Origin of the sequence: Streptomyces sp. NRRL B-24484, from assembly GCF_000717715.1 — a bacterium.
In the GTDB taxonomy this organism is placed as follows: domain Bacteria; phylum Actinomycetota; class Actinomycetes; order Streptomycetales; family Streptomycetaceae; genus Kitasatospora.
Genome location: NZ_JOAI01000019.1, coordinates 110,787 through 154,927, shown reverse-complemented (window position 1 = coordinate 154,927; position 44,141 = coordinate 110,787). Strand labels below are relative to the sequence as shown.

The following is a 44,141-nucleotide window of genomic DNA, read 5'->3' as shown; positions in this document are numbered from 1 at the left end:
CATCAGGCACAAGATCGTCCGACACGTGCAGCACTCTGCCGCCCAGACTCCTCAACTGCCAAGCCCCTGAGCCGAACTCATTTTGAAACGATCAGTAAGGCCGGACCGGGCCAGTTGCGACGTGCGGCACCGGGTTGCCAAGCCCCGAGTAAATCCGTTGGCACCGAGAGTCTCCAGATGACAAGACTGCACTGGTGAACACCCTGCCGCCGTTGCCCGGCCCGCTCACTGTGCCAGTACCGGACCCGCGTGCCCGCGACGTCGTTCTCGACTATGCAGGCATGGACGCTTTGGTGGCCGACCTGGTTCTGCCCGGCGACGCGTCGATGTACGTCATGAGCGCGATGGAAACGTCCCGCGAGCTCATCCGGCACTCCTACTACCGGTACGAGTTCGCCACCGTCGCCGTCACGCATTCCCTGTTCGCCCTGGAGCACATCCTTGCCGGGCGTCTGGCCATCAACGAACCGCTCCAGGACCTCATCGAGCGGGCCAGCGACGCAGGGCTAATCCCGGCCGAACTCGCTGCCGAGCTCGACCGAAGCCGACTACTGCGCGACAAACTCACGCAGGGCACCGTGACAAGTGCCGCTCTCGGCCCGGCCAGGGCCATCGCCATGGTGCGTGCCGTCTTCGATGCTGCTTCCCTGCTTCTTCGCCCACCATCTGCGGCAGAAGCGGCAGCTGTCGACATGAGCCCTGAAGACCGACTCGCCCCGCTCTGGGAGGAACACCGGCGCGCCCTGTACCCCGACAGCTTCCGCGGCGTGGACATTGAGGGCGTGGAGCTGATCCTCCTGGACGCCGACGTCGCCGGCCTCGTCCAGCGAGAGTTGAACGGTGGGCTCGACGACAGTGGCATTTCCATGCTCTGGGCGTGCATCGCCGACCTCGACAAGATCGTGCCCCTGATCAACTCGGAGTACTGCGTCTCCTACTTCGCGAAACTTCGGACGATGGCCAAGCTCGCAGCAGCACGCTACATTCCCACCGCGACCTGACCAGTGGAGTCGAAATTGGAATCTCCCACGACCCCCGTCAGGGTCTGGCCTGGTCGCGTTCGATGATGCTCTCGGGGCGTTCGACGGTCTTGCCCACGTCGTGGCGGGTGGCGGGCTGCTTGTTCTTCGAGCCCAGTGGTCGGCCTGGTCCCGGCCGCGATGGTTTCGGCGCACGGGCCGGGCAGGGCAAGGTCGGGCGGAGGTTCCTGAATCCGCGTCGGCCTCGGGCGGGTATGAGCCTGTTCGGCTCGATGGGCCGTTCCCAGGGGTGGCGGACGTGCGGGCGGGCGAGGCGGAGCTGAGTGTGGGCAAGGTCCTGGACCTGCGGACCAGGATCCTCATTCGGGGATGAGCCCGCAGCCCCTCGATCAGCCCGATACGGGGTCCTTCGGATCCTTGGCGAGGTGCTCGAAGAACTCGTCGAGCAGGCCGAGCAGTCCGGTCACGGCGCGCTGGTCGTTCTCGGGTGACCAGGGTTCCTCGGGACAGCCGTCGGGAAAGATCAGCTTCACGGCCAAGGCCCAGTACACCAGGTTCCCGCCGAATCCCAGCTTGGCGGCCAGCCACTCCTGGACGCCGTTCAGCAGGGCTCCTTCGCAAGCGGTGTCATAGCCGTTGAGGAACCCGGTCACCGCCCCGAAGCTGACACGGCCGGCGAACATCCCCGGACGTGTCTTGAAGTTCGCCCAGAAGTCCTGGCGCGACCACGTCGGCTTCGACCGGCCGCGCCACCAGGCGGCGGGCATGCGGGCCAGGTCGGTGCCGACCCCCCAGCTGGAGTACGAGACCGCCTCCGGCCCCACGCGCAGAGCCGCGAGGAGACTGCCCACGCGCGTGGCCGGATCGACAGGTCCGCCCTTCCGAGTCCAGACGTGGGTTCCCGGAGCGTCGCCCTCGTGGTGGGAGACGACGAAGTCCGTTCCGTCCAGTACGAAGAACGCGGCACGGACGCTCCCGTGCCCGTCCCACGAGGTCTCCAGGCTCAGCCTCAGCCGCCGAGCCACCGCCTCCAGGTCCACCGAGAGCAACGCCAGCGAACTCAGCGGCCAGGCTGCGCTTTGGAACATCGACGCCTGCCGCGCCGGATTGCTCCCGCCTTCCTGGAGTTCTGTAGCGGGCTCCCAGTCACCCTCGGCGTCCGGTATGTCGATCATCTCAGTCACGACGCACAGTGAACCAGTTCACGATCTCGATCCAGCTGGCCGCTGGCGGATCCGCAGTATCCCTCTCCGGTCGTTCACGGAACTGCCGTCAGAGCCATTTTCGAGGATCCTCGTCACCGCCTGCTCGCAGCCGGTCGGATCCCACCGCGCCTGCTCGCAGAGTCGCCGCGGGCCGCACCGCACCGGGACCGAAGCGGGCGTTGATCCGGTCACCTACCTGCTCGACCAGGACACCGGCCTCCCGCTGCGTGTCGAGGCTCAGCTGCCGGCTCGCCGTCTCGACGGCCACCAGATGCTCGCCGCGTAGGGCGAGACCGCGGATCCTGGCCCGCTGTAGCCCGGCCGTGTCCAGCAGGCCGTACGCGACATCCCGCAGGTCCTGCGTCAGCGCGGATGGCTCCGGCAGTACCCGGGCCTTCTCCCACCGCGAGCGATCGGCAACCCGGACCTCAACACCCAATGAACGGGCAACCTGCCGACGCTCGCGCAACATCGCTCCCAACCCGACCGTCAGCTGGAGCAAGGCGGCTCGCACCACTGGTCCGTCGTGCTCGTCCTGGTCGAAGCGGTGCCGCACGCACGCACTCGCTGGAAGGTCCGCGGGCACTACCCGGCGGACGTCCACCCCGCGAGCCCGCTCGGACGCCATCCGACCCGCCCGGTGCCCGAGGATCCGCTCGACCGTTGCCTCCGGGGTCGTCACCAGCTGCCCGACGGTGGCCAGCCCGAAGCGCTCCAGCGCGGCTGCCTGCTTCGGACCGATCCCGTCCAGCAGCCCCACCGGCAGCGGCGCCATGAACCGCTCCACCTGCCCGGGCTCCACCACCACAACACCCCCCGACAGCGGCGCCCACGCCGAGGCCATCGCCGACACCACCCGCGTGCTCGCCACACCGATCCGCACATCCAGGCCGAGAAGCGCGACAGCCCTGAGCCGAACCAGCTCCGCCAGCTCCCCGGCCGACCTGCCGAAGTACCCCAGCGCACCCCGTACATCCGCCAGCGCGGCCCCCGGCGGGAGCGCCTGCACCACCGGCGAGATTCCCCGGAGCACCTCCAGCAGGCTCCGGTACTCGCCCGTCGTCGGGAAACCACAGGTGCGAACGTGCATCACCTGCTGCTCACGCCACCGCATCATCGCGGCCGTCTCCCGCCCACCGCCGTAGCGACTTCCGCGCACCGTCCCCCCCTGGCCATCCCGTCCCGCGCATGCTGCGGCCTACGGCGCTCCCCACCCGAACCCGATGTACAAGGGCCGGATCAAAGGCCGACTGGCCAGCGACTTCCGGTCGAATCTGCCGCAGGAATCGACGAACCCGCTGGCTTCGGGTGTCGCCGCCGCCGATGGCGGCGAGCAGTCCGAAGCGGGCGAGTAGGCGGGTGGCGATCAGGTCGGCGAGGCCTTCGGGGGTGCGGCGGAAGTAGCCGAGCGCTCCGGTGACGTCGAGCAGGACGGCGTCGGGCGGCAGGGCCTGGACGGCGGGGGTGATGTCGCCGAACAGGGTGAAGGTCTCGCCGTACGCGGCGAACGGCACCTGGTGCAGGCGGACGTGGAGGATCGAACGAGTGGTCATCGTCCGCTGCTCCTGGTGGGCTTGTCGGGTTCCTCGGACGGGTCCGGCCCGGAACCCAACTGGTTGAACACGTTCAAATCGTGTGGGATCCTGGGGGCGGCGAACGAAGGGGGAAGCTGTGACGGCGTCGCCGAGGTGGGTGTGGCCCTGCGTCATGGGGTGGGTCGTGGTGCTCGAAGCGGGTCCGTGGCTCCTCCGACCGGCGGCCGAACCGTACGGCTGGGCACTGCAGATGGAGTTCACGGCGGGTGCCGCCGCCTCGGCCTTCGTCCTGGGGGCGGCTCTGGGCCGGGTCCGTGAATGGATGCCGTGCGCTGCGGCGGGCCTCTTCGGCGCGCTCGCCCTGCCGGCGGCCGCCGTCGCGTACGACGATCCGTCGGGGTTCGCGGTCTTCACTGCCGTCATGCTGGATCCCTTGTTCTTGCTCGCCCTGGTGATGGGCGCCTGTGTCGGGACGCTGGTCGGTCCGTCCCACGACGACTGAGGACCTGCCTCACCCCGCCGAACCGGGGCTGGCGCGCCAGAGCCGTCCGGCGCCGCCCCCGCGGCGGCCGTCCCCGGCCGGCGCACCGCCGCGCGGGCCGCCACCGCTGCCGGTCGCGTCCGGGCCGTCGACGGCGGCAGCGGCGGTGCGGACGAGGTAGTCGCGGACGGCGGTGGTGCCGCCGGCGGCGTGCGCGTCGGCAACCTCCTGGAGGTTCCAGGCGCAGCTGCCGATGACCGTGACGGACCTGCCGCGGCGGGAGACGGTGCCGCGGGCGAGGATCAGGAAGTGGTGGAACAGCGGGTAGGCGGCCCGGGCGTGGGTGTCGTCGAAGTAGGTGAGGTCGACCTGGCCGGCGTCCCCTTGGGAGCCGTCGTCCAGGGAGACGAAGATCGTGCGGCGGCCGGAGCGCATCGGCGGGGTCTGGATGGCGACCTTCGCCCCCGCCACCAGCACGGTCTCGCCCTCCCGGTGGTCCTTCAGCAGGTGGGCGGGGGTGACGCCGAGTTCGGCGAGCAGCGGGTGGAAGGGCTCCATGAGGTGCCGGCTCGCGTCCATGCCGATGACCTCGAGTTCGGCCGCCGTCTCCTCGGTCGCGTTCATCACCGGCAGGCCGGTCGAACCCGGTGCCGGGGCGGCCGGGGGTGCGAGGACGAGCTGCGCCGGGATCGTGGCGGTGCGGTGCCGGCGGTGCAGTTCGTCGATCTGCAGCAGGAGTTCGCGGCGGTGCGCCCCGGGGGCGAGGGCGTCGAGGGCGCCGATCCGGGCGAGGCGTTCGGCGATCGGCAGGCCGGGGCGGGCGCGGGCCCAGAAGTCCGCGAGGTCGCTGTACGGGCGGCAGGCGTCGATCCGTTCGGCGGTCTCCTCGGTCATCCCGTGCACGTCCGCGAGGGAGACGCGCAGGCCGAGCCGGCCGTCCGGGAGCTGCTCGGTGCGGTACGTCGCGGCGGAGTGCTGGACGTCGATGGGCAGGACGGCCACGCCGCGGCGCCGCGCGTCAGCGAGGACGAGGCGCTTGGGGTACATGCCGGGGTCGTGCTCCAGCAGCCCGGCGTAGAACGGCGCCGGGAAGTGCGCCTTGAGCCAGGCGGACTGCAGGGTGGTCAGGGCGAACGCGACGGCGTGGCTCTTGGCGAAGCCGTACGCCCCCATGTTCGCGATCATCGTCCAGACGCCGTCGACGACGGCCCCGGGGTAGCCGGCCGCGGTGGCGCGCCGCCGGTACCAGGCCTCCAGCTTCGGCAGCCGCTCCGGTTGGGCCAGCGCGCAGCGGGCCTCCTCCCCCATCGCCAGGTCCGAGCGGGTCAGGATGGCGAACACCTTGATCAGCTGCTCGTTGAAGATGACCACGCCGTAGGTGGGACGCAGCACGGGTTCGAGGTCGGGGTGGGGGTAGCCGACGGGTTTGGTGCCGTGCCGGCCGAGGAGGAACGGGCGGATCATGTCGGCCTGGACGGGACCGGGGCGGAAGAGGCTGATCTCGGCGACCAGGTCGTCGAAGGTCTCCGGCTGGAGCCGGCCGGCGAGGTCGAGCTGGCCCGGCGACTCCAGCTGGAAGACGCCCAGGTTCTCTCCGCTGCGCAGCAGTTCGAAGGCCTTCGGGTCGGTGAGCGGCACGGCGGTGCGGTCGTCGAGGTCGATCCGCTCGCCGGTGGTGCGTTCGATCTCCTGGACGGCGTACGCCGTGCTGCTCTGCATCCGGACTCCGAGGACGTCGAGCTTCAGCAGCCCGAGGCCGTCCGGCTCCACGTCCTCCTTGTCGAACTGCATCGCGGGGAAGCCCTCGGTGGGGGTCGGCACCACGGGGGTGCGCCGCAGCAGGCTGTCGTTGGAGAGGATGACGCCGCAGGGGTGCATGGCGGTGCCGCGGGGCAGCGCGTCGAGGCCTTCGGCGAGGTCGAACAGCGCACCGTAGCGGTGGGCCTGCTCGCGGACGTTGCCGAGCTCGGGGAGCTCGGCGAGCGCCGTCCGGATCGAGCGGGCGGTGATGTGCGGGAAGGCCTTGGCGAGGCGGCCGACCTCGTCCGGAGGCAGGCCGAGGGCGAGGCCGGTGTCGCGGATGGCGTGGCGGGCGCGGTAGGTCTCCGGCATGGACAGGGTGCAGACGCGTTCGGTGCCGTAGCGGGCCATGATCCGCCGGTAGACCTCCGGGCGGCGGGCGGACTCCACGTCGATGTCGATGTCCGGCAGGCTCTTGCGGCGGAGGTTGAGGAAGCGCTCCATGATCAGGTCGTGGTCGAGCGGGTTCGCGGTCGAGATGCCGAGCAGGTGGACGACCAGGGAGCCCGCGCCGGACCCGCGGGCCTGGACGCGGATGCCCATCTCCTTCACGTCGTCGACGACCCGGGCGACCGTCAGGAAGTACGTGGGCCAGCCGAGCGTGTTGACGACCCTCAGCTCTTCTTCCAGGCGGGTGCGCATGGTGGGGCTGCGGTCGTAGCCGTGCCGGACCATCGCGGCGTCGCAGCGGTCGCGCAGCACCCGGGCGGAGGTGCCGGGGGCGACGCCGACCACGTGTTCCTCGGGGAAGTGCACCTGCCCGATGCCGAGGTCGGAGACGGGGTCGAGGCGGCAGTCCGAGGCAGTGCGAGCCGTCGCGGCGAGCAGGTGCGCCGCCCCGCCGTGCTTCTGCCCTGCCGCGCGGGCGACCTCCTCGGCCAGCGTCGCCATCTCGCGGTGGTCCTTCAGGGTGCGCTCGCCGTTGCAGGTCCGGCCCGGCCGGATCGGCACCAGCAGCCGGGCCGAATCCAGGACGTCCGCGACCCTCGACTGGGCCGGATCGAGGTAGCGGACGGCGTTGGTGATCACGGCGAGCAGGTCGAGGTCCGCGGCGAGGCCGACCGTGCGGGCCGCGAGGCGCAGCGAGCCGGGGCCGGTGCCGGTGCGGCGGTGGTGGACGGCCTCCAGGCGCAGGTGCGGGCCGAAGGCCTCGCGCCAGGGGGCGAGGAGTTCGGTCGCGGTGTCCGGGCGGCCGGTGGCCAGCGCCCGCAGGGGCTGGGAGGTGGGTCCGAGCAGGACGGTCAGGCCCTCGGCGTGCTGCGCGATCGCCTCCCAGGGGACGACCGGCCGGCCGCCGCCGCGCTCGGCGCGGGCGGCCCACCCGGCGGTGATCAGGGCGCACAGGTTCGCCCATCCCGTCCGGTCCCGGGCGAGCAGGGTGACGCGCGGCGCGGACTCGTCGACGAAGGCTCCGCCGCGGGCCGGGGTCCGCCGCCGCTCCCCCGCCGTGGCAGCGCCGCCGCCGGGACGGCCCGTTCGACCGGTGGCTGCGGCGTCGAGCAGCGGAACCGCGAGGTCGGCGCCGAAGATCGGCCGGATGCCCGCGGCAGCGCAGGCGTTCGCGAAGCGGACCGCGCCGGCGACCGTGTCGCGGTCGGTCAGCGCGAGGGCGCCCAGCTCGTACGCGGCCGCCCGTTCGGCGAGGGCCGCGGGCAGGCTCGCGCCGTAGCGGGCCGAGTAGCCCGAGGCCACGTGCAGATGCGTGAACACGCGCGGCGCCTCCTTGCTCCCTCGCCCCCCGCCGATCCGGAATCCCTCCGTCCCACCAGCGTAGCCTCTGTTCGAATATTTGTGCGAATAACTTCGCACGGCGTGCCGCTGCCGGGAAACCGTTCGACGCGCCGTTCCGGCACCCCTGCTCGCGCGGTGCCTGGGACGCCCGGCTCGGCACAGCCCGCGTCCACGAGTGACCGGCCGGACCCGAGGCACCGCCGGATCTGCGGCCGGCGGCCCTCGACACGGTGGAGCGGGCGAGCAGCCCTGCGGACGTGCGAGGCGGCCGGCGGCCCCACCTGTTGCGATCCCGTGGCCGGACCGAAGCCCTCGCCGGCCCGGTGCCGGGCCGCAGTCGGCGGCTGCTGTCGGGCCGGTCGCGTAGGGTGCCCCGGTGCCACCGGACCGCGGTGGCGTCGAACGGGACGGGCCTGGCGGTGAGAGCGGTGGACGGCGCAGCACGCTCGCGGACGTGGTGCCCGCCGTACGCGCTCGACCTGCCCGCGGTGGTCGCACCGCTGCGCCGCGGGGCCGGGGACCCGACGATCCGCCTGGACGCGGCCACGGTGTGGCGGGCGTCGCGAACCCCGGCAGGCCTCGGGACGCTGCGGATCGAGGCGCGGCCGGCCGACGGGACCGTCGCCGCGACGGCGTGGGGGCCTGGCGCGGACTGGCTGCTGGAGCAGCTGCCGGTGCTGCTCGGCGCGAACGACGAACCGGACGGCCTGGTGCTGCCGCCGGGCGGGCTGCGGGACGTCCAGCGCCGCAACCCCGGGCTGCGGCTGGGCGCGACCGGGCTCGTGATGGACGCGCTGGTACCGGCCGTGCTGGAGCAGAAGGTCACCGTGACCGAGGCGCACCGCGCCTGGCGGTACCTGGTGCGCCGTCACGGCACGGCGGCGCCGGGGCCCGGTGCGGAACTCGGCCTGGTGGCACCGCCGTCGGCGCGGGAGTGGGCGCTGGTGCCGTCGTGGACCTGGCACCGTGCGGGCGTGGACGCGAAGCGCACCGGGACGATCCTCCGCGCGGTGCGGCTCGCGCCGCGGCTGGAGGAGGCGTCCGCCATGACCGGCGCCGAGGCGGCGGCCCGGCTGGTGCACGTGCCCGGGATCGGGCCGTGGACCGCGGCCGAGACCCTGCAACGCTGCAACGGCGACCCGGACGCGGTCTCCGTCGGCGACCTCCACCTCCCGAACACCGTGGCCTGGGCCCTCGCCGGTAAGCCGCGCGGCACCGACGAGGAGATGCTCGAACTCCTCGCCCCCTATGCCGGCCACCGCCACCGCGTCTGCCGCCTCATCCGCACCCTCGGCGTCCGTGCACCGCGCTTCGGGCCCCGCCTCGCACCCAACGACCACCGCAGCAGGTGAGTGCGGCTCAGGAGCAACGGACGACGGACGACGGGCGACGGGCGACGGGCGACGGACGACGGGCGGCACGGGGCCCGCGCCGTTCACGTCCGGGCGTTCACAGGTGCGTCCAGGTGAGGTGGGGATGCGAGGGGTCGTCGGCGCAGACGAAGATCTGGACCGTCGACCCGTCGCAGACGCCGAACCCGGTCGGCGCGTTCAGCCGCACCCGACCCGGCCGGTCCTCGACGGGCTGCCAGGTCGGGTCGTCCGGGTCCCACTCGCCGTGGGTCGCGGCCAGCAGGAGGGTCAGGGCCGCCCCGCAGCCGCACCGGTCCGGCGGCGGGCTCGTCCGGTGCCGGTACGGGTAGCCGCCCGCCTTCCAGCCGGGTGCCACGGACAGCGCGGTCCGGTACCGTTCGGCGTCCGCCCCGGTCAGGCGTCCGGCGAGCGCCTCGGGCAGCGCCGGGAGGTCGGGGTACTCGGTGATCCGCTCGGGGTGCAGGACGCACGGCCCGGTCAGTACCGGTCCCGCCCCGACGACCTCCGGCCGGGGCGCCGGAGCGAGGACCTCGCGGACCTCTTCGCTGCGCCGCCAGTACAGCCGGGGCTCCAGCTCCACTTGGTCCGGCCCGTGGAGGGAGAACGGGCACCAGAGGACCTGCAGCAGGTCGCAGCCGTCGGGACCGGCCGGCAGGTCGGGCACGTCCCGCCGGTACAGCTGGGCGACCGCCAGCAGCGGGACGGGGTCGGTGTCGGCGAGGTCGGGGCGGTGCAGCGCGTGCGGCATCGGGTGGAACGGGACCAGCCGGCCCTCGGGCGAGACGCGCCGCCGGGGCGGGCCGTACAGCTCGGTGCGCCGCCGCTCGGCGTCGCGCAGGAGGTACCCGTGGCCGCGCGGGTGCGGCTCGGTGCAGGTCGGCCACGGTTCGTCCGCCGGCCACAGCAGCGGGCCGGAGACCGAACTGTCGCCGACACCGGGCGAACCGGGACGCGGGTGCAGCCGGGTGGCGGTACGGCCGTGACCGGCCAGCTCCGGCAGGACGGACGCAGGATCCTCCGGACGCGGCGGCGTCCTACGGCTCATCCCGGTCTCCCCACCTCGGCCGACGGCGGCCCACTGTAACGGGCCCGCCGCCCGGGGCTGCCGGCGGCGCAGGGCGCGCACCGGCCGACGCGTCCGGCACGGCGTCAGAAACGCGCTGGCCCGGCCGATCTCCGGCCCGTGATACTCGATGTCCATGACGCGCGATGCCTCCGACGGCCCCACCGACGACGCTCCGATCAGTCCCGCGTTGCGTCGGGTCCTGGCCCGGGCCGGCGCACCGGGACTGGTGGAACTGCTGGCCGACGGGATGTCGGGCGCCGACCTGACCACACTGCTGCTGGAGGTGTTCCGGCGCCGGGCGGACCGGGTCTCGCCGGCCGAGGTGATGCGGCGCTACCGCAGTGACCGGTTCGTGGCCCCGGCGCCGGTCGGGTTCGCCGCGCTGCGCCGCACCGAGGACGTGCTGCTGTCGGCGTTGCCCGACGGTTTCGAGGTCCCGGTGCTCGCCCCGGTCGTGCCGCTGGCCGCGCACTCGGCCGTGGCGACCGTCGACCCGCGGAAGGTGATCGCGACCGTGCGCGGCAGCGAGGTGGCCGCCGATCCGACGAATGCGCTGGCCCTGGAGGCCTCGCACCGGCGTTCCCTGGCCCTGGCCGCCGACCCGCGGTCGAACGCACCGGTGCGGCTGGCGGCCGGTCAACGAGTGGTCCGCGCGCAACGCTTCGCCGGGCCGACGGACCTCGCCCACTTCCAGCTCTTCGGCCTGGTGACCGCCGGCCGGGACACCGGCGACCGGAGCTTCGAGCGCCGGCACCTGGCCGAGCACCTGCGGTTCGCCGCCCGGGCGATGGCCGACCTCGGGGCACAGGACACCCGGATCCGGCTGACCCTGCTGGAGGACGCGGCCGGGCCGGCCCTGGAACGGGTGCGCCACGACCTCGCCGGGCTGCCGGGGGTCCGGGTGTCCGAGGATCCCGACCGGAGCTCCGGACGCGGCTACTACACCGGCATCTGCTTCAAGATCTGGGCCACGGTCGGCGGCCACCCGACGGAGGTCGGCGACGGCGGCTTCGTTCCGTGGAGCCAACTGCTCACCGGAAACCGCAAGGAACGCCTGCTGATCAGCGGGTTCGGCGTCGACCGCCTCTCCCGCACGTGGACCGCGGCCCCCGGCCGGGCCCTCCCCCACCACGCGGGGCCGACGGCGGAGTCGGGGGGCGACGAGGACGCCTCCGGGTGAGCCGGGGCTCACCCGCTGCGGCCCGCCCGGACGTCCGGGCGGGCCGCAGCGCGAGGGTGCTCACCGGGGCGGGGCCGGGAGATGCGGCACCCGCCCCGGTGGCGGGTCAGACGGTCGCGACGCCGTTCGAGTAGCCCTTCATGAAGTAGGTGCCGAACCCGTTCTGCACCGGGTCGCCGCTGGCGTTGACGCAGTGCAGGATGCCTCCGCCACCGGGGCCGTTGAGGCAGACGGTCATCAGGTCGGTGAGGACGACGCCGGGGGTGTCGGGGACCTCGTAGGCGCGGTCGGCGTAGATGTCGGCCTGCAGGTTGAAGAAGCAGTAGCTGCCCAGACCCCAGGCCCGGTGGTCGGTCACCGAGTCGGCGACCTTGTACGCGGCGTAGCCGCGGGTGCCGTGGTGGACCCAGGCGGACTGGGTGGGGACGTCGTAGGGGTGCTCGTTCTGGAAGAAGTACGTGCGGCCGTGGTTGCCGTTCCAGAGCACCTCGTACTTCTGGAAGTGCTCGACGAACAGGCCGTAGGTGGTGACCCGGTCGCCGTTGACGAGGAAGCCGGTGCCGGCCGGGTTGACCGACCAGCCGACGCTGCCGTCGAGGCCGTGGTCCGCGCGCCAGACCCAGATGTGGTCGACGATCACGTCGTTGCTGTCGATCCGGATGGCGACCTCGGTGCCGCCCGGCACGACCCCGCCGACGCGGGCGAAGACGTCGAAGAGCGCGGTGGGGCGGCCGGAGTGGTTCCGCCGGCTGCGGCCGTCGCCGACCCGGAGCAGCACCGGGGAGCCCGCCGAGGCGGCCTCCAGGAGCAGGCCCGCCACGGAGACGTCGTCCACGTCGGCGACCTCGACCAGCGAGTTCCCGTCGACGGCCTGCAGGGTGGCCAGGCCCAGGCCGAGCAGGACCGTCCCGGGCCGGGACACCTGCAGGGGGTCGGAGAGCTTGTAGATGCCCGGGGTGAACAGCAGGTGCCGGCCCTGGGAGAGGGCGCGGTTGAGGGTTCTGGCGGAGTCGCCGGGGCGGGCCACGTGGAACGCGGAGAGCGGGATGCTGTGCCCGGCGGCCTTGCCGGAGGCCCAGGTCGTGCCGGTGGAGTTGCGGCGCAGGGCGGGGACGAAGACGCGGTACGAGCCGTGGGCGTCCACGGTGAGGAACGGCTTCTCCCGGACGACCGGGGTCCGGTCGACCGTGGTCATCGGCGGGCTGGGGAAGCTCTGGGCGGGAGCTCCCTGGGTGCCGACGAAGACCATGTTCCAGTTGGCGCCCGTCCAGCTGCCGAAGGTGTCGTTGCGGGACAGCCACTGCTGCTGCGAGCCGGACTCGACCTGGCCGTCCACCACGCTGTCGGCGAGGAATCCGCCGCTGGACCAGCGGTTGCCGGGCGGGCTGGGCCACAGCGTCATGTTGCCCTTGACGTGGGTGCGGCGCATCGGGGCCGCCTGCGAGACCGCCCAGCGCTCCAGGCCGTCCGGCGGGACGATGCACAGGTTCTCGGCGGCCCGCCAGAAGTTCTGGGTGCCGTTGCCCTGGAACCACTGCGCGTCGGCGGTGACGTGCCCGTTGATCACGACGTCGTCGGGGTGCTGGCCGAGGCCCAGCACGTGCGTGTAGAAGCCGACGTTGATGTCGACGTTGTAGGTGCCCGGCTTGAAGGCGAGGGCGTACCGCTCGGTGCCGAACTGGTTGGACTCCTGGATCTTGAACACGGCGTCGACCCGGGCCTGGATCGCGGCGTCGCCCATGGAGGGATCGAAGACCAGGACGTTGGTGCCCAGGTTCGTGGCGGCCGGGTCGGTGGTGCCGTGGGCAGCCGGCGCAGCGGAGGCCGGGCCGGTCGCAAGACCGCCGGCCACGGGCAGTGCGGCGGCGACCGCCGCACTGCGGAGCACGGTCCGGCGGGTCGGGGTGACGGACATGACTCTCCCTGGCGTGGGTGGATGGGGAGCGGCCCGGGACAGGTCCCGAGCCCCGTGAGAGCGCTCTCTCAGTCGCGGTGGAGAGTGAAGCATCGGGGCGATGCGGCGTCAATAGGGTTCAGAAATCGGGCCGTTCGCCGTGGCCGTGCGTTCGGAGCCACCTGGCCTGCATGCCCATGACATCGAATGGAGCGGACGGATCCGACTGCAGGGAATTCCCGCTGCTCCCGAAAGGAGGTCCAGGAATCGCGAATCCGGACAGACGAATTCTGTAGCACCCTCTTCAGTTCGGCGCGGCCGACGCTCCCGCGGCGGCCGACGGCGGCATTCCGGGCGGCCACCACCCGACCGGCCACGGCCGTCGATCCGCCCGGAGGCCGGTACACGAACGGGCCGGGCCAGATCCGGCACCCACTCCGAATCGGCTCCGCCGTCGCGGTCGTCGCTCCCGCGACACCCCGGCGGCGGCGGGGCTCACGCACGTGACGGCAGATCAGGAGAGAACGCGACGGGACTGGGAGTTTCGATATTCCTGCTCGCAGCGGGGGCCATTCTCGCTTTTGCGGTGAGCCGGAACGTCTCGGGAGTCGACCTGGACACGGTCGGAATCATCCTCATGGCGGTCGGAGCGCTGGGAATTCTGCTCTTCCTCGGCATGCGGTACCGGGCCCACTATGTGATCCGCGACCGCATCGTCGACGAGCCGCCGGTGGAACGCCGCCGCGACCGGGGTCTGTGACGCCCCCGGCCGCCCGGGGACGGGCGGCCGGTGTGCGCGAGCGGTTCGGCGGGACGTCACGGCGGAGGTCGGAGTGCAGGTGCCGGCCTGCGGTGACCGCCTCCCATGGCCGGTCCGGTGCCGGATCGGACCGGGGCGGCCCTCAGGGTGTCAGGCCTGCGCGGGCGCGGACGGCGCGGCGGCCTCCCAGGCGAACCCGTCCGGGTCCGTGAACGCGTCGGCGGTGCTGCCGAGCACGAGGCGGTGCGAGCCGGTGCCGTCGACGGCGACGCCCAGGTCCTTGGCGAGCGCCCGGCGCTTGTAGAGCGCCAGCTTGACGGGGCTGGACTGACCGGGGGCGAACTCGGTGTACTTGCCGCCGAAGCTCTTGGCCACGGTGAGACCCCGGTCGACGTAGAACTGCTTGGTGGCCTTCACGTCCTCGACCCCGATCAGCAGGACGACCTCGTCGATCCGGCGGGTGGCGGGGCCGGTGTCCTTCTTCGCGGAGGTTGCGATCTTCCAGATGGTCCCGTCCGGGGCCTGGACGACGCCGCCGTAGCCCCACAGGGACTTCACGGCGGCCTTCAGCACCGTGGCCCCGGCGTCCACGGCGGCACTGACGAAGCCGTCGACGGTGGCCGGCCCGGACACGGTGAGCGCCAGGGTGAAGCCGCGGAATCCGGTCGAGTGCGCCTCGGACTCCCGGAGGCGTACGTAGGTGTCCACGCCGAAGGCGGCGTAGAAGCGGCGGGCGGCGTCCAGGTCGGTCACCTCGACGGTGACGGACTCGAGGGCGGTGTCTGCGGTGGTGGGAGTGGTGGTTGCCATGACCGTCACGCTAGGCGCCGGGAGGCCGCCGAGGCTTCTCCGATCCTGATCGGTCCGGCCGGGTCCGGGTCCGGCCCCGGTCCCGGTCCCGAGCGAGCCCGGCGGCCCGGCGGCCCGGCGGCCCGGCGGCCGTGCCGCCGCCGGGACCGGGCCGTGGTCGGCCGTCTCAGTCGCGTTCGACGCGCACGCCGCCGACCAGCCCCCAGGCGTCGACCCGTACGGTCGGGCCGCCGGGCTCGCTCGGGCCCTCGTCGCTCACCCCGCCGAGGCGGATGCCGCCGACCTTCACCCGCACGTTCGGCCGGACCCGCAGCTTCACGCCGCCGACCAGGCTCAGCTTGGTGATCCGGATCTCCGCACCGTCCGGGATGTCCACATCGGTCAGGTCGATGTCGGCGCCGCCGACCAGGGACACGGTCAACGTCCGCTCCTGTATCACCGCACCGCCCATGCGGTGACCGCCGATGATGCTGACCCGGACGTCCGTCCGCCGGGCCTCGTGCCCTTCGCTCTTCGTCATGGTCACCACCGTACGGGGCCGGGCGGCCCGCCCGGCAGTGCCCCGTGCCCCTGTTCCGGCATGACAGCCGTCATATCGGCTGCGCTCCTTCAGAACTGACAACCCATCCGAGGACCGTCCTGCGCCACGACCCCGATCACCCGCCACGCTGCACCGCCCTCCCGTGCGCCGGCTTCCTGGGGGCGCGGTGCCGCGGCCCCGTCAGCCCCGTGTTCGCACCGCCGGGACCGGCATCAGGTCCGCCGCCCGGCGTCCGACCCTCCGGCTAGGGTGCCGGTCATGGCTGGCGAACACCGAAGCAATGGTCCTGTCCGCGGAGTCCCGGTTGCGGCCGGGCGGTTGACCGACCCGGGGTGGCTGGTGACAGGCGACCCGGAGCAGGTCGTGGCGGCGCTGGACGGCGCCGCCGGCCCGGAGGAGGTGGCGGCGGCCGCCGTCTACCGGACGTCCGGGCACCTGCACCGTGACGCCGGTGCAGGGGTGCGCCGGCAACTGCTGGCGCTCGATGCCGCGCGCTACGGCCACCGGGAGTTGATGACGGGCCTCGCCGCGGTGCCGGTCCGTCAGGAGGAGGAGAGCCCCTGGGCCGTGCGGTGGGCGACCGGCACCGGCCTGGACTCCCGGCTGCGGTACGCGCTTCCCGCGCCGGCCGGGGTGACCCGGGTGGCGACCGTCGTCGCGGCGGGCCGTGGATTCGCCGTCGCCGGCTGCGAGGACGGCACGCTGCACTGGTGGGACCCGGCCACCGGCAGGAAGCTGGGCAGCGCCGCACCGGGGCGCGCCGCCGGCCGCGTGTGGTCCCTGGCGACGGCGGTGCTGGACGGGTGTCCGGTCGCCGTCACGTGCAGCTCCGACGGGGCGGTCCTGGTGTGGGACCTCGTGCAGGGGGTGCAGCTCGCCGAGTACCGCACCGACGGCGACGCCCAGGTCCTCCGGCTCGCCACCGCAACGGTCGGCGGCCGGCCCGTCGTGGTCGCCGGCGGCCTCGGCGGCAGGATGTGGGTGTGGGACGTGGCCGAGCCGGGGCCCGGCGGCGAGCTCCTGACGATCCGCACCGACCACGTGCAGTCCCTGGCGACGGCGGTCGTCGACGGCCGTCCCGTCCTCGTCACAGGTCACGCCGAAGGAGCGGTGCGCAGGTGGGACCTGACCACGGGTCGGGCGTTCGGCAGCACCGACGACCGGTCGGCGTCCGACCTCCCCGCGGCCGCCGACACCCACCACGGTGACGAGGACAAGGACGAGGACGGTGACGACGGCTTCCGCCGCTGCATCACCATGGAGGTCAACGCCATGACGCACCTCATGGCAACGGACCCGGCGTCCGGATCCCCGCTGGCGATCAGCGCCGACGCGTACCGGACGTACGTCTGGAACCTGGCCACGGGCGAGGAACTGACCCTCCCCTTTCCGGAATTCGCGGAGGCGGCCGCCCTGGCGGTGATCCACGGCCGGCCCACCGCGCTCGTGTCCGGCAGCCGCGGGACGGTCTCCGTGTGGGACCTGTCCGCCGACGAGCACCAGCACTGGTCGCTGACCGGTCACGAAGGCACGGTCCGGGGGACGGCGACGGTCGCCGTCCAGGGGCGCCACCTCGCCGTCACCGGCGGCGACGACCGCTCGGTCCGCATCTGGGACCTCGGCGGTGAGCCCGGTGGTGAAGCGGCGGCAGGCAGCCGGCCGGACGGTCGCACGGTGCCCGGGCAGCGGCTCACCACGACCGTCCTGGACGGCCGTTCCGTCATCGTCAGCGGCGGCCCGGACGCCGAGGTGCGGATCTGGGACCTCGACAGCGGCGAACAGCTCGGTGCGCCGCTGAGCGGTCACACCGGTGCGGTGGTGCTGCTGGCCGTGGGCACGGTGGACGGACGGCTCCTCCTCCTCACGCGCGACCGGCACCAGGAGGTACGGATATGGGACCTGACCGCCCGGAAGGAGCTCCACGGCCGGTCGACGGGCGAGTACGCGAGCTCGTTCATCGACCACTTCGCGGTCGTGGACGGTCACTTCGTCGCCGTGACCTCGGAAGGACGGGTGTGGGACCTCGCCACCAGCGCCTGGACCGGCGTGCGGCCCGGGCAGAACGGTGCCCTGGCCCTGGAGACGCTCGAAGGCCGCAGCCTCGTCCTCACCGGCCACCGCACGGACACCGTTCGGCTGTGGGACGTCGCCACGGGTGAACCGGCCGGGCCGCCCCTGACCGGGCACACCGGCGAGGTGACGGCCGGAGCGGTGGGGATGCTGGACGGTCAGCTCGTCGTGGCCACCGGCAGCACCGACGGAACCGTGCGGGTGTGGCACGCCATCACCGGGCGGCAGGTCGGGACGTACGCGTTCCCCGCCGGGATCAACGAACTGTCGGTGGCGGCGGACGGGCAGCTGGTGGTCGCCTTCGGCTCGGACGTCGCGGTCCTGACCCACCGGTGACCGGGCAGCCCTGACCCACCGTCGACCGGGCGGCCCCGACGCACCCGGGGCGGCCCGGCCCCGACACCCGACGCCTTCGTGCCGGCCCGTCGCGGACCACGGGCCGGCACGGCAACCGCGGAAGCGCACCGGTGCGTCAGGGCCTTTGAGATCCGACAGGAAGGAGTGGACCGTGCCCGGCACGCCCTCGACGCGTCCACGCGTCGCCGCCACCCCGGACCACGCCGTGCCCGGCTACGATCCCCGTTCCCGGTGGTGGGCGGTCCTCCGGCACGGACTGGCGATCGCCGTGACGACCGCGGTCGTCGTGATGTCCTTCATGGTCGCCACCCTCCCCTTCGCGGCGGTCTTCCTCCTGGACGATGCGCTCCCCACCGGGGACTACGTCGAGGCCGTTCTCACGGCCGGGGGCGTGGCGCTCGCAGCGAGCGTGCTCGTGTTCCCCGTGGCCTTCGGATTCGAGCGGAAGGTCATCCGCGGCGGCCGGGTGTGGAAGGCGCTCGGCGTCTGCGCACCCGTGGCCTCACCGCTCGCGGCCGCGCTGGTCTTCGCGTCCCTGATCAAGATCGAGTCGGCGGCGGCGATCAGTGACGTGTTCGGGCTGGCGATGCTCTACCTCATGAGCTTCGCCGTCTACTGGGTGGTGCTGTGGTCGCTGACCGCTGTCCACTACGGCGTCTGGCGTCTCTCCCGGCGCATCGGCGCAGGCCGGCGCCTCGCCTGAGCCTGCGCCCCGGCCTCACGTCCCGAATGCCCGCCGGCCCGATCAGGCGCAGAACCCGAGTTGCGGCTGCGACAACGGCCGCGGGGGCTCCGCCGTCAGCGGCCGGGCAGGCGCGTCCGGATCTCCTGGAGCAGCCAGCCGTTGCCGTCCGGATCGCTGAACGAGGCGAAGGAGGCGTAGTCCGCGTGTCCGGGGGCCGGTCCGTCCAGGCGTCCCCGTGTCCCGGCGTGCCGGAAGATCCCCGTGATGTCGTGGAACACCGCGCTCACGTGCACCCCGCGCTCGACGAGATCGGCCCGGGCCGCCTCGATGTCGCGGACGGAGAGCTGCAGGCCCTGGGTCGAGCCGGCCGGGGCCGAGGTCACGCCGTCGCCGAAGATGATCGAGCAGAGCGAACCGGGCGGGGTGAACTGGACCACCTGGTAGCCCTCCTCGACGGCCAGATCGGCGTCCAGCCGCCACCCCAGCAAGGTGTAGAACCGCTTGGCCCGGTCGACGTCGGAGACCGGCAGCACCACCACTTCGAGGCGCATCTCGCCGGCGCGCACCGGTGGGGTTCCGGTGGCCGGGGTTCCGGTGGCCGGGGCTCCGGTGGCCCCGGTGGATCCCTCCTCCACGCTGCCCATCTCCGCCTCCCGCGGTCGGCGACACGGTTGCGGGGCGACGAGGCGCACGGACCGTACCCCACGCGTCACGGGACGGAGTGCGCCGCCCGGACGCCGCCGGGACGGCCTCCCCGGGCCGCACGGCACGCCCCAGGCCATGAAAACCTCCCCGCCCGGCACCTGCAAGCGGGGACGGGGCGTCCGGGTGGACGGCGGCATCCGGTGTCCACGGCGCCGGGCCGAACACACGCCCCGGTTCGGCAGGGGCCGGACGACCCCGCATCTGCCGGGCCGTCACATCCCCACGTGGCCCTGTGCGCAGCGGCCCACCCCGGCGGGTCCCCGCCGTCGGCCGCCCCGTAGGGTGACGCGACCGACGGCGGACAGGAACGGACGGGCGGGTGCGGTGAAGCGCTGGCATCGCTGGGCGGTCGGCATCTGGGCCGCCCTCATGGTCACCGGTGGTGTCCTCACCCTGGCTCTCGACCGGGCCGCGGACGACCCCGGGCCGCGCTGCCCCGAGCACTGCAGTCTGGTCGTGGTCACCGGCCGCCCCCGCTGACGCCCCGCCGTCGGGGCGTCAGCGGGTCGGAGCGCCGGGCGGCGCCGTTCACACCGCTGCGCCGGGCAGCCACTGGTCGGGCCCGAAGACCTCGTAGTGGATGCGGTCGGACTCGACGCCTGCCCGCAGGAACTGCGCACGGGCGGCGCGCAGGAACGGCAGGGGGCCGCACAGGTAGACCTCGCCGTCGGCGGGCACGGCCACGTCGGTGAGGTCCAGCAGGCCGACCCGCGCCCCGGCCTCCTCGACGCCCGGCCGCTCGTACCAGAACAGCGCCTGCGCGTGCGGCAGCTGCTCGACCAGGCGGTGGACCTCGGCGCGGTGCGCGTGGTCCGCCGGGGAGCGGTCGGCGTGGAGCACCAGCACGGGGCGGGTGGAGCCGGTGGCCGCCAGGTGGTCGAGCATGCCGACCAGGGGGGTGCAGCCGATCCCGGCGGAGGCCAGGACGAGCGGCCGGTCGCCCTCGTCGAGGACGACGTCGCCGAAGGGGGCGGAGAGGACGAGCTCGTCACCCGCCCGGACGGTCGTGTGGAGCAGGGCGGAGACCTCTCCGTCCGGGGCGCCGCCGGTGCCGGTGACGCGCTTGACGGTGATCCGGCGCAGGTCGCCCGCGGCGCCGGGGTCGGCGGAGAGGCTGTACTGCCGCAGCTGGTGGACGCCGTCCGGCATCAGCAGGCGGACGCTGACGTACTGTCCGGCGCGGGCGCGCGGAGCCGGGCCGCCGTCCGCGGGACGGAGGAGGAACGAGACCGTCCCGGGGGTCTCCTCGCGGCGTTCGACGACCGTCCACGGGCGCCAGGTGTCGCCCGGCTGCACCCCGGCGGACTGGTAGAGGCGGGCCTCGCGGGCGATGAGGGCGGCGGCCATCTGCCAGTACACCTCGTCCCAGGCGGCGGCGACCTCGGGCGTGACGGCGTCCCCGAGGACGTCGGCTATCGCCGCGAAGAGGTACTTGTGCACGATCGTGTACTGGTTCTCCGTCACCCCGACCGCGGCGTGCTTGTGGGCGATGCGGTCCAGCACCGCCTGCGGCGACGCCTCGGGGTCGTGCACGAGCGCCCCTGCGTAGGCGGCGATCGAGCCCGCGAGGGCCTGGCGCTGGGCGCCGCTGGCCTGGTTGCCCCGGTTGAACATGCCGTCCAGCAGCTCCGGGCGGTCGGCGAACATCGTGGCGTAGAAGCGGGTGGTGATGTCGTCCAGGGCGGCGCCCACGACGGGCAGGGTCGCACGGATCACGGCGGCCGATTCGGCGGAGAGCATGGCGGGCTCCAAGCGAGTGGAGTGGCGGGGAGGAAGGGCCGGAACGAACGCGGCCACCACCGGTCTACCAGCCTCCGGGAGCCGTTGGCATGCCCCGGACGCCGCATCGGCCGAATCAGGGCCGAAGGTCCCGGCAGGTCGGACCCATCAGCCCGGCGCCCCGTCACGAACCCTGCCCCGAAGGGCCCTTCGCCGGCGTGCCGCGGGCCCTCCGAACGCGAGGTCGGATAGCCGCCGGTGTCGGGCGGCCGCGCCCGGGATGCTCGATCCCATGAACCGACTCGAAGGAAGCACGGCCCTGGTGACGGGTGGCAGCCGCGGCATCGGCGCCGCCGTCGCGCTCCGGCTGGCCGAAGAGGGCGCCGACGTGGCACTGACCTACCGGAACGACGCGGAACGGGCCGCCGAGGTGGTGGACCGGATCCGGGCCCTCGGCCGCCGGGCGCTCGCCGTCCGGGCCGACAGTGCCGCCCCGGATGCCGTGGTCGCGGCGGTGGACGAGACGGCCGCGACGTTCGGTGCCCTGGACGTCCTGGTCAACAACGCCGGGGCCTTCCTGGTCGGCCCGCTGGAGGAGCTCGGTCCGGCGGAGATCGACCGCACCCTGGCGGTGAACGTCCGGGCCCCGTTCGTGGCGTCCCGGGCGGCCGTGCGGCACATGGGCCGGCGCGGACGCATCATCAGCATCGGCAGCAACGTGGCCGAACGGGCGGTCTTCCCGGGCCTCGCGCTGTACTCGATGAGCAAGACGGCGCTGGTCGGCATGACCAAGGGGCTGGCGCGGGAGCTCGGCCCGCGCGGCATCACCGTCAACCTGGTGCATCCGGGTCCCACCGACACCGACGCCAACCCGGCCCACGGCCCGAACGCGGCGGCGATCGCCGGGTTCACCGCGCTGGGCCGCTACGCGGAGCCGTCGGAGATCGCCGCCACCGTGGCCCACCTGGCGGGCTGCGACGGGCAGTACATCACCGGGTCGGTGATCGCCGTCGACGGAGGGTTCACCGCCTGACCCGGGCGGCCGCCCGTCCGCCGCACCGGGACCGCCGTCGCGCCGTCACGCCGTCACGCCGTCACGCCGTCGGACCCTCACGCCGTCACCGGGTCCAGCCGCAGCAGCCGGGTCGGCCAGGGCGGCGGCTCGGCCGGGCCGAACCAGACCCGGACGTCCTCGCCGGTGCGGACCGGCAGCCGCGGGAAGTCGTTCGCGGCGTGCTCGGTGCGGTGCACGGCGTGGGCCGGGCCGAGGTGCCGGGCGGCGTAGGCGTCGAAGGCGGCCGGGTCGGCGGGTCGGCAGAGGGTGAGGAGCACCGGCCGGGCGGCCGGGGCGGGGGTGAAGCCGGGGCCGCGCAGCAGGTGCACGTCGTTGCTGTCGATCATCGTGGCGTTGGCCGCGTCGCGGTGCGCCCGCCAGACCGGGCCGTCGTAGAAGGCCTCCAGCGAGCGGCGGCGACGGGCCAGGTCGGGGAAGGCCCGCAGCCAGACGAAGCGGTCCGGGTCGTCGAGGTCGCGGAACCGCCCGCCGACGGTGATGCCCACCGCCTGCTGGCCGGTCACGAACTCGCGCTCGAAGAGCTCGATCAGGGTCTCGCGGGCGCCGGGACGCAGGGTGTACTGGCGGAGTTCGACGACGGACTCCGACCGGGTGAAGTCGTTCATGCCCCGCAGGCTAGGGGCCCTCCCCTGACATCGACCGTCAGGGGATACTGGGCGGCATGCGCGCGAGTCGGCTGGTCACCCTGCTCCTGCTCCTGCAGAACCGGGGGCGGATGACGGCCGAGCAACTGGCCGAGGAGCTGGAGGTCTCCGTCCGCACCGTCTACCGGGACGTCCAGGCCCTCTCCGCCGCCGGCGTCCCGCTGTACGGCGACGCCGGGCACGCGGGCGGCTACCGGCTGGTCGACGGCTACCGGACCCGGCTCACCGGGCTGACCGCCGACGAGGCGCAGGCCGCCTTCCTCGCGGCGCTGCCCCGTGCGGCCGACGACCTCGGTCTCGGCTCGGCGCTCGCCACCGCCCGGCTGAAGCTGCAGGCCGCACTGCCCGCGGAGTTGCGCGAGCACGCCGGGCGGGTCCAGGAGCGGTTCCTGCTGGACGCCCCGGGCTGGTACGGCGATCCGGACGACACCCCGCACCTCGCTGCGGTCGCCGCGGCGGTGTGGGACCGGCGGGCGGTGGTGCTGGAGTACCGGCGCTGGCGGGCCCCGGAGGAGATCGAGCGGCGGGTGGAGCCGTACGGGCTGGTCCTCAAGGCGGGGCGCTGGTACCTGGTCGCCGGCGGGCCGTCCGGGATCCGCACGTACCGCGTCGACCAGATCCTCGGACTCCGCGGGACGGACGAGGAGTTCACGGTGCCGGACGGGTTCGACCTGGGCGCGTACTGGGCGGGCCACCTGGCGGACTTCCGGGCCCGGCTGCACACCGGCGAGGCACTGGTGCGGCTCACCCCGGAGGGCGCCCGCAGGCTCGGGGTGGCCGCCGGGGCGGGCGACGGGTGGACGGAGGCCCGCGTCCCCGTCGAGTCGATCGACCACGCCCACGACGAGTTCCTGAAGCTGGGCACCGACGTCGTGGTCCTCGCACCGGCCGAACTGCGCGACCGCATCGCCGGGACGGTGCGCGCCCTGGCCGCGCACTACGCGGGCTAGCCCGCGCGCGGTGCGTGGCGGCCGCGGGAGGGGGCAGACGGCCGACGGTGACCGCCCGGCCGATCGGCCGGGCCGAGGAAGGGTGGTTGCCGTGGTGTCTGCCGTCCGCAGTTCGACCGTCCGGAGCGGAACGGGGGGCCGGGTGCTGCGCGCGGCCGGCCGGGCTGGCTTCGTCGCCCGCGGAGTGGTCTACGTCCTGGTGGGTGTGCTGGCGATGGGGATCGCGCTGGACCGCGGGGGTGAGGAGGCCGACCGGCAGGGGGCGCTGCACCGCATCGCGGCCCAGCCGTTCGGGGCGGTGGTGCTGTGGGCGCTGGTCGTCGGCTTCGCCGGCATGGCGCTGTGGCGGGCCTCGACGGCCGTGTTCGGCGAGACCGGACGCACGGGCACGGCCTCGCGGGTGCTGTGCGCGGGCCGGGCGGTGTTCTACGCCTCCGTCTGCTCGGGGACGCTGCGGTTCGCCGCCGGCGCCGGCGAGGGTTCGAGCAGCGACGCGGCCTCCCGTGACTGGACGGCCGCCGTGATGGGCCGCCCCGGCGGACGGTACGTGGTGGCCGCCGCCGGTGCCGTGCTGCTGGGCGCCGGGCTCGCCGTCGCGGTGCGTGCGGTGCAGCGCCGCTTCCTGCGGAAGCTGGAGACCGGCGCGATGCGGCGGCGGGTGCGGACGGCGGTGACCGTCACCGGCGTGGCGGGCAACCTCGCCCGCGGGGCGGTCTTCGGGGCCGCGGGGGTGTTCGTGCTGGTGGCCGCGGCCCGGTTCGATCCCGGGCGGGCGAGGGGCATGGACGACACCCTCCGCTCGTTCGCCTCGGGCGCGGCCGGCCCGTGGCTGCTCGTGGCCGTCGCAGCGGGGCTGGTGCTGTTCGGCGTGTTCTCCTTCGCCTCGGCCCGCTGGCGCCGGCTGTGAGCGGCCGCGCGCCGACCGCCCCCGGGGGCGGTCTCCGGGGACGGTGTTCGGGCCCGGGTCAGCAGACCCTGACCTCCTGGTTGAAACCGCCCGCGGCCACCCGGTACGTGCTCAGGTTGACCAGCGCCGCCTAGACGTAGATGCAGGCCCGCCTGCTCCCACCGGATGGGTGAGGGCTTCGGGTGGGTTCCTGCTTCACTGCGCTGCGCGGGCACGGATGCCCGTCTTACCTGCGCTCGACAGGCTGACACTGCCAGTCCGGCGGCCCTGGCGACGTTGACCGCCGCGTTGATGTCCCGGTCGAGGACGGCCCCACAGGCTCCGCAGGTCCATGTCCGGGCACGCCCCGGCGACGGGGCCGCACCGGCCGGGGAAGGCCCGCAGGGGTACACGGGAGGGTGTGCGGGCGGGAAAGCCGGGCAGCCGGTCCCACACGAGGCGACGCGGGAGGCGGGGCATGGACGAGCACGGGAACGCGCTGAAGGCGATGGGCTGGGCCCGTACGCTGCCGATCGCCAGCGGTGTCCGCGCGGGGCGCAGCTGGGCGCGCCGCCACCTCGACGAGCTCGGCTGGACGAGACACGCGCCGGAGGTCGCCGACGCCGTCGTGCTGACCGTCTCCGAACTCATCACCAACGCGCACGTGCATGCCCGCAGCGACGCCGACATCGCCCTGACCTGGGACGGCACCTGTCTGTACGTCAGCGTCCACGACGACTCGCCGCAGCTGCCGCGCCCGCGCGAGGCCTCGGCCGAGGCCACCTCGGGCCGCGGCATGCACCTGGTCGACGCCCTCGCGGACGCGTGGCTGACCCGCCCCGACGCGCGGGGCAAGACCGTCACCGCCTGCTTCCACCCGCCCCGGCGGCCCGGTGGCCGAGGATCCGGCCCTCGGTGACCTCCGGGACGTCGCCCTTGAGGATGTGCAGGTCGGTGCCGCAGACGGTCACCGCGTCGACCCGGACGGTCGCGTCCTCGGGATCGGCGAGGACGGGGTCGGGGACCTCGTCCCAGAGGCGGCGGCCCGGTCCGTGGTACGTCAGAGCCTTCATGTCCGGTCACTCCCTCGGACGTCCCGGCCGGGGCGCCGACGGGCCGGCCTCCCTTCCAGCGTCCGTTCCGGGCGGCGCGGGGCGCCAGGGCCGGACGGTCCGCGGCCCGGGTCGGGCGGCCCCACCGACGGTGCCACCCGGGACCGTCGGTGGGGCCGGCACCGTCCACCGCTGCCGGGCCGCCGCCCGCCGCCCGCCGTCCTCAGGGCCCGTCCGCCTCCCCGGCGAGGGCCGGGCGGCGCAGCCGCCGCAGGTACGGGTCGAAGGACGGCCTGGGCTCGATCCGGACCCGGGCGTCGACGCACAGGACGCCGTCGGGCCGGGCGATCAGCGGGTTGAGGTCCACCTCGACGGCCTGCGGCAGGTCGCAGGCGAGGGCGGAGACGGCGGCGAGCACCCCGCGGAGCCCGGCCGGGTCGGCCCCCGGCGCGCCCGGGTGTCCGAGCACCAGCGGGGCGGCCCGGAGGTCGGCGGGCATGGTCTCCAGGTCGCGTTCGGTCAGCGGGGCGAAGCGGGTGGTGCGGTCGGCGAGGACGTCGGTCGCGGTGCCGCCCAGGCCGAGCAGGACGAGTGGGCCGAACACCTCGTCCTGCACGGCGCCGACCAGCAGTTCCAGGCCGGGTGCGGCCAGGGGCTGGAACAGCACGCCGGCCGTCCGGTCGCCGAAGCGGTCGTGGAACTCCCGGTAGCACTCCCGCGCCCCGGCCTCGTCGGCGATGCCGAGGCGGACGGCGCCCTCGGCGCTCTTGTGCACCTGCCCGGGCCAGTACGCCTTGGCCGCAAGGCGCCCCTCGTGGCCGAGCGGGCGCAGCCGCCGGGCGGCTTCGGCGGCCTCGTCCTCGCTCCGTGCCAGGACGGCGGTGGCGAGCGGCAGCCGGTAGCGGTCGAGCAGGTCGGTGGTGGTCCCGGGGTCGAGCCAGCCTCCGTCGGGGTGGGCGGTCAGGAAGGCCTCGACCAGGTGGCGGGCACCGGCGGTGTCGGCGGCCGGCGGGGCGGCGGGGGCGGAGGGCGGTTCGGCGAGCCAGCGTGCGCGGTCCCGGGCGTGGGCGAGGGCCCGGGCGGCTGCGGCCGGGTCCGTGTAGGTCGGCAGCCGTCCGCCGTCCGCACAGGTCCGGTAGCGGACGGGCATCTCCTGGTCCAGCAGGACGGCGGCGACCGGCAGCCGTCGGCGGCCGGGGCCGTCGAGCAGGGCGTGCAGCGGCTGGTCGGCGTCCTCCTGGACGAGCGCGGTCGGCACCAGGCAGACCAGCAGGGCGTCGACGGTGTCGGCCCGGGCGAGCGCGTCGAGGCAGGCCCCGAGGGCGGCCGGGCCGACGGCCGCGGTGGTGTCGACCGGGTTGGCCGTCCCGGCCCCGGCGGGCAGCAGGCCGCGCAGTTCGGCGACGGTGTCCGCGGGCAGCGCCGGCAGTTCGAGCCCGGCCTCGGCGCAGGCGTCGGCGGCGAGGATGCCGATCCCGCCGGCGTTGGAGACCACCGCGACGCGCCCGCGTCCGTCGGGCAGCGGCTGGGCGTGGAGCAGGGCGGCGGCCTCGACGAGTTCGGCGATGCTGTGCGTGGCGGTGATCCCGGCCCGGCGGAAGAGCGTCTCCCGGGTGACGGTCGGGGTCGCGGCGGCGGCGGTGTGCGAGGCGGCGCCGCGCCGGCCGGCGTCGGAGCGCCCGGCGTCGACGGTCAGCACGGGCAGCGTCCGGGTGACGCGCCGGGCCGTTCTGGCGAAGGCCCGCGGGCTGCCGAAGGACTCCAGGTGCAGCAGAGCCAGGTCCGTCCGGCCGTCGCTCTCCCACCACTGCAGCAGGTCGTTGCCGCTGACGTCGTACTTGTCGCCGAGTGAGACGAAGGCGGAGACGCCGATGCCCAGCCAGGCGAGGCGTTCCAGCAGGGCGATGCCCACACCGCCGGACTGCACGGCGACCCCGGCGGTGCCGGGCAGCGGGAAGGCGCCGCCGAACTCCGCGTCCAGCCGGACGTCCGGGTCGGTCTGGGCGATGCCGAGGCTGTTCGGCCCCACCAGGCGCATGCTGTGGCGCCGGCAGCTCTGCACCAGCTGCCGTGCCTGCGCGGCGTCCAGGCCGGAGGCGAGCACCACGAGCGCCTTCGTGCCCGCCCGTCCGCACTCCTCGGCCGCACCGGGCACCGCCGACGGCGGCACGGCCAGTACGGCGAGCTCGGGCACTCCGGGCAGGACGGCGATCCCCGGGTAGGCGGGCTCGCCGGCGATCACCCCGGTGTGCGGGTTCACGGCCCACACCGGCCCGGTGAAGCCGCCCCGGCGGAGCTTCAGCAGCACGGTGCGGCCCACCGATCCGGCGCGGCGGGACGCGCCGACGACGGCGACCGACCGCGGGCGCAGCAGCGCGGCGAGGCTGGCCAGGTCGGCCGTCCGGCCGCGCTCGTCGACGGCGCCGAGGTACCCCTCGTCGTCCTCGTCGAGCGGGACGCGCACCCGGACCTCGCCGTGGTCGAGGTGCCGGTGGACGGGCAGCCCGAGGTCGGAGAAGACCTTGTGGACGGCCCGGTTGCCGGCCAGCGTGTCGGCGACGAACTCGTGGACGCCGCGCTTGCGGGCGGCGTGGACGAGGTGCTCGACGAGCAGGGTGCCGACGCCGCGGTGGTGCCAGGCGTCGGCGACGGCCATCGCCAGCTCGGCGGTGCCGCCGGCCTCGTCGACGGTCTGGCAGTCCGCCTCCCCCACCAGCTCGTCGGCCGCCCAGGCGCCGAGCGCCAGCACCTCGGCGCGGCCCGGGCCGCACAGCCGGTCGGCGACCGCACGGGGAGCCCGGCGGCTCGTGCCGAGGAACCGCATCCGGCGGCTCTCCTCGGACATCCCGTGTTCGTGCAGCTCCAGGACGGCCTCCCGGTCGCCGGGCCCGACGGGCCGGACGAGGACGGTCGTCCCGTCGGCGAGCAGTGCCTCCGCCGCGGACACCGGCGGCTCGGTGACGGACATGGCGGCTCCCTCGGTCCGGCCCTGCGGCGTCGCGCGGACGGCCGCTGTCTCTCCCGTTCCACGTTCCTCGCCCCCCGGCCCGACCGCCAGGGCCGTCCGGCCCGGCAGGGGAGGGACCGGGCACCGGCCGGGGGCCGCGGGGACGGAGGACCGCCGTGAAGACCGCCGTCCGTCCCGTCCCGGCGCACCGCACCGCACCGGGACGGGACGGGACGGAGAGCGGCCGGGTGTCGACGTTCTTCCCCGGTCCGGACAACCGGCTGCACCACGTCGAGCACCCCGGCGGGGACCGGCCGGTGACGACCTGCGGCACACCCCGCTCCCCCGCCGGCTGAGGCGGCGTCACTCCCCGGCCGGGCGGGCCCGTCAGAGCCGGACGACCACGAGGACCGTGTCGTCGGTGGCGCCGCCGGGCGGCAGCAGGTCGGCCAGCACGCTGTCGGCCAACGCCTCGGGCGGGTCGGATGCCCTCGCCGCGAGCGCGCGGGCGAGGCGGTCGAGGCCGACGTCGATGTCCTCGCGGCGCCGCTCCACCAGGCCGTCGGTGTACAGGACGAGGGTGTCGCCCTCCTCGAAGGGGACGGTCGCCTGCGGACGGGAGACGTGTTCGGGCCGGGCGCCGAGCGGCGGGTCGGTGGCCCGGTCGAGGAACTCGAAGGAACCGTCGGACCGCAGCAGCACCGGCGGCGGGTGGCCGGCGCTGCTGTAGGTGATCGTGCCGACGGCGTGGTCGATGAAGGCGGTCGCGGCGGTGGTGTTCTCCGCGCCGTCGACGGAGCGCGAGTACAGGCCGAGCACCTCCAGGGACTGCGCCGGGCCTTCGGTGACCCGCGAGGCCGCGCTGAGCGCGCTGCGGAGCTGGCCCATGACCCCGGCGGCGGCGAGCCCGTGCCCGACGACGTCGCCGACGGCGACCGCCGTCCGGTCCCGGGGCAGGGCGACCAGGTCGTACCAGTCACCGCACACGTTGAGGGTGCCGACCGCGGGCCGGTACCGCACGGCCGCCCGCACCAGGTCGAGCGGCGCGGGGTCCGGCAGCATCGCCGCCTGCAGGGCGAGCGCGACCTCCCGTTCGCGGGCGTGGGCCTCGCGCAGCCGCTCGTTCAGCTCCTGGAGTTCGCGGGCCCTGGTGTAGAGCTCGGCCTCCAGGACGCGGGCGCGGTTCCCCTCGGGCAGGCCGTGGGCGCTGATCAGTTCCGTGATCTCCTCGACCCGGTGCACCAGCAGCTCCACCCGGCCGTCGGGCCCGAGGACGGGCGCGTTGACCGGGCTCCAGTAGCGCTCCTGCCACTCGCCGGGCCGCTCCAGGCTCTGGACGTCGTAGCGCTGGAGCGCCATCGTGTCGCGCTCACCGGTCGCCAGCACGCGGTGCAGCGAGGCCTCCAGGTTGCGTGCCCCGGTGGCCTCGGGATCGTTCGGATTGTCCGGGAACACGTCGAACAGGTACCGGCCGACGAGGCCGTCGCGGGTCCGGCCGGAGAGGCGCAGGAACTCCTCGTTCGCGTCCGCGTACACCAGGTCCGGGGTGAGCAGCGCGACCATGCCGGGCAGGGCCCGGAAGACCGCCGCGTAGTCGATCACCGGTCCTTCGCCGGCTCTCGGTCGGGGGCCGGCCGGACGACGACCACGGGGCAGCGGCCGTGGTGCACGCAGTGCTGCCCGACCGAGCCCAGCAGCGCCTCGGTGAAGGCGCCGTGGCCACGGTTGCCGACGACCAGCAGGTCCGCGCCGTCCGCGGCGTCCGGCAGGGCGGCGGCGGGATGGCCCTGCACGACGATCCGGCGGACCGGGCCGCCGTCGTCGGTCGCCCGGCCGACCGCCTCGGCGAGGCAGCGGCGGGCGTCGTCCGCGAAGTCGACGTCCTCCAGGATCGGCGCCGGCCAGCCGTAGGTCGCGGGGTACTCCCAGGCGATCACCGCGTCCACCGTGCCGCCGGCCAGACGGGCCTGGCCGACGGCCCAGCGCAGCGCCTCCTCGGCGGCCGGCGAGCCGTCCACACCGGCCACGATCCGCGGCGTCCTGTCCGTTCCGTCGTCCACTGCGCACCTCCGAGTCCGCCGGGCGGTCGCGGCCGCCGTTCCGCGGGCCGCAACCGCCCGACCGCCGCCACCGCCCGTGGTCCGGCCGGTGGTGCGGGCCTCGTTCCACGCTACGCATGCCGGGTGGTCCTCCCCCGCTGGAATCCGTCGTCCGGGCCACGTGGCCGAGCATCACCACCCGCGCGAGCGGCCGGACCCGCCTGCGGCACGCGCCGCGGGCAGCCCCGGGCGCTCACGTGCGGGGGCTCCGGCTGCGATCCACCACGGCCGCGCGCCCTTGCGGCTACTGTGCGCAGAGCAGCCGTTCGACACCGTGCCCGCCCCGACCCGGTCCACTCCGGAGGACGCATGACCGGCGAAGACCCGTCCCCGACCGACGCTCCGCTCCAGGCGGCGGACTTCGGCACCAATCGGCTGGAGGCGTTCAGCGACGGCGTCTTCGCCATCGCCATCACGCTCCTGGTCCTGGACCTGAAGGTGCCGGAGCCCGACAGCCTCCACGGCGAGTCCCTGACCGCGGCCCTCGCCCACCAGTGGCCCTCCTACTTCGCCTACCTGGTCAGCTTCCTCGTCATCGGCATCATCTGGATCAACCACCACGCCATGTGCGCGCTCGCCCGCCGGGTCGACCGCCGCACCCTGTTCGCGAACCTCTTCCTCCTCCTCACCGTCTCGGTGATCCCCTTCCCCACCCGGCTGCTCGCCACGTACCTCACCGCGGACGACAGCAACGCGCACACCGCCGCCGCGATCTACGCCGGCACCATGGTCGCGATGGGCGTCGCCTTCTCGCTGCTCTTCCTCGCCTTCACCCGGGACGCCCGTCTGCTCCACGCGCCCGTCCCGCCGGAGGCCCTGCGTGCCGCGCTGCGCCGCTTCGGCATCGGCGGCCTGCTCTACCTCGCCACCGTCGGCCTGGCCTACCTCAGCCCCGTCGCCATGCTCGCCACCCATGCACTCCTCGCCGTCTACTACTGCTTCGACCAACTCGCCCCGGCCCGCACCGCGCGCCGGCCCGCGGGCTGAGAAGCGTGCGACGGGCGGGGCCGGCCCAGCAGCGACGGGTTCCGCACAGGTCGGGGTGCGGCGGCCCGACGCGCCGAGACGGACGGGCGGCGCGGCCGTCAGTGCCAGACGGTGTTCCAGTCCTGGGTCGCGGGACCGGTGTCCGTGTCCAGGTCGGACAGCAGGAAGACCAGGAGGAGGACGCCCACGATCAGCACGAGCACCCCCACCCGGAAGCTGTCCTCGGGCCCGGGCCGGTACGGCTGGGGCGGGCGGTCCGGCCGCTCGCCCGCCACCTCGTCGTCCGCGCCGCTGTCCCGGATCTCCGCGTTGTCGTCCTCCGCCGCCATGGTCCCCCCTCCGGGTCCATGCACCGGGCCGCTGAGCCTGCGTCAAGGCGCGTGCGACGGCCCAACGGGGCACATTGCGGGGGCCGCGGCGGTCAGGGGCTGTAGGAGGCGGGCCCGTTCGCTGCACCGGGCGCCCGCCGCGGCTGGTCGCCCCACTCCCAGTACAGCCCGTGGACGCCGGGCTCGGCCTCGGGCACGATCCCGCAGGCCTGGCCCGTCGGTGAGATCCGCAGCTCCTCCAGGATCTGCGGCGGGGCGTCGTGGCTGGGCCGCCAGGCGAGCTCGCAGCCCGCCGGCAGCATCGTCGGGTGGAACCGGGCCCGCAGTACCAGGTTCTTGCTGGGGAACCGCACCATCCGCTCGTACTGCGTCTCCACCTCGGACGACGGACAGGCGTAGCTGTACTCGATCACCGTCGCCTGCCCGGGCTGCAGCGGCAGGTCGAAGAGCAGTTCGGCCGCGGCGAAGCCCTCCTTGCCGGCCGCGGTGCGCCGCCGGCCGAGCCGGCACCCCACCAGGTCGGTGACGCCCGGCGCACCGTCGGTGGACGAGTCCGACCGGGTGAGCAGCACCAGGCGGTCCGCGCCGTCGCCGAGGGCGCGCAGGACCTGCAGCACGTCGACCCGCTGCTCCTCGCGGTGTTCCCCGATGTGCACGTCGATCCGGGTGTGCAGGTTCTCCAGGCGGGCGTTGTTCCGCGGGTCGAGGTCGGCGAGCACGCCGCCGACCTCCGGGTCGCCGAAGGTGCTGGCGTAGTCGATCGATCCGGGGACGTGGTTGATCCAGCGGCCGCGGGGGCGCCGCGGACCGAGCAGCACGATCAGCGAGTCCGGCCGCAGCATCAGCACGTCCTCCAGCGCGCGCACGACGGTGAGCGACTCGGTGCGTTCGGGCCGGCTGCGGCCGCGCTGCCAGTAGCTCAGGCTGGAGACGCTGACCTGCAGGCCGCGGCCGGCCAGCCGGCGCTGGATCCCTTCGAGGCCGAGGCCGCTCTCGCGTATCGCGGTGCGCAGCGCGAGGTCGAACGGGCCGGTCCGCAGCGCCTGCTGGAGGTCGGCTGACGGCACCGGCGGGGTTTGTCGGGAGGATGAACGGCTCAGGGGGCACCTGCCTCGCGCGGGGACCGCCCGGTTCGGCGGCGGTCCGAGTGCCCGGAAATGTACCGGTGATGATCACCGCGATCCACCACGGATCGGATGTACTGGACAGTAGCCGGAGGTGCTGGGCTGCGGGTGAACCGCCCGGCGAGGGCGGCGCCCCGGCGGTTCCGGCCGTTCCGGGCGTTCCGGGCGTTCGCGGCAAGCGATGTGACGGTACATCAAGTGATGGTCCGTCGCCGACGGACGGTCAGGACGCCTGAGCGTCGGGGCAGGTCAGCGGACCGGGTGCGGGGCGGCCGTCCCCGTCCGCCGGTGGTCGAGGAGGCTGTTGACGCCGACGACTCCGTCCACGCTCCGGCACAGCCGCTCGACCACCTGCGCCAGGCCGGGGTGCTCGACGGTGCCGGTCAGGGTGACGAGCCCGTCGCGCACCCGGACGTCGAGGGTGTCCGGGTCGATGTCCAGGGTGCGGCGGAGGACCTCGTGCCGGATCTCCTCGCGGATCGCCCGGTCGTGGCGGAGGAAGACCCGCAGCAGGTCGCTGCGGCTGACGACGCCGACGAGCCGTCCCGCCTCGTCGACGACGGCGAGCCGCTTCAGTCGCTCACCCTGCATCAGCCGGGCGGCCTCGACGACGGTCCACTCGGGGCGGGCGCACGCCACGGGGGAGGTCATCAGGCCCTCCGCGGTGGTCGCCCGGCTGCGGGCGTGCTCGCGGGGCTCCAGCCGCGGGGTGAGCATCAGGCCGGCCGGGTCCTCCTGGGCCGCTTCGTTGAGCAGCAGGTCGGCCTCGGAGACCAGGCCGAGCGGCCGGTCCTCGTCGTCGAGCACGGGCACGGAGGTGATGTCGTGCTCGGCCAGCAGCCGGACGATCTCCTTGAAGGCGGTGTCGGGCCGTACGTGGACGACGGCGGTGGTCATCAGTTCTCCTACGAGGCGGTGTCGCACGGGGGTGTTCCCTTCTGGTTCCGGCGGCCGGGTGGCTGCCGCGTCGGTACGGTCGTCCGTCCTGGCATCGGTTCTCCGGTGCCGGCCGTCCTCCTCAACCATCGCTCGTGCGGCGGCGGTTGGTGAGGGCCGTGCGGGCCCGCATCGCGGGACCTTCAGCCCCGCCGGCGACCGGGACCCCGGGGGCGGGTGCCGGGTGTCAGACGGCGTGCAGGCCGTGGGCGGCGAAGACCGCGCGGGCGGCTGCCGTCTGGCCGTCGGTGGGCACGGGCGTGTCGGCGAGCGTGAACTCCAGGCCGAGCGCCCGCCACTTCTCCGCGCCGAGCCGGTGGAAGGGCAGCACGTCGACCCGCGAGACGTTGCCCAGCGAGGCGGTGAACGCGGCGACGCCCTCGACGTTCTCCGTGCCGTCGGTCAGCCCGGGGACGAGGACGAACCGCACCCACACCTCCTTGCCGAGGTCGGCGAGCCGCCGGGCGAAGGCCAGCGTCGGGCCCACCTCGCGGGCGGTCAGCCGGCGGTGGAGCGAGCGGTCCCAGGACTTGATGTCCAGCAGCACGAGGTCGGTGTCCGCGAGCAGTGCGCCGGTGGCCCGGGAGCCGAGGTAGCCGGAGGTGTCCAGGGCGGTGTGCAGGCCGAGTTCGTGCTTGAAGCGGTGCAGGAGCTCTCCGGTGAAGACCGGTTGCAGCAGCGGCTCGCCTCCGCTGACGGTGGCGCCGCCGCCGGAGACCTCGATGAAGTCGACGTACTTCGCGGCCTCCCGGACGACCTCGTCCACGGGGACGCGCCGGCCGTCCCGCATGTACCGGGTGTCGGGGTTGTGGCAGTACTGGCAGCGCAGCGGGCACCCGGAGAGGAAGGTGACGAACCGGGTTCCGGGCCCGTCGACACCGGTGGAGAGGTCCCAGGAGTGGAGCATCCCGGCCGGCTCGCGGCGGGTGACGGCGGCGGCGGGGGTGGTGGCGGCGGAGGTGGTGGCGGTGCCGGGTCGGCGTCGTGGCTGTGCGGGAGCGGGGGTCTCGGGCATGGAGGGCTCCGGGGGATGCGGCGGGTCGCTGCTACAGCGAGCCGTGGAAGGTGCGGTTGACCACGTCGAGCTGCTGCTCGTGCGTGAGCCGGACGAAGTTGACCGCGTAGCCGCTGACCCGGATGGTCAGCTGCGGGTGGTTCTCCGGGTGCGCCATGGCGTCCAGCAGGGTGGCGCGGTTCAGCACGTTGACGTTCATGTGGAAGCCGCCGCAGGCCGTGTAGCCGTCCAGCACGCCGACCAGGTTGCACACCCGCTCCTGTGCCGTCCGGCCGAGCGCGTCGGGGGTGACGGTGTTGGTCAGCGAGATGCCGTCCTCGGCCTGCGCGTAGGGCAGTTTGGCCACCGACAGGGCGCTGGCGACGTACCCGTGGCGGTCCCGGCCGTTCATCGGGTTGGCGCCCGGCGAGAAGGGCTCGCCGGCCCGCCGGCCGTCCGGGGTGGCCCCGGTCTTCCTGCCGTAGACCACGTTGGAGGTGATGGTCAGCACCGACTGGGTGTGCTCGGCGTTCCGGTACGCGGGGTGCTTGCGCACCTTTTGCATGAACTCCTCGACCAGCCGCACCGCGATGGAGTCCGCCCGGTCGTCGTTGTTGCCGTACGCGGGGTAGTCGCCCTCGACGACGTAGTCCACCGCGAGCCCGCTCGCGTCGCGGACCGGCCGGACCGTCGCGTACCTGATGGCGGACAGCGAGTCCGCGGCCACCGCGAGGCCCGCGATCCCGCAGGCCAGGGTGCGGCGCACCGCCCGGTCGTGCAGGGCCATCTCCAGGCGCTCGTAGGCGTACTTGTCGTGCATGTAGTGGATGACGTCGAGCGCGTGCACGTACGTCTCGGCGAGCCACTCCAGCTGCTCGTCGAACCGGGCCAGCACCTCCTCGTAGTCGAGGACCTCGCCGGTGACGGCGCCCGTCTCCGGGCCGACCTGGGCGCCGGAGACCTCGTCCCGGCCGCCGTTGATCGCGTAGAGGAGGGTCTTGGCCAGGTTCACCCGGGCGCCGAAGAACTGCATCTGCCTGCCGACCGCCATCGCCGAGACGCAGCAGGCGATCGCGGTGTCGTCGCCGAAGCGCGGCCGCACCAGCCCGTCCGCTTCGTACTGCACGCTGGACGTGTCGATCGACACCCGGGCGCAGAACTCCTTGAAGCCCTGCGGCAGTTCGGCCGACCAGAGGACGGTCATGTTCGGCTCCGGCGCCGGGCCCAGGTTGTACAGGGTCTGCAGGTACCGGAAGGAGGTGCGGGTGACCAGCGGCCGACCGTCCTCGCCGATGCCGCCGATCGACTCGGTGACCCAGGTCGGGTCGCCGGAGAACAGCTCGTCGTACTCGGGGGTGCGCAGGAAGCGGACGATCCGCAGTTTGACGATGAAGTCGTCGACCAGCTCCTGGGCCTGCTCCTCGGTGAGCAGTCCGGCCGCGAGGTCGCGCTGCAGGTAGACGTCGAGGAAGGTGGAGGTGCGGCCGAGCGACATCGCGGCGCCGTTCTGCTCCTTCACGGCCGCGAGGTAGGCGAAGTACAGCCACTGGACGGCTTCGCGGGCGGTGGTGGCCGGACCGGAGACGTCGTGGCCGTAGGACTCCGCCATCCGCTCGAGTTCGCCCAGCGCCCGGATCTGCTCGGCGAGTTCCTCGCGTTCGCGGATCGTCTCCTCCAGTGCGCCGGCGTCGCGGGGCGCGGCGTCGAGCCCGGCCTTCTCGGCCCGCTTGGCCTCGATCAGCCGGTCCACGCCGTACAGCGCGACCCGGCGGTAGTCGCCGATGATCCGGCCGCGGCCGTAGGCGTCCGGCAGTCCGGTGATGACACCGGCCTTGCGGGCGGCCAGGATCTCGGGGGTGTAGGCGTCGAAGACGCCGTCGTTGTGGGTCTTGCGGTAGGTGGTGAAGACCTTCTCCAGCTCCGGCGGGACCGGGTAGCCGTAGGTGCGCAGGGCGCCCGCCACCATCCGCCAGCCGCCGTTCGGCATGATCGCCCGCTTCAGCGGGGCGTCGGTCTGCAGGCCGACGATCAACTCCCTTTCCCGGTCGATGTATCCGGGCGCGTGCGCGGTGATGCCGGACGGGACGTCGTAGGCGACGTCGTACACGCCCTTGGCGCGCTCCTCGGGGAAGCGGTCGGTGATCTGCTTCCACACCGCCAGGGTCCGTTCGGTCGGGCCGGCCAGGAAGGCCGCGTCGCCCTCGTAGGGGGTGTAGTTGTGCTGGATGAAGTCGCGGACGTCGATCGCGTCGCGCCACCGGCCGCCGCGGAAGCCGTCCCAGGCTCCGCGGGTGGTGGCCGTCTCCGTCTGCCGGACCGTCATGGTCGCTGCTCCCGTCGTGCTGCCGTCGTGTTGTCGTCGTGTTGTCGTCGGAACGGTCGTGCTGCGGGGTCGTCCGGCGCTCAGCCCCGGGTGCCGTAGTAGGCCTGGGTCATCAGCTGCTGCATGTCGGCGAGCATCGGCAGCCTGGGATTGGCCGGGGCGCACTGGTCCTCGTAGGCGTTCATCGCCTGCCGGGGCAGCGCCGCCAGGAACGCCGCCTCGTCCACGCCGGCCTCCTTGAAGGACCGCGGGATGCCGACCCGGTCACGCAGCTCCTCGACCGCCGCGGCGAGCGACTCCACGCCCTGCTCCGGGGTGGCGGCGGGCAGGCCCAGCGCCTGCGCGACGGCCCGGTAGCGCTCCGGCGCCGCGTAGCTGCGGTACTTGGGCCAGCTGGTCACCTTGCCGGGCGCCGCGCCGTTGTACCGGATGACGTGCGGCAGCAGCAGCGCGTTGGTCCGCCCGTGCGCGACGTGGAAGGTCGCGCCCAGGGTGTGCGCCATGGCGTGCACCACCCCGAGGAAGGCGGAGCCGAAGGCCATGCCGGCGATGGTGCCGGCGTTGTGCATCTTCTCCCGCGCCACCGGGTCGTTCCGCCCGTCGGAGACCGCCCGTTCCAGGTTCTCGAAGATCAGCCGGATGCCCTGCAGCGCCAGGCCGTCGGTGAAGTCGTTGGCGTAGACCGACACGTAGGTCTCGATGCAGTGGGTGAGGGCGTCGAAGCCGGAGTCCGCGGTGACGTCCTTCGGCAGCCGGATGGTGAGCGCCGGGTCGACGATGGCGACGCTCGGGGTGAGGGCGTAGTCCGCCAGCGGGTACTTCTGACCGGTCTCCGTGTCGGTGATCACCGCGAACGGGGTGACCTCGGAGCCGGTGCCCGAGGTGGTCGGAATGCAGACCAGCTTCGCCCTCTCCCCGAGGTCGGGGAAGGTGAAGGCGCGCTTGCGGATGTCGAAGAACTTCTCCTTCAGGTCCGCGAACTCGACCTCCGGGTGCTCGTACATCAGCCACATCACCTTGGCGGCGTCCATCGGCGACCCGCCGCCGAGCGCGACGATCGTGTCGGGCTCGAACTCCCGCATCAGCTCGGCACCCCTGCGCACGGTGTCGATGCTGGGGTTGGGCTCGACGAAGTCGACCACCCGGACCTCGACCGGCTCGCGGCGGCGGCCCAGCACGTCCCGGACCCGCTCCAGGTGGCCGATCTCGACCATCGTCCGGTCGGTGACCACCACGATCCGCCGGGCGTTCGGCATGCTCGCCAGGTAGGTGACCGAGTTGCGCTCGAAGTAGATCTTCGGCGGCACCTTGAACCACTGCATGTTGGTGTTCCGCCGGCCGATCCGCTTGATGTTGAGGAGGTTGAGCGCCGACACGTTGCCGGACACCGAGTTGTGCCCGTAGCTGCCGCAGCCGAGCGTCAGCGAGGGGGTGAAGGCGTTGTAGACGTCGCCGATGCCGCCCTGGGAGCTGGGCGCGTTCCAGATGATCCGGCACGCCTTCACCGCGTGCCCGAACTCCTCGACGAACGCCGCGTCCTCGGTGTGCACCGCGGCCGAGTGCCCGAGCCCGTTGAACTCCACCACGGCGGCGGCGAGTTCGACGCCCTCGCGGCGCGACGCCGCGGTCGTCACCGCCAGCACCGGGCACAGCTTCTCCCGGGTCAGCGGCTCGAACGGCCCCACCCGCTCGACGTCCACCAGGATCACCGAGGTGTCCGCCGGCACCTCGAAGCCCGCCGCCCCGGCGATCTGCGCCGCCGAGCGGCCCACCACCTCGGCGTTCAGCCGTTGCCCGGCGCAGGAGGTGCCGCCGCCCGCGCCGAACAGGTGGCGCTCCAGCAGGGCCTTCTCCTCGGCACTCGCGTGGTGCGCCTTCAGCGCGCGGAACTCGGCGAGCGCGGCCTCGCGGATCTCCGCGTCGAGGACGACCACCTGCTCCGAGGCACAGATCATCCCGTTGTCGAAGGTCTTGGACAGGACGATGTCGTTCACCGCCTGCTTCAGGTCGGCACTCCGCTCCACGTACGCGGGGACGTTGCCCGCTCCGACGCCGAGGGCCGGCTTGCCGCACGAGTAGGCGGCGCGGACCATCGCGTTGCCGCCGGTGGCCAGGATGGTCGCGACGTCCGGGTGGTTCATCAGCGCGTGGGTGGCCGCCGTCGACGGCTCCTCGATCCACTGGATGCAGTGCTCGGGCGCGCCGGCCGCCACCGCCGCGTCGCGCACGATCCGCGCCGCCTCGGCGGAGCAGCGCTGCGCGGAGGGGTGGAAGGAGAAGACGATCGGGTTGCGGGTCTTCAGGGCCAGCAGGCTCTTGAAGACGGTGGTCGAGGTCGGGTTGGTCACCGGAGTGATGCCGGCAACCACGCCGACCGGTTCGGCGATCTCCACGATGCCGTCGATGTCGTCGCGCCGCACCACCCCGACCGTCCTCGTCCCGGCCATCGCGTGGGTGACGTTCTCGCAGGCGAAGACGTTCTTGACCGCCTTGTCCTCGAACAGGCCGCGCCCGGTCTCCTCCACGGCCAGCACCGCGAGCGCGGTGTGCTGTGCCAGAGCCGCCAGCGAGGCCTTCTTGACGATGTGGTCGATCCGTTCCTGGGTGAAGTCCGCGTACTGCTGGAGGGCCGTCGATCCGCGGGCAACGAGCGTGTCGACGGCCGTCGCGGCACCGCCCGGAGCGGGCGGCTGCACGGTTTGCGGGCGGCGGGTCATGGCTGACCACCTTTCAGTGGGATCGTCCGAGGGTCGTCCGGGGATCCGTCGGGGACCGGCGGTGGGCGGGGTTCCGCCCGGCTCTCGACGACCAGCTTCCTGCGGGCCGCACCGTCCGGGGATGGCCCGATGGGGGCCGGACCCGCGGGCCGAAGGTCCCTTCCCCGGGACCGGCGGCAGGGCCGTTGGTCCGCCGGTGCGCCCGGGTGTGGTCCGGCGTTGGCACGCTCACGGGCCCGGCACGACGGCCACCGGGCAGCCGGCGTGGTGCAGGACGGCATGGACGACCGGGCCGAGCGGGATCACGGCGCCGGCCGGCCGGCGCCCCAGGACCATCAGCCTCGCCTTGGCGGACACGTCCACCAGCACCCCGGCCGGCCCGCCGCCCTCGACGTCCGCCAGGACCTCGACCTCGGGATGGAGCGCCTTCCACGGCTCCAGGGCGGCGGCCAGCAGCGCAGCCTCACCGCCGGTGCCCGCAGGGCGTGCTGACCCGGCGTGGACGGCGCGCAGCGGCAGGCCGTACCGGTGGGCGGCGGCGAAGGCGAAGCCGAGGGCCGCCTCGGCGGGGCGGCGCGCGTCCACGCCGACGGCCACGAACTCGCGCGGATGCGGGCCGGCGGCCTCCACCGGGAGCACCACCGTGGGGCAGCCCGTCCGGGCGGCCAACTGCAGCGCGGTCGAGCCGAGCCGCAGGTCCGGGAAGCCTCCGTTCCCCCGCGCCCCGAGCACCAGGAGGTCGGCGTCCTCGCCCGCCGCGAGCAGCGCCGGGACGGCGGTGTCGTGGGCCTGCTCGGTGCGCAGCCGCAGTCCCGGGTGCCGCACCGCCAGGACGTGGGCCACCTCGTGCAGGAGGTCGCCCTCCGGCCGGGCGGCCACCGCGCCGACGGGCAGCAGATGCGGCATCAGCGGGAGGGCGTGCAGCACCCGCAGGCTCCGGTCGCGCAGCAGCGCCTCGCGGGCGGCCCAGTCGGCGGCCGCCGACCCGGCCTCGGATCCGTCGACGCCGACGGTGACGGGAAGGTCCATGGTGCTCGTCTCCTTTCGGTCCCCCCTGGGTCCCGGGCCGGGCCCGGCTCCGCGATTGCGGCGCACCACCATCGTCACCCTGGGTGCCGGGCCGGTCACAGGGCCGACCGGACCGCATTCCCGCCCCGCCACCGGGACCAGTGGCCCCGGGCGGCCCGGCGACGGCTGCCCGACACCGGGGACCACGGCCACCCGCGCACCGTCCGGGCACCGGCGGACCCGACCGGGCCGCCGCGGCACGAGGCCCGGGCGCGCGCCGGAGAAACGGCGGTGACCGGGAACGGCACGAGCGCCGTTCCCGGTCGGGTTCTCCGTGTCCGGCCCCGGGAGTCGCGTGGCCGGCCCGCGCCTCAGAGGACGGGGGTGATCAGGCCGTAGTGGCCGTCGTAGCGGTGGTAGAGCACGTGGCCGCGTCCGCTCGCCGCGTCGGTGAAGAAGACGAACGGCAGGCCGCCGAGGTCGAGCCGTGTGGCGGCATCGGCGGCGGTGAGCTCCGGTGCGCCGACGGTGCTCGCCGGCAGTCCCGGGACGGGCACGGCCTGCGGGTGCGTGGTGGCCAGTCGGTACCCGCCGTCGGCGGTGTCCCGGTGGACGAGGCTGTCGAAGCCGGTCCCGGTGTCGGTGAACAGGTGGAAGTCGTAATCCATCGCCTCGAGTTCGAGCACCGCTTCCCAGGCGGTCTGCCGCGCCAGGCCGTAGGACTTGTGCCGCACGATCCGGCGGTCCTCGCCGTCGCGTTCGCGGCGCTGCGGGCGGTGGCCGCGCCCGGTGCGGTCGCCCCCGGTGTCCGGGGCCGTCCCGTGGTGGCGGTGGTGGTCCCGGTGGCGGCGGACGCGGGCGATCCTGGCGTTGAGCCGGTCCTGCAGCAGGTCGATCGCCTCCTGCATGGTGGCGGCCGCCACGTGGGCCCGCACCGGCCTGCCGTTGAGGTCCACGACCGCCTGGGCGAGCGAGGGCCTGGCCATCGCGTGGTTGGGCTCCTGGGTGAGCCGGACCCGGACGGCGAGGACCGGCTCGTCCAGCCGGTCCAGCACGGCGGTCAGCTTCGCCCGGGCGTAGTCGGGCGCGGCCCGGGTGACCTCGCCGCGGGTCTCCACCCGGACGCCGGCGGCGGGTCGGGTCTGCAGACGGTTCATCGAGGTTCCCTTCGTGGTGGCTTCGGAGCGCCGTCCGGGATCCGCCACGGGCGGTCCCGTCGCGATCCGGCCGGTCGACGGACGGACACCGGTCCGCCCGCCGCTCACGGTGGAGATCCTCCGCGCCCCGCCGGGTCCGCACCCAGGGACGGACGACCCCGCCCGACGGGCCGTCGGTCCCGTCCTCGGCTGCCGGTGGTCCCGCCCGCCGCCGGTGCACTGACGGCACGTCGGCCGGTTCGGGCCGTGTCGGGACGTAGCAGGCGTCGGCCGTGCGCCGACCAGGGACCTCCGGCCCCCGGGTGGGCCCGGTCGGTCCCTGTACCCGCCCCGTCGGCGGCGACAGAGTTCTCGTGGCGCAGGACGAAGCACCGTCCTCGCCGCACACCCCCGATCGCCGCAGGAGGACGACATGACGCGCTGGGTCCTGACCGGTGCCGACGGATCGCCGAGGAGCCGGGCCGCCGTGCACTGGGCCGCCGAGGAGGCCGTCCGCCGCGGCGCCGGTCTGCGGATCGTGCACGCCCTCGGCCGGCCCGACGCCGAGTACGCCCACGACTCGCTCGCCGCGGAGCTGCGCCCGGCCGCGCTGCGGGCGCTCGCCGGGACGGCCGAGGAGGTCCGCCGGGCCCGTCCGGGGCTGACCGTCGAGACCGCCGCGGTCGACGAGGACCCGGTCGACGCCCTGCTCACGGCCGCCGCGGGCGAGGAGTTGCTCGTCCTCGGCTCCCGCGGGATCGGCGGGTTCACCGGACTGCTGGTCGGCTCCGTCGGTCTCGCCGTGGCGGCCCGCGTGGACGTGCCGGTGGTCCTGGTCCGGGCGGACGCCCCGACCGGGCCGCAGGACGGCGGCCGACGGGCCCGCGGGGAGATCGTCGTCGGTGTCGACGGCCGCCACGGCCCGGACGCCGTCCTGGACTTCGCCTTCGCGGAGGCCGCCCGGCGCGGTGCCCGGGTGCGCGCGGTGCACGGCTGGGATCTGGTGCCCGCGTGGACGGCCGCGGGCTGGGTGCCGCCCCAGGTGGACGTCGCCGTGCAGGAGGCCACGGAGCAGGCCGTCCTGGCGAAGGCGCTCGCCGGTGCCCGGGCCGCGCACCCGGACATCGCGGTGGTCGCCGAAACCCGGGTCGGCGGTGCCGCCCACGCCGTGGTGGCCGCCTCCGCCCGGGCCGACCTCGTCGTCGTCGGGCGCCGCGAGCGGGACCACCACCCCCTCGGGGTGCGGCTCGGTCCCGTCGCCCACGCCGTGCTCCACCACTCCGCGGCACCCGTCGCGGTGGTGCCGCACGACTGACCTCCCGCCCGTTCCGCCCTCCGGGCACCCGACCCGTCCGCGGCCGAGTCCCGACGGGCCGGGCGGCGGCCACCGGGCGGTGGCCTCCGGACACGCCGTCACCGGGGCGCATAATGGGGTCCGTTCACCTGCCGCCCCAGCGGCGGTCCGAGAGTTACGGAGAAGCGATGACGGGCAGCACGGAGTCCCGGGCGGGCAGCCCGATCAAGGTGTTCCTGCTGGACGACCACGAGGTCGTCCGGCGCGGTGTGCACGACCTGCTGGACTCCGAACCCGACCTCACCATCGTCGGCGAGGCCGCCACGGTCGAGCAGGCCCTCGCCCGGGTGCCGGCGCTCCGCCCCGACGTCGCGGTCCTGGACATGCGGCTGCCCGACGGCAACGGCGTGACGGTCTGCCGCGAACTTCGCTCCCGGATGCCGGAGCTGGCCTGCCTGATCCTGACCTCCTTCGACGACGAGGAGGCGCTGCTCGACTCGATCATGGCCGGCGCCTCCGGCTACGTGCTCAAGCAGATCACCGGCACCGACCTGGTCTCCGCCGTCCGCACCGTCGCCGGCGGGCAGTCCATGCTCGACCCGGGCGCCACCACCCGGCTGATGGCCCGTCTGCGCGGCGACACCGCGCCGCCGACCTCCGACGTGCCCGGCCTCACGGACCGCGAGCGGGAGATCCTGGCGCTGATCGGCGAGGGCCTCACCAACCGCGAGATCGGCCAGCGCCTCTA

38 protein-coding genes and 3 pseudogenes (1 of these 41 only partly in view) are annotated in these 44,141 nt (G+C 74.2%); 16 read left to right on the top strand and 25 right to left on the bottom strand.

Annotation, left to right across the window (positions count from 1 at the left end):
• Positions 1 to 194 precede the first annotated feature (194 nt).
• Positions 195 to 1,001 carry a hypothetical protein gene (locus IE98_RS46465; RefSeq protein WP_234443591.1) on the top strand — a complete coding sequence of 269 codons (807 nt, stop codon included), beginning with the start codon at positions 195 to 197 and terminating at the stop codon, positions 999 to 1,001.
• A gap of 37 nt (positions 1,002 to 1,038) precedes the next feature.
• On the opposite strand, the pseudogene IE98_RS50925 reads toward IE98_RS46465, so the two are convergent.
• From IE98_RS50925 to IE98_RS0118950, 4 genes and pseudogenes are all read right to left on the bottom strand, one after another.
• Positions 1,039 to 1,311, bottom strand: a pseudogene (locus tag IE98_RS50925) (transposase); the annotation flags it as partial.
• A 58-nt stretch (positions 1,312 to 1,369) separates the two neighbouring features.
• The gene (locus tag IE98_RS0118960; RefSeq protein WP_030270411.1) at positions 1,370 to 2,164 is read right to left on the bottom strand and encodes a hypothetical protein; all 795 of its coding nucleotides are present in this window, start codon (positions 2,162 to 2,164) and stop codon (positions 1,370 to 1,372) included.
• 88 nt (positions 2,165 to 2,252) lie between these two features.
• Positions 2,253 to 3,275 (bottom strand): DNA polymerase Y family protein, encoded by a 1,023-nt coding sequence (locus IE98_RS42690; RefSeq protein WP_106976629.1) that lies wholly within the window; start codon positions 3,273 to 3,275, stop codon positions 2,253 to 2,255.
• A 10-nt stretch (positions 3,276 to 3,285) separates the two neighbouring features.
• Positions 3,286 to 3,738, bottom strand: a complete 453-nt coding sequence (locus IE98_RS0118950) for a hypothetical protein (protein WP_030270407.1) — start codon at positions 3,736 to 3,738, stop codon at positions 3,286 to 3,288.
• A 166-nt stretch (positions 3,739 to 3,904) separates the two neighbouring features.
• On the opposite strand from IE98_RS0118950, the gene IE98_RS0118945 reads away from it, so the two are divergent.
• Positions 3,905 to 4,222 carry a hypothetical protein gene (locus IE98_RS0118945; protein WP_159400974.1) on the top strand — a complete coding sequence of 106 codons (318 nt, stop codon included), beginning with the start codon at positions 3,905 to 3,907 and terminating at the stop codon, positions 4,220 to 4,222.
• 9 nt (positions 4,223 to 4,231) lie between these two features.
• On the opposite strand, the gene IE98_RS0118940 is transcribed toward IE98_RS0118945, so the two are convergent.
• Positions 4,232 to 7,711 carry a DNA polymerase III subunit alpha gene (locus tag IE98_RS0118940; protein WP_043174509.1) on the bottom strand — a complete coding sequence of 1,160 codons (3,480 nt, stop codon included), beginning with the start codon at positions 7,709 to 7,711 and terminating at the stop codon, positions 4,232 to 4,234.
• 440 nt (positions 7,712 to 8,151) lie between these two features.
• On the opposite strand from IE98_RS0118940, the gene IE98_RS0118935 reads away from it, so the two are divergent.
• Positions 8,152 to 9,084 (top strand): DNA-3-methyladenine glycosylase family protein, encoded by a 933-nt coding sequence (locus IE98_RS0118935; protein WP_420706200.1) that lies wholly within the window; start codon positions 8,152 to 8,154, stop codon positions 9,082 to 9,084.
• A 97-nt stretch (positions 9,085 to 9,181) separates the two neighbouring features.
• Here the strand turns inward: IE98_RS0118935 and IE98_RS0118930 are convergent, their stop codons facing one another.
• Positions 9,182 to 10,150: a hypothetical protein gene (locus IE98_RS0118930; protein WP_043174507.1), complete on the bottom strand. Its 969-nt coding sequence runs from the start codon at positions 10,148 to 10,150 to the stop codon at positions 9,182 to 9,184.
• Between the two features lie 154 nt (positions 10,151 to 10,304).
• On the opposite strand from IE98_RS0118930, the gene IE98_RS48050 reads away from it, so the two are divergent.
• Positions 10,305 to 11,351: a hypothetical protein gene (locus IE98_RS48050; RefSeq protein WP_063748961.1), complete on the top strand. Its 1,047-nt coding sequence runs from the start codon at positions 10,305 to 10,307 to the stop codon at positions 11,349 to 11,351.
• Positions 11,352 to 11,457: 106 nt separating this feature from the next.
• Here the strand turns inward: IE98_RS48050 and IE98_RS0118920 are convergent, their stop codons facing one another.
• Positions 11,458 to 13,266, bottom strand: coding sequence for an adenylyl cyclase (locus tag IE98_RS0118920; protein ID WP_234443590.1), 1,809 nt, complete (start codon positions 13,264 to 13,266; stop codon positions 11,458 to 11,460).
• Between the two features lie 139 nt (positions 13,267 to 13,405).
• On the opposite strand from IE98_RS0118920, the gene IE98_RS51975 reads away from it, so the two are divergent.
• A complete protein-coding gene (locus tag IE98_RS51975; protein WP_324605785.1) occupies positions 13,406 to 14,005 on the top strand; it encodes a DUF6458 family protein in 600 nt (199 codons plus the stop codon).
• Between the two features lie 150 nt (positions 14,006 to 14,155).
• Here the strand turns inward: IE98_RS51975 and IE98_RS0118910 are convergent, their stop codons facing one another.
• Both IE98_RS0118910 and IE98_RS42685 read right to left on the bottom strand, forming a co-directional pair.
• On the bottom strand, positions 14,156 to 14,815 hold the full coding sequence (locus IE98_RS0118910; RefSeq protein WP_030270395.1) for a glyoxalase: 660 nt from the start codon (positions 14,813 to 14,815) through the stop codon (positions 14,156 to 14,158).
• Positions 14,816 to 14,981: 166 nt separating this feature from the next.
• A complete protein-coding gene (locus tag IE98_RS42685; protein ID WP_030270393.1) occupies positions 14,982 to 15,335 on the bottom strand; it encodes a hypothetical protein in 354 nt (117 codons plus the stop codon).
• Positions 15,336 to 15,695: 360 nt separating this feature from the next.
• Here IE98_RS42685 and IE98_RS0118900 point away from each other — a divergent pair, with 360 nt between their 5' ends.
• Complete coding sequence (locus tag IE98_RS0118900; protein ID WP_159400973.1) at positions 15,696 to 17,762, top strand: WD40 repeat domain-containing protein; 2,067 nt, start codon at positions 15,696 to 15,698, stop codon at positions 17,760 to 17,762.
• Positions 17,763 to 17,934: 172 nt separating this feature from the next.
• Positions 17,935 to 18,486: a hypothetical protein gene (locus IE98_RS0118895; RefSeq protein WP_030270386.1), complete on the top strand. Its 552-nt coding sequence runs from the start codon at positions 17,935 to 17,937 to the stop codon at positions 18,484 to 18,486.
• Between the two features lie 95 nt (positions 18,487 to 18,581).
• Here the strand turns inward: IE98_RS0118895 and IE98_RS0118890 are convergent, their stop codons facing one another.
• Complete coding sequence (locus tag IE98_RS0118890) at positions 18,582 to 19,112, bottom strand: VOC family protein (protein ID WP_324605784.1); 531 nt, start codon at positions 19,110 to 19,112, stop codon at positions 18,582 to 18,584.
• A gap of 385 nt (positions 19,113 to 19,497) precedes the next feature.
• Here IE98_RS0118890 and IE98_RS49230 point away from each other — a divergent pair, with 385 nt between their 5' ends.
• A complete protein-coding gene (locus tag IE98_RS49230) occupies positions 19,498 to 19,653 on the top strand; it encodes a hypothetical protein (protein ID WP_159400972.1) in 156 nt (51 codons plus the stop codon).
• A gap of 48 nt (positions 19,654 to 19,701) precedes the next feature.
• Here the strand turns inward: IE98_RS49230 and IE98_RS0118880 are convergent, their stop codons facing one another.
• Positions 19,702 to 20,913, bottom strand: coding sequence for a globin domain-containing protein (locus tag IE98_RS0118880; protein ID WP_030270383.1), 1,212 nt, complete (start codon positions 20,911 to 20,913; stop codon positions 19,702 to 19,704).
• 271 nt (positions 20,914 to 21,184) lie between these two features.
• On the opposite strand from IE98_RS0118880, the gene IE98_RS0118875 reads away from it, so the two are divergent.
• Entirely contained in the window at positions 21,185 to 21,925 is a 741-nt protein-coding gene (locus IE98_RS0118875; RefSeq protein WP_199922930.1) for an SDR family NAD(P)-dependent oxidoreductase, read from the top strand.
• A 77-nt stretch (positions 21,926 to 22,002) separates the two neighbouring features.
• Here the strand turns inward: IE98_RS0118875 and IE98_RS0118870 are convergent, their stop codons facing one another.
• Positions 22,003 to 22,572, bottom strand: a complete 570-nt coding sequence (locus IE98_RS0118870; protein ID WP_043174505.1) for an NIPSNAP family protein — start codon at positions 22,570 to 22,572, stop codon at positions 22,003 to 22,005.
• A gap of 56 nt (positions 22,573 to 22,628) precedes the next feature.
• Between IE98_RS0118870 and IE98_RS0118865 the strand changes: the two genes are divergently transcribed.
• Both IE98_RS0118865 and IE98_RS0118860 read left to right on the top strand, forming a co-directional pair.
• The gene (locus IE98_RS0118865; protein ID WP_030270379.1) at positions 22,629 to 23,561 is read left to right on the top strand and encodes a helix-turn-helix transcriptional regulator; all 933 of its coding nucleotides are present in this window, start codon (positions 22,629 to 22,631) and stop codon (positions 23,559 to 23,561) included.
• 91 nt (positions 23,562 to 23,652) lie between these two features.
• Positions 23,653 to 24,468: a DUF1206 domain-containing protein gene (locus IE98_RS0118860; RefSeq protein ID WP_078661122.1), complete on the top strand. Its 816-nt coding sequence runs from the start codon at positions 23,653 to 23,655 to the stop codon at positions 24,466 to 24,468.
• A 281-nt stretch (positions 24,469 to 24,749) separates the two neighbouring features.
• Here the strand turns inward: IE98_RS0118860 and IE98_RS52270 are convergent.
• Positions 24,750 to 24,860, bottom strand: a pseudogene (locus tag IE98_RS52270) (zinc ribbon domain-containing protein); the annotation flags it as partial.
• Positions 24,861 to 24,925: 65 nt separating this feature from the next.
• On the opposite strand from IE98_RS52270, the gene IE98_RS0118855 reads away from it, so the two are divergent.
• On the top strand, positions 24,926 to 25,366 hold the full coding sequence (locus IE98_RS0118855) for an ATP-binding protein (RefSeq protein WP_030270377.1): 441 nt from the start codon (positions 24,926 to 24,928) through the stop codon (positions 25,364 to 25,366).
• Here the strand turns inward: IE98_RS0118855 and IE98_RS0118850 are convergent.
• Both IE98_RS0118850 and IE98_RS0118845 read right to left on the bottom strand, forming a co-directional pair.
• Positions 25,329 to 25,520, bottom strand: a pseudogene (locus IE98_RS0118850) (alcohol dehydrogenase catalytic domain-containing protein); the annotation flags it as partial. The gene IE98_RS0118855 and the pseudogene IE98_RS0118850 sit on opposite strands and share 38 nt — an antisense overlap.
• Before the next feature lie 202 nt (positions 25,521 to 25,722).
• The gene (locus IE98_RS0118845) at positions 25,723 to 28,467 is read right to left on the bottom strand and encodes a GNAT family N-acetyltransferase (protein WP_043174504.1); all 2,745 of its coding nucleotides are present in this window, start codon (positions 28,465 to 28,467) and stop codon (positions 25,723 to 25,725) included.
• 155 nt (positions 28,468 to 28,622) lie between these two features.
• Between IE98_RS0118845 and IE98_RS0118840 the strand changes: the two genes are divergently transcribed.
• On the top strand, positions 28,623 to 28,802 hold the full coding sequence (locus IE98_RS0118840) for a hypothetical protein (protein ID WP_030270371.1): 180 nt from the start codon (positions 28,623 to 28,625) through the stop codon (positions 28,800 to 28,802).
• A 31-nt stretch (positions 28,803 to 28,833) separates the two neighbouring features.
• Here IE98_RS0118840 and IE98_RS0118835 read toward each other — a convergent pair whose 3' ends face one another.
• On the bottom strand, positions 28,834 to 30,048 hold the full coding sequence (locus IE98_RS0118835) for a PP2C family protein-serine/threonine phosphatase (protein WP_030270370.1): 1,215 nt from the start codon (positions 30,046 to 30,048) through the stop codon (positions 28,834 to 28,836).
• A complete protein-coding gene (locus IE98_RS0118830) occupies positions 30,045 to 30,506 on the bottom strand; it encodes a universal stress protein (protein WP_030270368.1) in 462 nt (153 codons plus the stop codon). Before IE98_RS0118830 ends, IE98_RS0118835 begins: the two co-directional genes overlap by 4 nt.
• A gap of 348 nt (positions 30,507 to 30,854) precedes the next feature.
• On the opposite strand from IE98_RS0118830, the gene IE98_RS0118825 reads away from it, so the two are divergent.
• The gene (locus IE98_RS0118825; RefSeq protein ID WP_052390687.1) at positions 30,855 to 31,532 is read left to right on the top strand and encodes a TMEM175 family protein; all 678 of its coding nucleotides are present in this window, start codon (positions 30,855 to 30,857) and stop codon (positions 31,530 to 31,532) included.
• Positions 31,533 to 31,630: 98 nt separating this feature from the next.
• Here the strand turns inward: IE98_RS0118825 and IE98_RS0118820 are convergent, their stop codons facing one another.
• The 8 genes from IE98_RS0118820 to IE98_RS0118785 all read right to left on the bottom strand — a co-directional run bounded on the left by IE98_RS0118820 (position 31,631) and on the right by IE98_RS0118785 (position 42,120).
• Positions 31,631 to 31,861: a hypothetical protein gene (locus tag IE98_RS0118820; protein WP_030270364.1), complete on the bottom strand. Its 231-nt coding sequence runs from the start codon at positions 31,859 to 31,861 to the stop codon at positions 31,631 to 31,633.
• A 92-nt stretch (positions 31,862 to 31,953) separates the two neighbouring features.
• Positions 31,954 to 32,928, bottom strand: coding sequence for a transcriptional regulator (locus IE98_RS42680; protein ID WP_052390686.1), 975 nt, complete (start codon positions 32,926 to 32,928; stop codon positions 31,954 to 31,956).
• A gap of 306 nt (positions 32,929 to 33,234) precedes the next feature.
• A complete protein-coding gene (locus IE98_RS0118810) occupies positions 33,235 to 33,909 on the bottom strand; it encodes a CBS domain-containing protein (RefSeq protein ID WP_030270361.1) in 675 nt (224 codons plus the stop codon).
• A gap of 199 nt (positions 33,910 to 34,108) precedes the next feature.
• Positions 34,109 to 34,936, bottom strand: a complete 828-nt coding sequence (gene pflA, locus IE98_RS0118805) for a pyruvate formate-lyase-activating protein (protein WP_030270359.1) — start codon at positions 34,934 to 34,936, stop codon at positions 34,109 to 34,111.
• A 31-nt stretch (positions 34,937 to 34,967) separates the two neighbouring features.
• The gene (pflB, locus tag IE98_RS0118800; protein ID WP_030270357.1) at positions 34,968 to 37,238 is read right to left on the bottom strand and encodes a formate C-acetyltransferase; all 2,271 of its coding nucleotides are present in this window, start codon (positions 37,236 to 37,238) and stop codon (positions 34,968 to 34,970) included.
• A gap of 80 nt (positions 37,239 to 37,318) precedes the next feature.
• Positions 37,319 to 39,955 (bottom strand): bifunctional acetaldehyde-CoA/alcohol dehydrogenase, encoded by a 2,637-nt coding sequence (gene adhE, locus IE98_RS0118795; RefSeq protein WP_030270355.1) that lies wholly within the window; start codon positions 39,953 to 39,955, stop codon positions 37,319 to 37,321.
• Between the two features lie 228 nt (positions 39,956 to 40,183).
• Positions 40,184 to 40,984 carry a universal stress protein gene (locus IE98_RS0118790; protein WP_030270353.1) on the bottom strand — a complete coding sequence of 267 codons (801 nt, stop codon included), beginning with the start codon at positions 40,982 to 40,984 and terminating at the stop codon, positions 40,184 to 40,186.
• A gap of 350 nt (positions 40,985 to 41,334) precedes the next feature.
• Positions 41,335 to 42,120, bottom strand: coding sequence for a sigma 54 modulation/S30EA ribosomal C-terminal domain-containing protein (locus IE98_RS0118785; protein ID WP_030270351.1), 786 nt, complete (start codon positions 42,118 to 42,120; stop codon positions 41,335 to 41,337).
• Positions 42,121 to 42,532: 412 nt separating this feature from the next.
• Here IE98_RS0118785 and IE98_RS0118780 point away from each other — a divergent pair, with 412 nt between their 5' ends.
• The gene (locus IE98_RS0118780) at positions 42,533 to 43,414 is read left to right on the top strand and encodes a universal stress protein (RefSeq protein ID WP_030270349.1); all 882 of its coding nucleotides are present in this window, start codon (positions 42,533 to 42,535) and stop codon (positions 43,412 to 43,414) included.
• Positions 43,415 to 43,581: 167 nt separating this feature from the next.
• On the top strand, positions 43,582 to 44,141 hold the 5' portion of the coding sequence (locus IE98_RS0118775) for a response regulator (RefSeq protein ID WP_030270347.1). It continues 139 nt past the right edge of the window; only the first 560 of its 699 coding nucleotides appear in the window; its start codon is at positions 43,582 to 43,584; the stop codon falls past the right edge of the window.

Coding starts and splice junctions, on each gene's coding strand:
- IE98_RS0118845 (WP_043174504.1), bottom strand. CDS start 28,467: ATGTCCGTCACCGAGCCGCCGGTGTCCGCGGCGGAGGCACTGCTCGCC.
- IE98_RS0118825 (WP_052390687.1), top strand. CDS start 30,855: ATGACCGGCGAAGACCCGTCCCCGACCGACGCTCCGCTCCAGGCGGCG.
- IE98_RS42690 (WP_106976629.1), bottom strand. CDS start 3,275: ATGCACGTTCGCACCTGTGGTTTCCCGACGACGGGCGAGTACCGGAGC.
- IE98_RS0118890 (WP_324605784.1), bottom strand. CDS start 19,112: ATGGGCAGCGTGGAGGAGGGATCCACCGGGGCCACCGGAGCCCCGGCC.
- IE98_RS48050 (WP_063748961.1), top strand. CDS start 10,305: ATGACGCGCGATGCCTCCGACGGCCCCACCGACGACGCTCCGATCAGT.
- IE98_RS0118870 (WP_043174505.1), bottom strand. CDS start 22,572: ATGAACGACTTCACCCGGTCGGAGTCCGTCGTCGAACTCCGCCAGTAC.
- IE98_RS0118820 (WP_030270364.1), bottom strand. CDS start 31,861: ATGGCGGCGGAGGACGACAACGCGGAGATCCGGGACAGCGGCGCGGAC.
- IE98_RS0118865 (WP_030270379.1), top strand. CDS start 22,629: ATGCGCGCGAGTCGGCTGGTCACCCTGCTCCTGCTCCTGCAGAACCGG.
- adhE (WP_030270355.1), bottom strand. CDS start 39,955: ATGACCCGCCGCCCGCAAACCGTGCAGCCGCCCGCTCCGGGCGGTGCC.
- IE98_RS0118780 (WP_030270349.1), top strand. CDS start 42,533: ATGACGCGCTGGGTCCTGACCGGTGCCGACGGATCGCCGAGGAGCCGG.
- pflA (WP_030270359.1), bottom strand. CDS start 34,936: ATGCCCGAGACCCCCGCTCCCGCACAGCCACGACGCCGACCCGGCACC.
- IE98_RS0118785 (WP_030270351.1), bottom strand. CDS start 42,120: ATGAACCGTCTGCAGACCCGACCCGCCGCCGGCGTCCGGGTGGAGACC.
- IE98_RS42685 (WP_030270393.1), bottom strand. CDS start 15,335: ATGACGAAGAGCGAAGGGCACGAGGCCCGGCGGACGGACGTCCGGGTC.
- IE98_RS0118790 (WP_030270353.1), bottom strand. CDS start 40,984: ATGGACCTTCCCGTCACCGTCGGCGTCGACGGATCCGAGGCCGGGTCG.
- IE98_RS0118855 (WP_030270377.1), top strand. CDS start 24,926: ATGGACGAGCACGGGAACGCGCTGAAGGCGATGGGCTGGGCCCGTACG.
- IE98_RS0118880 (WP_030270383.1), bottom strand. CDS start 20,913: ATGCTCTCCGCCGAATCGGCCGCCGTGATCCGTGCGACCCTGCCCGTC.
- IE98_RS0118920 (WP_234443590.1), bottom strand. CDS start 13,266: ATGTCCGTCACCCCGACCCGCCGGACCGTGCTCCGCAGTGCGGCGGTC.
- IE98_RS0118950 (WP_030270407.1), bottom strand. CDS start 3,738: ATGACCACTCGTTCGATCCTCCACGTCCGCCTGCACCAGGTGCCGTTC.
- IE98_RS0118875 (WP_199922930.1), top strand. CDS start 21,185: ATGAACCGACTCGAAGGAAGCACGGCCCTGGTGACGGGTGGCAGCCGC.
- pflB (WP_030270357.1), bottom strand. CDS start 37,238: ATGACGGTCCGGCAGACGGAGACGGCCACCACCCGCGGAGCCTGGGAC.
- IE98_RS0118930 (WP_043174507.1), bottom strand. CDS start 10,150: ATGAGCCGTAGGACGCCGCCGCGTCCGGAGGATCCTGCGTCCGTCCTG.
- IE98_RS0118910 (WP_030270395.1), bottom strand. CDS start 14,815: ATGGCAACCACCACTCCCACCACCGCAGACACCGCCCTCGAGTCCGTC.